Origin of the sequence: Paraburkholderia sp. GAS334, assembly GCF_050436625.1 — a bacterium.
Lineage (GTDB): Bacteria > Pseudomonadota > Gammaproteobacteria > Burkholderiales > Burkholderiaceae > Paraburkholderia.
This window is the reverse complement of record NZ_JBNDMO010000005.1, coordinates 341972-396673: the sequence shown is the minus strand read 5'-3', so window position 1 is coordinate 396673 and position 54702 is coordinate 341972. Positions and strand designations below refer to the sequence as shown.

The window sequence follows — 54702 nt, the reverse complement described above, 5'->3', positions numbered from 1 at the left end:
GCGGCGATGGCAACACGCTCACGTCGAGCCGTGTCTTTCGCGTCTCCAGCATCGTGCCGTTCGAGGGCGCGGGAGAAGCCCGTCGCGCGTCGACCGATCACGCTGAACGCATCATCGATGGCGAAATTGCGGGGCAGTCGATCGCCGGCCTTTGAATAGAAGGCCGCACATGCCGGCGGCCACCATCCGGCAGTTCGACTAATCGATTGAAAAGGAGAGATTTGAATGCAGCAGACGAGAACGAGCCGCGCTGATTACAACGTCACCGCGGCTTCATGCCGGACCACAAGCGGCACGCTGCCGACGCTGAAAGTTATACGTCTGCACGACAAACGGGTGATTTATCCGTTTCAGGGCAAGGCGGACATGCCGCTCTTCGAGAACGCAGCCGAAGCGCAGCATTACGCGGAAACCTACGGCTGGCATCTGGTCGACGCCGATATCGCGGTTCCCGAGTAAAGGCCGCGTCAGACGGTAGAGCGTCCGGGCAGCAACGTATCCGTGGACATCACTACTCAGGCGTCTTGGGCACCGTCGGAACGGGTTTGTAGCGCCACTTGCCCGCGCCGGAATCAATATGCACGGAATCCTGCTTGCGCCGCTCTGCGCGGGCGTCGTCTGCGACGGTGTACTCAATACGGCGATCACGCAAGGGGCGTGTCGCTTCGGGTCGGTAAGGCATGAGACCTCCGTTTTTTATCTGATCGTCAGGTTCCACTCCCCGGGAAAACATCATAGCCCGTTAAGGTTCGATGCCGCCGCGTGAGCAGTGGTTCAGTTATATGTTGTAACGTGTCCCGGGCTGCTGCCCCAGATTTTCTGTCGTTTATGCGTACCGGATGAAATACCGGGCGACTCCCTTGATGGACAAGGTTTGTAGCCCACTTATCCACAAGGTTGTTCAGCGAAACTGTGGATATCTCGGGCGCACCTCAGGTTATCCACTGGCGGCGGGCAGTGCGGCGCACCGACCCATCCGGCGAACGGCCCTTCTCCCTTCTGTCAACGCCCGCGCGGATGACCGCCTATGATTGACCATTCGGACCTTTCGCGCTTCACGCGCTCCAACCGAGGAAACGAAGATGGCTTATCAGATCGCGGTTATCGTAGGCAGCCTGCGTCGGGATTCGACAAACAGGCAACTGGCGCACGCGCTGACGTCGCTCGCGCCGGCCGACTTTTCGTTCGACTTTGTGGACATCGGCGGATTGCCGCTCTACAGCCAGGATTACGATGCCGATTTCCCGCCGGTCGCGCGGGAGTTCAAGCAGAAAATCCAGGCAGCCGACGGTCTGCTGTTCGTGACACCGGAATACAACCGTTCGATCCCCGGCGTGCTGAAGAACGCGCTCGACTGGGCCTCGCGGCCGTGGGGCAAAAACGCATGGGGCGACAAGCCTGGCGCGGTCGTGGGTACCTCGCCCGGCGCGACCGGTACGGCGCTCGCGCAGCAGCATCTGCGTAACGTGCTCGCATACCTCGATGTCGCGACGCTCGGCCAGCCGGAAATGTTCATCAAGCACAATCCGGCCGCGATCGATGAAAACGGCAAGATCCTCAGCGATGACACGCGCAAGTTCTTCCAGTCGTTTATCGATCGCTATGTCGCGTGGGTCAAAACGCATGGTGGAACGCGTTAGCGCCTCAAAAGCCCACTAGCGAAAGCACGCAAAAAGACGGCGCTTCCAGAAGGAGCGCCGCGTGTCCTGCTACACGCTGGACGAAAATTCAACCGGTTAAACGTGGTGGTGTCCGGTCACGCGATCCCAGCCGTGACGCACGGCCGCCTTGAAGCGTTCCCACGTATCGCCGTTAGGCGTCGTTTCCCAGTCACGACGGGCTTCGGGCTCGATATCTTCCCAGGGACGGTCGCGGTAACGCACGTCCTGACCCATCTTCGCGCCGTAGTGATAGGCGCCCGAATAGTCTTCGTAGCGCGCGCCCTGGCCGGCATATTTCTCGTCATAGTGACCGCGGAAGTCCTCCTCGTACTCGAGAAATTCGTCCGGAATTGGCGCGCCTATGCTGCCACCGCCAGCTGCGGGCGCGGCGGGCGCCATGTACGCGCCTGATCCCGGCACGGCGCCTGTTGAGACAGCGCGCGCCGCGTCGTCGTAACGCCCCGGCGTGTCGTAGCTTGCCGGCGTGCCGGCCAACGGCGCGTGGTCGCGTGGTTGAACGCGCATTGGGTCGGCGCCGCCGGGCGGATCGACCGGGTCAACCGATGGCCGTACCGCAGCCGAAGGCGCCTGCGGCACCGGCTCGCTGACCGGCCGCGTGGACGGCGAAAGCGGCGGCGGCATGGCGCCAGCCGCGCCGATGCCCAGTTCATCGAGTATCGAATGGTCGCGGGCGGTTGTCGTGTCCACCATCGGTGAATCCCAGTTCGGCGAGCGTTCGCCTGTTTCGATCGCACCAAGCTTCTTCAGCGTCCGTTCGGCGAGTTCCGCGTGCGACCCGCTCGCTGCGCTCACGCACACGAGTACCGCGCCGCGACGTACAGCGTCGGTGTAGCGCGCAGTCATTGCCGGATCGGCGGGCCGAGGTCCAGAGGCGAAGAGGCTCGACAGAAAACGCTCGATGTTCGCGATGAATCCGTGTCCGGCGGCATTGGGGTCGGCGGCTGGGTCGATTTCGGCTCCGGACGGCGGAACAGGATTGGCCTGCAGTTCGATGTCGGAGCGGGCGAAACCGGTCTGTACGAGCGTGTCGCGCGCGGTTTCGGCCTCGGTGTAAGTGTCGAATAACCCTATCACTGTGTGTCGCATGGCTGCCTCCCTCCAGTTTTGCAGGACCGGTCCGGTGAGGCCGGATCGCGCGGCGCGAGGCGCGTCGCCGTCCAACTATCAGAGTGACGCAACGATCATGCCGGGTCGTCAGACGCCTCGTGCCAGGCCGCGCCCATGGCGCATCGGCGGATGCGTCGACGCTGCCGCCCCGACGCCCGCGCATTTTTTACAACATCACGTAATTAGCACTGCGGACGGGCGTCGAATCAGTCGCGTTCGGCTAATCAGCCGGATGCGTCGGGGTAAGCGTGCCTTGAATGGTTTGCAGAATCTTGTCGAGGAGGGCGATATCGAACGGTTTCGACAGCACGCGTACATCGACATGACGCGCCCGTTCCAGTTCTTCCGCGTAACCGGTCACGAGAATCACCGGCAGCTTTGGCTCGAACGCGAGAACCGCTTCCGCGAGGTCAATGCCGTTCATCGCGCCCGGCATGTGGATGTCGGAAATCACGAGGTCGAACGGCAGCGGTTCGGCGGTTTTCAGCTGCCGCGCGTGGGCGTCGTCGAAGAGCTGAATGGCGGCGTCGGCGTTGAACGCGCAGGTGATCTCGTGCCCCATCATTTGCAGCAACGCTTCGGTTCCTGCAGACACCTCTTCGTTGTCCTCGACGAGCAGAATCCGCAGGCCCTGTTGCGGCGTGGACGGTTTGTCCGCGCCCGGCTCAATGGGATAAACGATATTCGGCGCAGCCTCGGCGCGTGGCAGATACAGACGCACCGACGTGCCGGCGCCGATTGCGCTGTCGATCGCGGCGAGACCGCCTGAGCGCTCGCAGAACGCGAACACCTGCGGCAGACCGAGGCCCGTGCCCATGCCTTTCGGCTTTGTTGTGAAGAGCGGTTCGAACGCGCGCGCGAGCACCTCGGGCGGCATGCCGACGCCCGTGTCTTCGAGGGAAATCTGCACGAAGTCGCCGGTCAGCGGAAAGCCGTCGTCATGCCGGAACGCGACGTTACTCGCACGCAGTGTGAAGCGCCCGCCGTTCGGCATCGCGTCGCGTGCATTGACCGCGATGTTGATCAGCGCAAGCTCAAGTTCGGCGACGTCGACGCGCGTCGGCCAGACGCCCGCGCTTACGTCGACGACGAGCGCGACCTTCGCGCCAAGCGATGCCGCCAGCAGCTCGCGACTGCCAGGCAGCCAGCGTCCGACGTCGATCGTTTCGTTACGCAGCGGCTGCTTGCGCGCGACGCCGAGCAGTTGCCGCGTCAGCGACTGGCCGCTTTTCAGTGCGCGCTCGACGGCGGACAGTTCGCGGTCGAGCCCGGGCGCGCCACGCCAACGCGCGATCTGCACGTTGGTCGAGACGATCATCAGCAGGTTGTTGAAATCATGCGCGACGCTGCCGACCAGGTTCCCCAGCGCTTCCATCTTGCGCGACTGCCGGTATGCGGATTCGATCGAACGACGCATCGATGCTTCCGCCTGCCAGCGCTCCCACGCTTCTTCTTCCGCGCCGAGGCGTTTGAGCGATAGCCAGATCACGCACCACAACACAATCGATGGCATGAACATCGACAGGATCAGCAGGCTTAGATGGCGATACCAGCCCGCCCAGATCGCCGACGTGCGATAGCCGCACGACACGTACACCGGATACGACCCGACGCGGCGGAACGCGAGAATCACGCTGTCGCCGTCCGCGCCGCGCATCTTGACGACGCCCGCGCGACGGCCTTCCGACAGCGCTTCGGTGAACGGCGAGCGGGGCGCGGTGAGCGCCGGCTCGCGCAGCCGCTGCGGATATTGCGCGAGCGGGGCACCGTCGGCGCGGGTGAGGCCGAGAGTCATCGGCGCATCGTCGCCGCCGAGGAGTTCGCGATAGAACGCATTGAAGTAACTCGGCCGCAGCGCAACGGAGACGACGCCAGCAAAAGCCCCAGTCTCGTCATGCCGCGCGACACCGGTGTTGAACACCAGTTCGCCGGCGACGTGGCCGGCCATCACCTTCGAAACATGCTCGATCACCTTGTTATCGCGCACGCCGGTGAAATCGTCTCGGCCGGCGATCGAGACTGGCGGCGCCGGATAAAAGCGGCTGCTCACGAGTAGCTCGCCCTCATGGTTGAAGATCGACACCGCGGCGACCTGCGGATAGCCGCCGCCCATCGTGCGCAGCTTTTCGTGGATCCCGGCTTCGCGATCGCGGATGCCGTCGTCGTCGAGCCCGTTCACCAGGTCCACGACGCGCGCGTCGAGCGCTTCGTTCATGTCGAACACTTTCAACGCGTGTTCTTCAGCGACGCGCACGGTGCGCAACGTGACATCGGTCGCGTCGGATTCGCGCGCTTTCAGGTCGCTCCACGCCATCGTCGCAACGTAGATGCACGGCAGCACGACGGCTGCAACGAGCAGCGCGATCAGCGTCAGGCGTCGGATCGCGAAATGATGTTCGGGAGGCGCGGCCGGGAACAGTGTTTCGTCGCGCCGGCTGGCAGGAGGGCGGCTCGCTCGGGACAGGTCGGGCCGGTCAGGGTTCATCGTCGGGAAAGGCTGGAATCGTCGGAAAACGGGGACACCGCGTATGACATCATAAACGAGAAGAAAGTCAGCCCTCGATTTGTGCATTGGCCCAGAGAAGGCTTTTCCGCCCCGCGCGCCGTCTGAAGTGGTTTTTTCGCGAGGCGGATCCAATCAGCGACAAATCCCGAAGCGCAAACGTACACAAAAGGATAAAAGCGAACTTTATATAGTCATGCTGAAACGAGTTTTCTGAATTAAAGCCAATATTGGGTCATTTCTGTTCGCCGATTCCATTTTGGCGCGTTGCTTTTTCGCCAGTTTAATTCAAGAATTATTCTTACGACAATTATGCGTCCGCCATGTTCGGACGTATCTCCCGCGGGGCCCGTCAGACAACGTGCGCATAACGCATGCTGTGGAGGCTCGCGGATGCAGGCGCGAAGGCACCGGGGTCCAAGGTCGTCTACTGCCGCGCCGGTTCACGTACGGGGTAGGCTTCCACCATGCCGGATTGTGTCGTCGTTGTTCGCGCTCACGCACCTTGCCGTGCGCGAGCCGGTTTCGCGCATTCCGCCGTTTGCGGCGTTGCGTGTCCGTATTCTTTTGATTTTTCTCCGCTTTTTCGCTCGCGTGGCCGGTCCGACGGCTCAAGAACGGCGTATCGCCGCCGTTAACCCGATTGAGCCAATAACGTCTTCCGACCGCCGCCATGCCTTTGCCCATTGTGATTGCCGACGACTCGCTTCTTGCTCGCAAGGTGCTGACCAAAGCCCTTCCGCAGGACTGGGATGTCGACATCGCCTATGCGTCGAATGGCGTCGAGGCGCTCGATCTGTATCGCGCCGGCAAGGCTTCCGTGATGTTCCTCGACCTGACGATGCCCGACATGACGGGCTTTCAGGTGCTCGAAGCGCTCCAGCATGAGGACCTCAATACGTTTGTGATCGTCGTGTCCGCCGACGTTCAGCCGATGGCGCAGGCGCGTGTGCGCACACTCGGCGCCATCGCGTTCGTCGCCAAGCCGGTGACGCCCGAGGCGGTACTGCCCATCCTCAAGGAGTACGGGTTGTATGTCTGAGCCAGCCCTGAACGAAGACCAGCGCGACGCGCTGCAGGAGGTCGCCAATCTGGCGATGGGTCAGGCCGCGACCCGTCTCGCGACATTGCTCGACACGTTCATCGAGCTGTCGGTGCCGCGCGTGCGCGTGGTGGACGTAAGCGAGGCGGCCGAGGCCCTGCGCGAAATGACCGGCATCAACGAAGCCGTCACCGCGGTCAGACAGGGTTTTCGTTCCGACATCAAGGGTGAGGCGCTGGTGATCTGCCGCAGCGGCAGCATCGCGCAACTGTGCGCGCTCGTGAATGATCCGTATGTCGGCTCGGCGTACGAGTCCGTCTCGCAGGAAGAACTGATTTACGACGTGGCGAACGTGCTGACGGGCGCCTGTGTGTCGTGCATTCTCGACCAGCTTGGCCGCACGCCGGTGTTTTCGGCGCCGGGGCTGCTTGGCGCCGCCATGTCGCTCGACGACGTGTTCCAGCCGAAGGTGCTCGCGTGGGAAGTCGCGCTGCTGGTCGAAGTGAATTTCGCGCTGGAAGACCAGAGCTTCCGCGCCCATCTCGTGATGTTGATGGCGGAAGACTCGATCCGTCACATGAATGAAGCGCTCGACGCGCTGCTGTCCAGTCTATGAATGAAATGTCCGCGTCCTTGAGCGATCTGGTTGTCGAGCGTGTGGGCTTCGGCATCTTTGTGCTCGACCGCGACATGAACGTGCTGATGTGGAACCGGTTCATGCACGACCACAGCGGGCTCTCCGCGGAGCAGGTGGTCGGGAAATCGATATTCGCGAGCTTCCCGGAGCTGCCGCGCGTGTGGCTCACGCGCAAGCTCGAAAGCGTGTTCCAGCTGGGCAGCTTTGCATTCAGTTCGTGGGAGCAGCGTCCGTATCTGTTCAAGTTCGACCACGACCGGCCCATCACCGGCGGCGTCGATTTCATGCAGCAGGACTGCACCTTCATGCCGCTCACGCGCGACCGCGAAGTGGTGGCCGTCTGCGTGACGATTTCCGACGTGACGGCGGTCAGCATTGTGCAGCGCGAACGCGAGGAGGCGGTGGCGAAGTTGCAGGAATACGCGGACTGCGACGGCCTGACGGGTATCGCGAACCGACGTTATTTCGAGTCGCGGCTGCGCGACGAATACACCCGCTGGCAGCGGTACGGCGGCGACCTGTCGGTGCTGCTGTTCGATCTTGACCACTTCAAGAAGATCAACGACCGGTTCGGACACGTGGTCGGCGATACGGTGTTGCGCGTGATGGCGCAGCGTGTCGCGGAAGTGGTGAGGGTTCAGGATACCTTCGGCCGGTTCGGCGGCGAGGAGTTTGCGCTCCTGCTGCCGTGCACGCCGCTGGAAGACGCCATGCTGGTCGCCGAAAAGATCCGCCACAAGATCGGCGACACAGCGATCGACGTGCAGGGCACGCTGGTGCCCGTGACGGCGAGTGTCGGCGGCGCTTGCGCGCGTACCGGCGTGCCGGCCTACGAGGTGCTGATCAACGAAGCCGATGCCGCGCTGTATAGCGCGAAACGACAGGGACGCAACCGCTCGGTCGCGTTCAACTGATTGCGGGCGTTCAGCGGCCGATGCCTGCGATGCGTACTTTCAGTTCCTCGAGCGATGGCGTCGAACCCTCGACACGCGGCGCTGCGATAAGCAGGCCGGGCTCCGGGCGGCTGTCTCCGTCGGGCGTGACTCCGATGAACGACTCCTGGATCAGCTTGTCGAGCGTCGCGTGGCCGGTCTGAATGCTGGCGGTGACCGACGTCTTTTCAATCGATTGCAACGGGCTGTATTCGTGCCGCGCGGCGTGAACCTCGCACGTTGCAGCGAACAGTAATAACGATGCAGTGGTGAGCCGGATAGAACGTTTCATGATATTTCCTGTTAGTCGCGGTTTAATCGGCAGGCGCGATCTGTCTTCTCCGGGTGCAATTGGCCGGAGAAATGAAGTCGTATTGATTAACGCGGGCGTGATGTGACCGGCGACCTGTCGCACGCATCGTCGCGACGCTGTGCCATGTCTCGATAAATCGCGTAACCGATGCCTGTTGGGCGCCACGAAGGTTCGCGGCATCTCAATAAGGTCAGTTTAGGCAGCCGGCGTCTGCGGCTGAATAGGAGCAGTCTTAAATGAAGATGGACGTTGTCAGGCGGATTCGGGAGTAGCCGTTCTTCAGTGGATTTGAATCCGGTGCGTGACGATCCGATTATCTTTCCAGCAGGGTTTCATATTTATCCGCGACTTTGGCGCGCGGTTGCCCCGGACTGACGCGGGATTCCGGTCGGCGAGGCCGTCGATCGCCGCGCCACGCAACCCGCCGCATTGTTACGCCGGCCGCGTCCGCCGACGTGTTTTCAGCGGCGATGGCCAAAGATTGTTATACTTTTCGTCGTTTCCGGCATCCCAGCCGGAGTGTTTCGCGCGTGTCCGCGCGCGCGGACGACATGCCCTGCGGGCGGCGACCCAGTCGCTATCAGCGGGCGCTTCAGCGGAGATCGTCTTGGCCGTTTCCAATCTTGTCGTGGACGATACAGAAACCGACGCAGCTGCCGTGACTTCGGGCAGTTCGTTCTATCTCGCAATGCGCATCCTGCCGGCGGCACAGCGCGATGCGATGTATCAGGTCTACGCTTTCTGTCGCGCGGTCGATGACATCGCCGACAGCGACATGCCACGTGCAGAACGTGCCGCCGCGCTCGAGCGCTGGCGTGCCGACATCGACGCGTGCTACGCGGGAACCCCGCGCGCTTCGTTGCGCGCGCTGACCCGGCACATTCACACGTTCCATCTGCAGCGCGAAGATTTCCACGAGATGATCAACGGTATGGCAATGGATGCAGCCGCTGACATCTGCGCGCCCGATGAAGCCACGCTCGACCTCTACTGCGATCGTGTCGCGAGCGCGGCGGGCCGTCTGTCGGTGAGGATATTCGGGATGCAGGAAGCGCCCGGCCGTGAGCTCGCGCATCACCTCGGCCGCGCGCTGCAGCTCACCAACATCCTGCGCGATATCGACGAGGACGCTGGCATTCACCGCTGCTATCTGCCGCGCGAACTGCTGGCGCGCGAAGGCATCGCGACCACCGATCCCGACGTCATCGCCGACGATCCGTCGTTGCCGCGCGTCTGCGCCACCCTTGTCGCGCGTGCGCGGGAGCACTTCGCGAAGTCCGACGAAATCATGGACGCGCAACCGCGCCGCGAGGTCCGCGCGCCGCGCATCATGTCCGGCGTCTACCGTTGCCTGCTCGAACGCACCGTTGACCGGGGCTTTGACATCCCGCGCACGAAAGTCAGCAAGCCGCGCGCGCGGCTGCTGTGGATCGTCGCCCGCTACGCGTTCTTCTGATGGCCAGAATTGTCCACGTGATCGGCGCGGGCCTCGCCGGTCTGGCCGCCGCGGTGCAGTTGCAGCGTCGCGGCGCCCAGGTCGTGCTGCATGAGGCCGCCGCGCAGGCCGGTGGACGTTGCCGTACGTATTACGATCGGACACTTGGCGCGACGATCGATACGGGCAATCATCTGATCTTCTCGGGCTATCACTCGACGTTGAGTTACGCACGCGCGATCGGCGCGGCGGATGAACTCGTAGGCCCGACGCAGCCCGAGTTCCCGTTCACGGATCTCGCGATCAGCGAACGCTGGACCGTCAAGCTTTCGCCGGGGCATCTGCCGCTGTGGATCTTCGACGCGAACACTCGCGTGCCCGGCACGTACTGGGCGGATTATCTGTCGATGATGCCGCTGCTGTTCGCAAAGCCCGGCCGCACGATGGCGCAGACGATGCGGTGTAACGGCGTCCTGTGGGATCGTCTGCTGCGTCCGCTGTTTCTCGCTGTGCTGAACGTGGAGCCGCGCGAGGCGACGGCGCAGCTGGCGGGCGCCGTCGCGCGCGAGATGTTCGCGACGGGGGGGCAGGCGTGTCGGCCACTGGTCGCGCGCAACGGGCTCGGCAGCGCGTTTGTCGATCCTGCGTTGCGTCTGCTGCAGCACGGTGGCGCGCAGATCAAGCTCGGCTCGCGGCTCAATGATTTGACGTTCTCCGAATCCGGGCGCGTGTCGACGCTGCATTTCGCCGACGAAAGCATCGCACTTGGCGCGACCGAAGGCGTGGTGCTCGCCGTGCCACCGAACGTCGCGCAATCGTTCGTGCCGGGTTTGCAGGCGCCGCAGCGCTTTAGCGCGATCGTCAATGTGCACTTCGCCATCGAGCCGCCGTTTGGCCTGCCACCCATGATGGGTCTCCTGGGCTCGACAGCGGAATGGCTGTTTGCCTTCGACGGCCGGCTTTCGGTGACGATCAACGGCGCCGACCGTTTGATCGGCACGCCGCACGAAGAACTCGCGAAAACGATCTGGGCCGAGGTCGCGCTCGCGGCCGGTTTGCCGGCCGAGCCCATGCCGGTCTCGCAGGTCGTCGTGGAAGAACGTGCGACGTTCGCGTCGCTGCCCGACCAGGAAATGCTGCGCCCAGCCACGCGCACGCGCTGGAACAACCTCATGCTCGCGGGAGACTGGACGGCCACTGGCCTGCCCGCGACGATCGAAGGAGCGATCCGCTCGGGCCAGAAGGCCGCGGACCTGCTTCTGAATGAACCGATGGAACGCCGATGAACGATTTATCACAGATCCCGCCGCTGGACGGCGAGACGTCCGCCACAGCCGCCGCGCTGGCGCCTGCAACCGACGCTACGATGCAAACCGCTGCGCCGCAAACCGCCGCGCCGCAAAATGCGCCGCTCGAAGCCGCCATCACGCGCGCGACCGATGCGATCCTCGCCGACCAGCGCGCCGATGGCCACTGGGTCTACGAACTCGAAGCCGACGCGACGATTCCCGCCGAATACATCCTGCTCGTCCACTACCTCGGCGAAGAAGCGAACCCGGAACTGGAGCAGAAGATCGGCCGTTATCTGCGCCGTATCCAGCTCGCGGACGGTGGCTGGCCGCTCTTCACCGACGGCGCGCTCGACGTCAGCGCCAGCGTGAAGGCGTATTTCGCGCTGAAGATGATCGGCGATCCGGTGGACGCGCCGCACATGTGCCGCGCCCGCGAGGCGATTCTCGCGCACGGCGGCGCGGAAGCGTCGAATGTGTTCACGCGCATCCTGCTCGCGCTCTTTGGGGTCGTGACGTGGTACGCAGTGCCGATGATGCCGGTCGAAATCTCGCTGTTGCCCAAGTGGTTCCCGTTCCATCTGTCGAAGGTGTCGTACTGGGCGCGGACGGTGATCGTGCCGCTGCTGGTGCTGAACGCGAAGCGTCCGGTCGCGCGCAATCCGCGCGGCGTACGGATCGACGAACTGTTCCGTGGGGCGCCCGTCACCACGGGTCTGTCGCCGCGCGCACCGCATCAGCACAAGGGCTGGTTCGGCTTCTTCCGTGGCGTGGACGGCGTGTTGCGGGTCGTCGATGGCCTGTTTCCGAAGACGCTGCGCCAGCGCGCGGTGAATGCCGCAGTGGCCTTCGTCGACGAGCGTCTGAACGGCGACGACGGCCTCGGCGCGATTTTCCCGGCGATGGCGAACGCGGTCATGATGTACGACGTGCTCGGCTATCCGGCCGATCACCCGAACCGCGCGATCGCGCGCCGCTCGATCGAAAAGCTGCTCGTCATTCACGACGACGAGGCGTATTGCCAGCCGTGTCTGTCGCCGGTGTGGGACACATCGCTCGCGGCGCACGCGCTGCTCGAAACCGGCGACGCCCGCGCTGAGCAAGCCGCGCTGCGCGGTCTCGAATGGCTGCGACCGCTGCAGATTCTCGATGTGCGCGGCGACTGGATTTCGCGCCGCGCGGACATTCGCCCGGGCGGCTGGGCGTTCCAGTACGCGAACCCGCACTATCCGGACGTCGATGACACGGCTGTGGTCGCGATGGCGATGCATCGCGCAGCCGCGCTGACGCAATCGAACGTCGATAACACAGCCATTGCGCGCGCCCGCGAGTGGGTCGTCGGCATGCAGAGCAGCGACGGCGGCTGGGGTGCATTCGAGCCGGAAAACACGCAGTACTACCTGAACAACATCCCGTTCTCCGATCATGGCGCGCTGCTCGATCCGCCGACGGCGGATGTGTCGGGCCGCTGTCTGTCGATGCTCGCGCAATTCGGCGAAATGCCGTCGGCGAGCGAGCCGTCGAAGCGCGCGTACGACTACATCCTGAAAGAGCAGATGTCCGACGGCAGCTGGTACGGGCGTTGGGGCATGAACTACATCTACGGCACGTGGACGGCGCTCTGCGCGCTGAACGCCGCCGGTATCAAGCACGACGACGTGCGTATCGCCCGCTCGGTGCAATGGCTCGTGAAGATCCAGAACGACGACGGCGGCTGGGGCGAGGACGGCACCAGCTACAAGCTCGACTATCGCAGATACGAGCAGGCGTCGAGCACAGCGTCGCAGACGGCGTGGGCGCTGATGGGTTTGATGGCGGCCGGTGCCGTCGATCACCCGGCGGTTGCGCGCGGTATCGAATACCTGCAACGCGAGCAGCGCGATCATGGTCTGTGGGATGAAACGCGCTTCACCGCGACGGGCTTCCCGCGCGTGTTCTATTTGCGTTATCACGGCTATCGCAAGTTCTTCCCGTTGTGGGCGCTTGCGCGCTACCGGTCGTTGAGGCGCAGTGGCACTACGCGCGTCACGGTCGGGATGTGATGGCGGTGTCGCAGACATTGTCCGCACGCGGTGACGCATTACCCGTGATCGTCGTGACCGGCATGGCGTTCGAAGCGCGGATCGCGCGCGGCGCAGGCGTCGTGGTCGTCTACGCGGCGCGCGCCGATCTGCTCGAACGTGCGCTGAGCGCGGCCGTGGCGCGGGGTTGCAGCGGGATCCTGAGTTTTGGAACAGCCGGCGGTCTTGCGCCGGATCTGGAGCCGGGCACGCTGATCATCGCAGAGGCGGTCGAAGGGCCGTTCGGGCGCATCGTCACCGACGTCGACTGGTCCGCGCGGCTTGCGCATGCGATCGGCGCCTCGCCATTGAGTGCGCGCCTGCGCCGCGGCGTTCAGGCAGCTGTCACGGCGCCGCTCACGGGCGCTCAGGACAAGCTGGCGCTCAACCGCTCGACCGGCGCGCTCGCCGTCGATATGGAATCGCATATCGCGGGCGCCGTCGCAGCGGCACATGGCGTGCCGTTTGCGGTGTGTCGCGCGATTGTCGATCCGGCGTGGCGCACGCTGCCTTCCGCCGCGACGGCCGGCCTGCGTGACGACGGTCATACGGCGCTCGCGCCGATCCTGCGCGAGCTGCTGCGGCAGCCGTCGCAACTGGGCGCGCTGCTTCAGCTGGCCGCGGATGCGCGCGCGGCAAAACAATCGCTGGTGCGGGCGCGGCACGCGCTCGGCGTCGCCGGCGCGTTGCGGGCGGCTTGACGCGAGCGGGGCGGCACGCTGCGCCGGGCGAAAACGGTCGCAGCGATCCGCGCGTTTAGAAAAAACCGCCCGACAGGTGCAACCTGTCGGGCGGTTTTCATTCCGGCGCGCAAAGAGCGCGTCTTACTGGACGGTCGGCTTTGGCAACGGAGCAACCTCGGGCGCCTTTTTGTCAGCGGGCGGCGTCGATCCAGACGAACCCGACGCGGGCGCTGCCGACCCTGCCGCACCTTCGCCCGGATCAGCATAGTTTGGCACGCCCGCAGGCGCGGTTCCCGAAGCGCCCGGCGCCGGCGCAGGCGCCGGCGCCGCGCCGGAATCGTCCGGATCGCCATAGTCAGGCGGTGCGGTCGGCGAGGTGCCCACGGCGCCTGCGGCGCGCAGCAACGAAATACGCTGCTGGGTATAGGCATCGCGAACGAACGAATACTTGTCGAGCGCCGCCTGCGACAACAGATCGGTCGCACCCAGCAGGTTGGCGCGCGTGTTGACGAACTGGAGGCCGTAAAGCGGGTTGCGCACCGCCGGCTCAGCGTAATTAAGCGGATTGAAGCGGAAATCGACCGCGAATCCGACGCTGTCCCGGAACGAACTCGGCCCGAACAGCGGCAGCACCAGATACGGACCCGACGGCACGCCCCAATGGCCCAGCGTCAACCCGAAATCCTGATGATGCTTCGGCAGACCGGCCGGCGTCGCCCAGTCGAGCAGGCCGAAGATGCCGAACGTTGAGTTGAACGCGAAGCGCATGATGTCTTCGGTCGCGTCCGTGATGTTCAGCTGCATCAGGTTATTCGCCGCGTTGCCGAGATCGCCCAGGTTCGAGAAGAAGTTGGTGACGGCCGTGCGCAGCGGGCTCGGCGTCACCTTCTGGTAGCCCTTCGCGATCGGCTGCGCCACGTACGTGTCGAGCGAGTCATTGAACTTGAAGACCGCCCGGTTCATTGGCTCCAGCGGATCGCCGGGTTTGCGGTCGGGACCGGTCGCGCAGCCGGTGACAGCACACGCGACGACCAGCGCCAGCGCGGAGGTTTGCATCTTCATCCGTCGATCCCTCTGTGTTTCTTTGAGGCGCGCTTTGGGCGCGGTTTTCCCATCAGTACAGGTTGAAATACCACAGCGCCGACAAGTGTGCAGAAAAGCGACAACGCGAGCAGCTTCCCCATGCTCGACGTGCCCGGGTGATGCGACAGCCACAGGCTACCGAATGCCGTCGCCGTTGTCGCGGCGCTGAACATCACGGCATGCGTGAGGCTCGATTGCAGCAGCCCGGTCTGGCCATTGCGCCAGGCCATCACGAAGTAGATCTTGAACGCGACACCCACGCCGAGCATCAACGGCAACGCGATGATGTTCGCGAAGTTGAGCGGCATGTTGAAGACGACACACAGTTCGAGCGTGACGACCGCCGACACCAGCAGCGGGATCATCGTGCGCAGCACGTCGCCGAAACGACGCAGCGTAATCCACAGCAGGATCGTGATCGACAGGACCGCCCAGCCGGCGGCCTGCAGGAACGCCTTGATGATCGTGTCGGCGGAATGCAGGATCGAGATCGGGCCGCCGATCGCGCCCGGCTCAGCGGCTTTCACGGCGTGCGCGAAGTGGCGCAGCATCACGTCGTCGCCGGGATCGGCGCCTGGCGCCACTTTCGGCGAGATATCGACAAGCGCGTGGCCGTCTGCCGAAACCCAGTTGCGCGCGATCTCTGCCGGCACCGTTTCGCGTGTGATTTGCGTGGGCTGAAGCAGCGCGGTCAATTGCCCGAGCGCGATCTTCAGCGGCGCGGACATCGCCTGCTCGGCGTGGTCGCGGGTGGCGGCGTCGGCGGCTGCGAGTTTCGTCAGCGTTGCCGACAGATGCTGCGCTTCGGCGGCGCCGGGCCCCGGGTGATCATCGGCGGCAAGCGCGAGCTGGTTGGCGGCGCGTTTGAGCGCAGCGACACGGTTGGCGTCAGTGGAACGCGGCGCGGTGGGTTGCGTCAGCGCCGGCAGCAGTTGCTGCGCGGCGCTCGCGATCAGCGCGAGTTTCTGCGGCTGGTCGGCGGGCACGAAGGTGTCGAGCGTCGTCACGCGGCCAACTTCGGGCAACGCCGACAGCTTCGCCGCCATCTGGTCCGCGACCGCCAGCGAAGGCGCCAGCGCGTGCACATCGTTGACCGACGCCTCGGGGGCATCCTGCAGCGACATCAGCGTCGCCATCGATTCGGTGTGCGGATCCTTCAGATGGAGCGGATTGAAGTCGAAGCGCAGATGCAGAAGCAGCGGCAGCGCGCCGACGATGATGATGAGCGTCGTGATCAGCACGGGCTTGCGGTTGCGGTCGAGGAAATCGTCGACCGGCGCGAGCTGCCTGAAACCGGGCGATACCGGTTCGCCGAGCGGCGCGAACACCTTGAGCAGCGCCGGCAGCAGCGTCATGTTCGTGAGGTACGCGACGAACATCCCGACGCCCGCGATTTTCCCGAGCTCCGACACGCCGCGATAGGCGGTCGGCAGGAACGAGAAAAAACTTTCCGCGACGGCCACGGCGGCGAGCGTCAGCGGCACGCCGATGCTGTGCGCCGTGTTGAGCAGCGCGGCGGGCAGGCGGTCGTCGTGGTGGCGCTCCTCGCGGTACTTCACGCCGAACTGCACGCCGAAGTCGACCCCCAGTCCGACGAACAGCACCATGAACGCGACCGAGATCATGTTGAGCGCGTCGACCATCATCAGGCCGAGTGCGGCGGTAATCGCGAGGCCGACGAACAGTGTGATGAAGACCGCGATGATCACCCGCTTGGAGCGCAGCGCGAGCAACAGGATCACGAGCACGACCATCAGGGTGCCGATGCCATTGACCACGGCGCCGTCCTTCACCGAGGCGAATTCTTCGTCGGCGAGTGGCTGTTCGCCGGTCAGGCGCACGGTCGCGCCGTACTGGGTGTCCAGATGCAGCGCGGCGACGGTCGCCCGGATCTCCGAGGACGCCCGCGCGCCGGGTTCGAGCGCGCCGAAATCGACGACCGGCTGCACGGTGACGAACGCGCGCGCCGGCTGTTTGGCCGTGTCCTTGTCGACCAGCCCGCGCCACGAGAACACGGCAGGCTGGCCGGCGAGCACGCCGTCGAGCACTGTGGCGCTTTGCGACAGGAGGTGACTCATATCGCCGAGCTTGATCTGACCAATCTGCAACGGCAGCAGCAGGCTCGTGGTCAGGACGCCGGCGAGGCCGGTCAGACTGGGATCCTTTGCCAGCGAATTGATGAGCGGACGCGCCTGCGCAAGCTGCGTTGTGGTCGATTGAACCTGACTGAGCGGCAGAAATAGCAGCCCGTTATGCTCGAAGAACGGGCCGGCTGCAGGCTGCGAGACGGCAACGAATTCCTTAGACTGTTTCTGTAACGCGGCCGTGAGATCGTGCGCGGCGGCATCGGCGAATTCCGGCGCGCGGGCTTCGACAACCACCAGCACGGTCTGGCCGCGGTCGGGGAACGCGGCGTCCATCGCGTTTTCGAGGCCGGACCATTGCGCGTCGGTCTCAACCAGGCGGCTTATATCGGTATTGATCTTGAAGTGATGCGCGACGTAAAAGCCGCTCGCGACGGCAAGCAGGAGCGAGAGCGCGATGACCCACAGGGCATAGCGCACCGACCACGCGACGAGGCGGACGAGGGATAACTTCAGCATACAGGCGGGAGAGCCCCTGTTGTTAATGGCGTATTTGGCGGAAGGGCACAAGTATACAGACGCAGCGGCCCCGCGCGTACGAAGGAAGGCGGGGCGGCGCAGTCAAAATCGGTATACTGGCCCTCAATGGTCCTCCGCTGGCGGTTCAGCGGATCATTTTCTTCCCTGTCCTGAAGAGCGTATGAAACGTTATCTGTCTGCATTTTTCGTGGCCGCCGTGATGTCCACAGCGGCCTTCGCACAAACCGCGCCTGACGCGGTCGTGAAAGCCGCGGTCGAAGGCACGGTCAGCGCGATGAAGGCCGACCCGCAGGCGCGTGGTGGCGACATGAGCAAGATCACTCAGGTCGTCGAGGCGCACTTTGTACCGTCGACGAACTTCCAGCGCACGACCCGTATCGCGGTCGGCAAGGCGTGGACAACCGCGACGCCCGAACAGCAGAAGCAGCTGTACGAGCAGTTCCAGAAGCTGCTGGTGGGCACCTACGCCGCTTCGTTGTCGCAATTGCGCGATCAGGACGTCAAGTTCAACTTCCTGCCGTCGACGGCCGCACCGGGCGACAAGGACACCGTCGTGCAGACGCACGTCATCAGTAACGGCGGCGACGATTCGGTCGGCTACCGGCTGGAAAAGACGGCCAGCGGCTGGAAGATTTACGACATCAACATGATGGGTGCGTGGCTGATCCAGGTGTACCAGACCCAGTTCGCGGATCAACTTGCGAAGGGTGGCGTGGATGGTCTGATCAAGTTTCTGACGCAGCACAACGCGCGTGGCGCGGGTTGATCGACCAGAGCCCGGACGCTTTGCACATTACGCGCCGTGCCAGGCCGTGTCCGCCGGCACTCTATCCAACTCCCTGAATAGAAAAAGGCGCAACGGCTAAACCGTTGCGCCTTTCTTATCAAGGCAGAGAAAACCGCCGCGGCTCAGGCTGCCGTCGCTGCCCGCTCCACCTTCTTACCCTTACCCGCACGGCCGATCTCTTCCAGCTTGATCTCGACGTGACGCGAGAACACGTATTCCGCCGGACGTTGCTTGTCCAAAGGAATGTCCTTCGCAAACGCGCCGGTCGTCTTCGGGCCCGAGATAGCGACCTTCAGTGCCTTCAGCGGATGCGTGACCGTATCCATCACGGCCGTCGCTTCGAAACCGCAGTGGACCATGCAGTCCGCGCACTTTTCGTAGTTGCCGGTGCCGTAGTTTTCCCACTGGGTGGTGTCCATCAGTTCCTTGAAGGTCTTCACATAACCTTCGCCGACCAGATAGCACGGCTTTTGCCAGCCGAACACCGTGCGCGCCGGGTTGCCCCACGGCGTGCATTCATATGTCTGATTGCCGGCCAGGAAGTCGAGGAACATGCTCGACTGGCTGAACGACCAGTTCTTGCCGTTGTTGCCGCGCTTGAAGATTTCGCGGAACAGGTGCTTGGTCTTGTCGCGGTTCAGGAAGTGCTGCTGGTCAGGCGCGCGCTCGTACGCGTAGCCCGGCGACACCGTGATACCGTCGACACCCATCGGGCCGAGCGTGTCGAAGAAGGCAGCGACGCGTTCCGGCACGGCGTCGTTGAACAGCGTGCAGTTGATGTTGACGCGGAAACCGCGGCGCTTCGCTTCCTTGATCGCAGCAACGGCCTTCTCGTACACGCCTTCCTGCGACACCGAGTGATCGTGCGCTTCCTTGTCGCCGTCAAGGTGAACCGACCAGACGAAATACGGATTCGGCTCGTAGTCGTCCATCTTCTTTTCCATCAGCAGCGCGTTCGTGCACAGGTACACGAATTTCTTGCGCGCCATGATGCCCTTCACGATCTGCGGCATTTCCTTGTGCAGCAGCGGTTCGCCACCTGCAATCGAAACGACCGGCGCGCCGCATTCGTCGACCGCGCCAAGGCATTCTTCCAGCGACAGACGCTGGTTCAGGATGGGATCCGGATAATCGATCTTGCCGCAACCATTGCAGGCGAGATTGCAGCGGAACAGCGGCTCCAGCATCAGTGCGAGCGGGTAGCGTTTGTTGCCTGCGAGGTGCTGACGCATGATGTATGCGCCAACCCGGACTTTCTGTAGCAGCGGAATAGACAAGACGTCCTCCTTAAACTTCGCGTGCAGCGAGTGGTTGCGTCAGCTTCAACGGCAACTTGAATTCAACTTTTTCTTCACGGCCCGCCATCGTCGTGACATCGACGGACCCCAATGCGCGCAGCGCATCGATCACGTTTTCAACCATTTCTTCTGGCGCCGACGCGCCCGCCGTAATGCCGACGGTCTGCGCATTTGCAAACCACTCCGGCCGCACTTCGGAACCATCGGCGACGAGGTAGCTCGGCACGTTGGTTTCGCTGCCGATTTCGCGCAGACGGTTCGAGTTCGAGCTGTTCGTCGCGCCGACGACCAGCAGCACATCGACCAGCGTGCACAGCTCGCGCACCGCCGCCTGGCGGTTTTGCGTCGCGTAGCAGATGTCGCGCGTATCCGGGCCGACAATGTCGGTGAAACGCCGCAACAGCGCGTCGATGATGCCACGTGTGTCGTCGACCGACAGCGTGGTCTGCGTGACGTACGCGAGCGGCGTGTCGAGCGGCAGGTCGAGCGTGCCGACTTCGGCTTCGCTCTGCACGAGCAGCACCTTGCCCGGAATCTGACCAATCGTCCCTTCGACTTCCGGGTGACCAGCATGACCGATCAAAATTAACGTGCGGCCGGCAGCGACGTACTGACGACCCTGCACGTGCACTTTCGTGACGAGCGGGCAGGTCGCGTCGAGCACGTCGAGGCCGCGTTGTTCCGCGTCCCGTTCGACGGTCTGCGCGACGCCGTGCGCGCTGAAAATCGCGACGGCGCCTTGCGGCACTTCGTCGAGTTCCTCGACGAAGCGGGCGCCTTTCCGGCGCAGGTTATCGACCACATGACGATTGTGGACAATTTCGTGGCGCACATAAACGGGCGCCCCATGTTGTAGCAAAGCACGATCGACAATCTCGATCGCGCGGACAACACCCGCACAAAAGCCGCGGGGTTGAGCAAGGATGACTCGCATAGGCAGGCGAACTCCGACTGACGCGGGTTTCGAAGAAGTCGGTAAAAACGACCTTATCGCCGCGACATCATATTAGATGGTGTGTTAAGTCCGACGAAAGGCCGGTACACCGAAAACCAAACGCGCATTCTAACGCTATCGGGCGAGACGTGCTTTCCAGGACATATCCGATACCACAACCTGTTGTGGCAAGAATGACTCGGTGCAGCATAGGTGCGGAACCCTTAAACTATTGGGCCCTGCGGTATCTGCTTATAACGGCCGCATCGCTGGCTGCTTGATGGGCCTCTTCACTGTCCGGATTACCGGATGCATTTCAAGGCTCGCTGGATGGACGTCGATCGCTTCAAATACATTCCCGTCGCTGGCAGGTTGCTGCCTGAGGCACTGCGCTCGCGCGCTTCCGGGCGGGCACTATCGGTTGAGGGCAACGCATGATGCTGGTTCTGTTTGCGCTTTCGTGTCTTTCCCTGCTGATCTGGGGCGTCCTGCTGCTCGCGCGTGGCGGCTTCTGGCGGGCGCGTCCCGCGGCGCCGCTGCCGGCAAAGCCGCGTGACGCCGGCGGCTGGCCCGCGGTGGCCGCCGTCGTGCCCGCCCGTAATGAAGCCGACGTGATCGCCCGTGCGGTCGCTTCGCTGCTGGGTCAGGACTACGCGGGCGCGTTTCACGTGATCGTCGTCGATGACCACAGCACCGATGGCACCGCCGACGCCGCTCGTGCGGCCGCGCTGCAGCTTCAGTGTCCGGACCGCCTGACGGTACTGACCGCGAAGCCGTTGCCGGCGGGCTGGTCGGGCAAGGTATGGGCGCAATCGCAGGGCATCGAAGCCGTGAAGACGCTCGGCTTTCCCGCCGACTACCTGCTTCTCACCGACGCCGACATCGGCCATCCCGCCGATGCCGTGACGCAGCTCGTCGCACGGGCTGACGAAGAAAAGCGCGATCTCGTCTCGCTGATGGTCCGGCTGCGCTGCGACTCGTTCTGGGAAAAGGCGCTGATTCCGGCATTCGTGTTCTTCTTCGCCAAGCTGTATCCGTTTTCGTGGGTCAACAACCCGCGCAACAAGACGGCGGCAGCGGCTGGCGGCTGCATGCTGGTGCGCCGCACCGCGCTCGAGGAAGCCGGCGGCATCGAATCGATCCGTGCCGAACTGATCGACGATTGCAGCCTGGCGGCGCGCATCAAGCACCGGGGCGAAGGGCGTCATCCGATCCGGCTGGATGTTGCGGCGCGCAGCATCTCGTTGCGTCCATACGACAGCTGGAAGGACATCTGGAACATGATCGCGCGCACGGCGTTCACGCAGCTGCGCTATAACGGCTGGCTGCTGGCCGGCACGCTGGCGGGCATGACGATCATCTATCTGATTCCGCCGGTCGCGGCGCTCGTGCTCGGGCCGGTCGGCTGGCCGGCGTGGCTCGCCTGGGCGCTCATGTGCTGCGCCTACGCGCCGATGCTCCGGTATTACGGACGTTCGCCGCTGTGGGCGCCGTTCCTGCCGCTGGTGGCGCTGTTCTACGTTGGCGCGACGTTTGCGTCGGCGGTGCGTTACTGGCGCGGCGAGGGCGGTCAGTGGAAGTCGCGGGTTCAGGCGCCAGTGCAGGAACGATAGGCAGGATGGCGGCGCGCAACGCGCCGCCTGCGCATCACAGGCGCGAGCGGCGCCTTGCCGGCATTGGAGACATCCCGGCAGGCGAGGAATGCTGCGCGGGCGTGAGAAGCACTAGAAGCGTCGGACGCGCATCACCGCTGCGTCAGCATCGCGTACATCTGGACGACCATTTCCGGCGAGAACGTGAACGGCACCCAGCCGTGGCCGGTATGACGCAACACCAGCAGACGGTCGCCGTTGGACTGCTTCTGCGCAGCCATCACCGGATTCTTCGTCGACACGAAACGCCAGCCCGGCGGCAGGCCACCCGGCGGCTCGGGCGTCATCGACGCGCGCGCGTTCGCCAGTTCCTCGATCAGTTGACCGACCTGCTCGGGGCGCAGCGAGACCGTCTGGCCGCCAATCGTCATCGTGATTTCGTTCTGCGCCGGACGGGCGATGCTCAGCGTCGGCTTTTCACCGGCGGTGGGTTCAGCGGCGGGTTCAGCGGATTCCGGCGATCCAGCGGCCTGATCAACAGGCTCAGCCGACGCAGCGGAATGAGCAGACGCGTCCGTTGACGGCGCCGTTTCCGCAACGGATTCTGCGGTGGCCGCGGCTTTCGGGGCCAGCGCGACCTGAATGAGCTGATTGAGCTGATCGACGCCCGTTTCAAGCGCGCCAATCTGTTCTTGAAGATTCATGCGAGGCTTTCTCTGGTAAGACCGGCGATTTTAACCGCTGCGCGCGGCCTTGAACTGACGCCGAACGGCCGACGTTGTAACAAAGTGCGTGTTCGTGCCGTACGGCGGCGACGCTCACGCCTTCAGATATCCGGCCTGCCTGAACCACTCCAGCGCATCGCTCAACCCTTCGCGATAGGGGCGCGCGCGATAGCCGAGTTCGCGCTCCGCCTTCGCCGACGTGAAATACATCTTGTTTTTCGACATCTTCAGACCGTCGACCGTCACGAACGGCTCCCGCTTCGTGATCTTCGCCACCGCTTCCGCGCCGACGGCCAGCGGATACAGCGGCCAGCGCGGCAGCGCGATGGTCGGCGGCTTGCGGCCGGTCAGGTTCGCGATGTCGGTGAGCATTTGCTGCAGCGGCAGGTTTTCGCCGCCCAGAATGTACCGTTCGCCGATCTTGCCGCGCTCCAGCGCGAGGAAGTGCCCGGCGGCAACATCGTCGACGTGTACGAGATTCAGACCCGTATCGACGAAGGCTGGAATCTTGCCCAGTGCCGCCTCGACGATGATGCGGCCGGTCGGCGTCGGCTTGACGTCGCGCGGACCGATCGGCGTCGACGGATTGACGATGACGGCAGGCAGCCCGTCGCTGGCAATCATGCGTTCCACCGCGCGCTCGGCCAGCACCTTGCTGCGCTTGTACACGCCGATCGCTTTTTCCGGCGTCAGCGGCGAGGTTTCGTCGGCGGACTGGCCGGAACTCGTCACTTTCAGCGTGGCCACGCTGCTCGTGTAGACAATGCGTTCGACGCCTTCCTTCAAGGCGGCGCGCATCGTCGCCTCGGTGCCCTCGAGGTTCGAGCGCTCGATGTCGAGCGGATCCGGCGCCCACAGACGATAGTCGGCGGCGACGTGAAACAGATAGCGTACGCCGCGCAGCGCGGCACGCATCGACGCTTCGTCGCGCATATCGCCGACGACGATCTCTGCGTCGAGCGCTTCGACGTTGCGCCGCGGACTCGTCGCGCGCACCAGCACGCGCACGGCAAAACCCTTTTGCTGCGCGATGCGCGCCACCGCCGATCCGACAAAGCCGGAGGCACCGGTGACGAGCACCAGATCGCGATTCTGATCGGTCATTCGTTACGATTTCCCTGCATGGCGCGCGGCATTTTTCGTTCGCGTGAGCGGCGGATAGCGGGCAGCGCCGGTTGAATGGTCGACGGATTGTACGTGGAGCGCGCGATGCGGTCACCGGAGCGCGGCCGCGGACTCGTTTCCGTCCAGCATCAATTCGGCGGGGCGACTAGAATGCCGGCTTGAAAAGATAGTCAGGAGAGGTCCACATGACTGCGCCGGATCTGGATTCACGAATCGAAACGTATTACGTGCACGTGCGCGGCCTTGTGCAGGGCGTGGGCTTTCGTCACGCGACGGTGCGCCAGGCGCACGCGCTCGGCATCAAGGGATGGGTGGCGAACCTCGACGACGGTTCCGTCGAAGCGATGCTGCAGGGCGCGGCCAATCAGGTTGACCGGATGCTGTCGTGGCTGCGTCACGGGCCGCCGGCCGCGCGCGTGACCGAAGTCACCGGCGAAGAACGGTCGACGGAAAAGCGCTACGAGCGCTTCGAGCAGCACTGACCGAAACTGCGCGGCGCGTTCATGCCGCGCCGCGCAAAACCACAACGCTATCGCGCCACCAGCAAACTTTCCGCAAAGCCCCAGTCGCGTTCGATCCACTGATGCTGGCAGGTAAAGCCCGCATCGCCCGCGATCGGGCCGACTTCGTCCGCGCGGTATTTGTGGCTGCTTTCCGTCCAGATCGTTTCGCCTTCCTCGAGCGTCACCGTGAGCCTCGCGGCCGCCACGTGCGCCGTCACGCGACGTTTCGCGCGCAGATGCATCTCGATACTGCGTACTTCCGGATTGAAGCGCGCGACATGTTCAAACGCATCGAGCGGAAAATCGCCGCCCAGTTCGCGATTGATCCGCGCGAGCAGGTTCAGGTTGAACGCCGCCGTGACGCCGATCGGATCGTCGTAGGCGGCGACCAGCGTCGGAACTGGCTTGTCGAGGTCGGTGCCGAGAAGCAGCGCGTCGCCGGGCTTGAGCATCGTGCGAATGTCGCGCAGAAAGCGCGTCGCAGCGAGCCGCCCGAAATTGCCGATCGTGCTGCCGAGAAAGAGAACCAGCAGCTGCTCACCGTCGGGCCGTTTTGCGCTGACTTCCGCGAGCCCCGCCAGATAGTCCTTCTCATAACCGACGATCGAAATCCGCTCGATATCGCCGAGTTCGCGCCGGCACAATTGCAAGGCGGTGCGCGAAATTTCAATCGGACAGTAAGACGTGGGGTGCTTTTTACACAGTGCTTCAAGAATCCGGCGCGTTTTGCGACCGCTGCCACTACCGAGTTCGGCGACGGTCACATCCGGTGAAAGCTGCGCGACGATGTCGGTGGCGTGACGCGTCAGCAGACGTTCTTCCGAACGCGTGACGCCGTATTCGGGCAGCGCGGTAATGACTTCGAAGAGCGCGGAGCCCACTTCGTCATACAGATATTTCGAGGGCAATTCCTTCTGCGGTGTCTTTGTGAGGCCGGCGCGGATCTCGACGGCAAATCCGGGCGTTATTTCTTGCAATAGCGCAGGCTGAGTCATGCAGTGTTCCTCTTTTCGGTGGTGGCTGCTGGCCGTGCGGTTTGCGCGCATCGGTGACGCACGCATCGGAAAGGCGGGTAACGGGCCCGCGCAGATGATGGAAAAAGACGTGCCTTCAAGCAAGAAACGCGCTTGGCACACGCTCAAGGCAGTTCGGAACGACTGGGCATCCAGACATGACGGCAAGGGATGAAGTTACGTTCTAGTTCATCGAGCGCCGATGCGCACGGAATAAATGCAGGCGTTGATGGCGGCGAGGCGTCTAGAATGCGGGCTTGCCTTTACGGGCGGTGACAGTTGTGCCTGCCGCCCGCCTGGATAAATTCCTGCGATGAAAATGAAAGACGCCGCCTTCATGCGCGGCACGACGTGTGCTTGCCTGAATGCGTTGAGCGCCTTGAATACTGCGCCACTGCGGACGGTCGGCCGATGAACCAGTACGAACCGGGGCGTGGCATCGCGTTGTCCGTCGGCGCTTCGGCGTTGTTTGCGCTGCTGTCGGCCTACGCGAAACTGCTCGTGCCGCTGACGGGCCTCGATATTTTTGCGTGGAGAATCATCTGGACCGTGCCCGGCGCGCTGCTTCTGATCGCGTTGCGCGGACGGATACCGCAATTGCGGGAACTGGCGGCGCGCGCCGTGAAACACCCTCGCATCGGGATTGCGCTCGTGATCAGCGCTGCGCTGCTTGGCTTGCAGTTGTGGGTTTTCCTGTGGGCGCCGCTGCACGGCCGCATGCTCGAAGTCTCGCTCGGCTATTTTCTGTTGCCGCTGATGATGGTGCTCGTCGGCCGGTTTTACTACCACGAGCGGCTCGACGGGCTGCAATGGCTGGCAGTTGCGTGCGCGGCGGTGGGCGTGGCGCATGAACTGTGGATGACGCGTGCATTTTCATGGCCGACGATGCTCGTCGCGCTCGGCTATCCGCCGTATTTCGTGCTGCGCCGCAAAATCAACGCGGATTCCCTGACTGCGTTCGCGCTCGAAGTGATGCTGCTGTTTCCCGTTGCGATCGCTTTCGTCTCGACAGGCGGCTCACTGGCGCTGCTCCACGGCCGCTACGACATGTGGTTGCTGTTATTGCCCGGGCTCGGCGCGTTGAGCACCGCGGCGCTCGCGTCGTATCTGAAAGCGAGCCGGCTGCTGCCGATGGCGCTGTTCGGCATCCTCGGCTATGTCGAGCCCGTGCTGCTCGTGATCGTATCGGTGACGTTGCTTGGCGAAACGCTCTCCGCTGCGCAACTGGCCACCTACGGGCCGATCTGGATCGCCGTCGCGCTGACAGCGCTGCACGGCGTGCGGCTGGTGCGTTTCGCGCCGCGTTAGCGTCGTTGCGGCGCGGCGGGCACAGCGGGATTGATGCGCGTCGCGCCGACCTGTGCCTCGATCGCCTCGCGTAACGCCGGCCGCCATCGAAAGGCGAATAGCGCTTCGGCGAGCACGAAGAGCGGGCCGATCGCGAGGCCGATCAGATCGTCGACGAACGCCGGCTTGCGATGTTCATACGCGACGTGGCCGACAAACTGGAACACCCAGCCGACCACGAAGAGGCCCACACCCGCTAGGAGCCACGTCAGCGTGGACTGCGCCGCGAGCCACTGGCCTACCACAAGGCACAGCGCGAATGCCAGGGCCGTCATGATGCCGAGCGGCACATCGAGCGCGAGGTAGTACAGCGTCGTGACGACCAGCAGCAGCCACGCGGGCGAAAGCGGAAAGGGCAACGCGGAGAAGCTCCACGCGGGCCGGCTCAGCAGCACGGCGACGGCGAGCACGATCATCGGAATGCCGACAAAATGCGTGGCGATATTGCGGCGGTCACGGTGATAAGCCGCGTACTGGGTCAATTGTTCTGTGAGTGTTCTCATGGGCGACGTCTCCAGATCGAGGTCTTCATCATCGCGTGCAATGCGATTTTCAAACCTTCGGGTAGTCGACAATCTCGCACAGATACCGCTCAATGAATTCGAGTCTTTCCTCGACTTGCCGTCAACCTGCGTTGCGCGGCACGTTTTAACTGCGTTATAGCGAAATCGATTTTCGATGCAGCGTTGCCGTCGATAATGACCGGAGCCGGTTTTTGCCGGACAAGCGCGCATTCATCGCCTGAAACGAAAAAGGGCGAGTCTTGCGACTCGCCCGCGAGGGACATCTTCCGTTTAAATCGGCGCAACGGAAGACGTCTGGCCGATAACGTTATTGGGTTTTAGTCGTCTCGGCCTTGGTGTTATCTGCTTTTGTCTGCGTAGCGTCAGGTGTCTTGCTGGCATCGGTTTTTGCTTTGACCTGCGTGGCATCCGCCGCCTTGCTGGAGTCAGTCTTCGCCTTTGCCACATTTGCGTCCGACGGATGCTTTTTGTGCGCAACCTTCGTGTGGGTCCTGGCGGTCGACGCGTGCTTTGCGGCCGGCGCGGCAGCAGTCGTCTTGCTGCCGGCAGTCGTGTCCGTCTTTAGTCCGTCGGCCGTCGATGCCTTCAGATGCGCCTCTGTTCCCGCGGGCGCCGAAGCGGGCGCGGTGGTCTGGGCGAATGCTGTCGAGACGAGCAGGGCGGAAGCGAGCGCAGCGAAAATGGTCTTCATTGAGTGACTCCTTTTTATCGCGCCGGGTAAGTGGTCAGCGCTGCCGGTTTAACGTCGGGCAGATGACGCAAGTTGACGTCCTTCTGGTGACAAAACGTAACGGCGCATTGCCCGGCTAAAACCAGAAGAGCCACAGTCGGCAGGACCGCGGCTCTTTTGCGCATACGCCCGACACAATCGAGGCGCGCACGTGCCAGAAGCAGTCGCGAAGACGTTGCGATACCGATATACTTTCGCGCTCACCCGAACGGCACAAACAGAACATCAACATCGCATGCATCTCCGTATCCTCGCCGTCGTCGCTCTAGCGTTTTCGATTCCTGCTGCCCATGCCGATTCTTCGCTGGCCACGTGGGGCAAACAACTCTTTTCGCGCACTGAACCCGCCGCGCCATTCGCGTCGGGCGCTTCGTATAAGGTCTGCTTCGTGCCGAACGGCGCAAGCTGTCAGGACCTGATCGTCGATGAAATCAACAACACCCGGCGCAGTCTGCTGATTCAGGCCTATTCGTTCACGAGCGCGCCGATCGCTTCGGCCGTCAAGCGCGCCAAAGACCGGGGCGTGGACGTTCACGTCATTCTGGACAAGAGCCAGGTTTCGCAGCGATATTCGAGCGCGACGTTCCTGCGCAACGCGGGCATTCCTGTCGTGATCGACACGAGGCCTGCGATCGCGCACAACAAGATCATGGTGTTCGACAACGCGAGCGTGTTCACCGGCTCGTTCAACTTCACAAGGTCCGCTGAAGAGCGCAACGCCGAGAACGGGTTTCTGGTTCGAGGCGACGAAAAGATCGTGAAGGCATACGTCGATAACTGGAACGAGCGATTCAGGGTTTCCACGCCTTACTAGCGGTTCAGATCCGGTGCGGCGTAGTGCAGCGTGGACAACATGGCAATTCACGCCTATGAAAACCAGTGGTCAGCTGCATGACCGCTGCAACGGTCGCGTGGCATAATCGCCGCTCATTTTTCTGACACCGTTCACGACGCCCACGCATGCTGCGCCCTGGTCTTCAGAAGATCGGCAGTATCCTCGGATTGCTCGCAATCCTGATGGTCACGCTCGCCCCGACGATATCGCAGGCGATTGCGGCAGAGGAACGCGTGGATGCGCTGTTGTCCCTGAACTGTTCCGCACAACCCGAAGCGACGACTCACGATGCCGGCGACACGTCGTCATCGCACACGACGATGTCGCATCTGCAGGCATGCGGATACTGCAATCTCTTCGCGCATGCGCCAGTGCTTCCAACGGCACTGACCACGTTCGAAGCCCGTGTCTGGATCATCCAGCACCGCGCAACGACGCGTTTCGAAAGCCTGCGTCGCGTCCTTCCCCTCACTTCGGCGCAACCTCGCGCCCCGCCGCTCTCCTCCTGATTCCAGCCGGCCGATAGCGATGCACGTGCTGCGTCGCGATGCGTTTGCACGTTCGCGCGTTTGTTCGAACCGCAATCGCATGGCCGCGACCTGATCTCGCCATCCTGCACGCGCTGTCTGCCACAGCGGCGTTCGCGCATCTGCTGCCTGCGCGCTCACGCGCGCTCACGGCTCGCGCTCATTCGTCATCGAACAACTGCTATTCAATCAACGAGACCCAACATGATGTTCCGGCTATCCAGACGCCGCGGGGCGCTTTCAGGTGTGGCTGCGCTTTTCGCAACCCAGGCGCTCGCGCAGACCGCCGATCCTGCGAATGTGCAGAACGGCGACACGCTGCCTGCGGTGATCGTCCACGGCACTGTCACGCGTTCGCTGACCTCTCAATCCACCGGTGAGCAGAAGCGCACGCTCGACGAGACAGTCGGCTCGGTCGGCTTCGTCGACAGCGAGTCATATGCGAATACCTACGCATTCACGTTGCGCGATGTCCTGAAGGATGTCCCGGGCGTCTTTGTACAGAGCCGCTACGGGCAGGAACTGCGTCTTTCGATTCGCGGCTCGGGCATTGCGCGCTCGTATCACACGCGCGGACTTGAAATCCTTCAGGACGGCATCCCCACCAATCTCGCGGACGGCAGTGGCGACTACTATCAGATCGACCCGCTCGCGCTTCAGGCCACCGAGGTCTACAAAGGCGGTAACGGCCTCGCATACGGATCCTCGACGCCCGGTGGCGCCATCGATTTCCTGACGCCCACGGCGTACACCGCAATTGCGCCGAACATCGTGCGGCTCGAAGGCGGCAGCTACGGAACGGTACGCGGCAGCGCCCAGTTTTCGCGCGTCGTGGGGCCGCTCGATTTCATCGGTACCTTCACCGTCGATCATGCCCACGGTTTCCGCCAGCACGAACGCGGCCAGTATGAGCAGTTCAACGCGAACGTCGGCTACCGGTTCAATCCGCGCGTCGAGACGCGCTTCTATCTCGGCGCCTATATCGTCGATCAGCAACTGCCCGGCACGCTCACGCTCTCCGACGCACTGAACAACCCGACAAAGGCGGCGGCCAGCGCACTCTCCGGCGACCAGGCGCGCAATACCCGCACGGAGCGGATCGCCAACCGTACGACTGTGAAGCTCGACGTCGGTCAGCTCGATATCGACACATGGGCGATCCACAAGAGCCTCTACCACCCGATCTTCCAGGTCATCGATCAGGACGGCTGGACGTACGGCATCGCGCCGCATTACACGGCGACGCTCGATCTGGGCGGTCTGCGCAACGACGTGATTGCTGGAGCACGCTTCTTTGGTGGCAATACGCAGGCGAGGCAATACGTCAATCTCTCCGGTTCGCGCGGCGCGCAGACGCTCGACGCGACGCAGAGCGCCTACAACTATGAAGCCTACGTCGAGGACCGGTTGTTCTTTCTGCCGACGGTCGCGCTGATGGCCGGTATCAAGGCACTGCGCGATGTGCGGCAATACGTCGATCACGGCGGACTGGCGGCCGATCCGACCTACAGGTCGACGAGCCAGACGTCTAACGGACTGAATCCCAGGATCGGCCTGCTGTGGCAGGCGAACAGCGACATTCAGGCGTTCGTCGACATCACGCGCAGTCAGGATGTACCGGACTTCGGCGACCTCACGCAGACGTTCAGCAAAACGACGCGCTTCACGCCACTCTCGTCGCAGCATGCGTGGACGCTTGAACTCGGCACGCGGGGAACGCGCGACCGCGTGAGCTGGGATCTCACCGCGTATCACTCGATTGTGCGCGACCAGTTGCTTCAGTACACGACCGGCCCGGACATTCCCGCCTCGACGTTCAATGCGAACAGGACGGTCATTCAGGGGATCGAGGCGGCTGCGTCGGTCGATCTCTTCCGCGACATCGTGCGGGCGGGAGCGGGCGACAAGGTCACGTTGTCGGGACTCTGGAACCTGAGCGACTTCCGCTTCAAGGACGATCCGCAATATGGCTCGAATCGCATCGCGGGCGTGCCGGTGAATGTATTGCGTGCATCGCTCGGTTATTCCCGTCCAGACGGTTTTCACATCTCGACGAGTGTCGACTGGGTGCCCGCCGGCGCATGGGCTGACGATGCCAATACGTTGCGCGTGCCCGGCTACGCGCTGCTCGGCGTAGAGGCGGGTATGGACTTTCGCAATGGCGTTTCAGTGTTCGTCGATGCACGCAACCTGACGAACAAACGCTATGTGAGCGACATCGGCACCGTTGCTGACGCTCGCACGGTGAGCAGCACCGCCATTTTCTATCCAGGCTCGGGCCGCAGTGTGTTTGCCGGCATGCGCTACGCGTTCTAAGGATCACATGATGACCTCGACTCCGCCTCGTCCGGCCCGGAGAAGCGCCCGCTCGTGGAGAACGCCGGCCTTCTGGGCGCGCCAGTTGCCGGCATTCGTCAGATGATTGCAATCGGTCTGAATTACCGCCATCACGCGGAAGACCTCGCGGACGGCGACGCGATCGATATGTCGACTACCGGCTGGGCACGCAACGGCATCAGGTTCGCGACCTGCGCGAATACTGCCTTTTAACTGGTGCTAACGCAGCAAAGCGGGGGCGGCGCGGCTGGCCCCCCCGTGTCAGATCAGATCAGCTGTCGAACACGCCGTGTTCAGCGTGCACAGGCTGTCGATCGACGGCCTGAAGCCGCCAATACCCATTCATCGGCTTGTGCGCCGATGACGAAGACCACGCGGCCGAACCCTGCGCGGCGCTTACGCGCTGCTTGCGGTCGACGTGTAATCCGCGCAGCGTGCAAAGCGGCGCGTCGTCGCTGGGTGCGCACAGCATCGTGACGCCATCGACGTCACGCAGTTCGCCCCAGGCGGGAAAGTCAATGCCCTGATGTGATTCTCTGGACCATCGGTGCTGATCCGTGTCGAGCCAGAGGACAGCGTAATCGTGGTTCACGCTGGGATCCGACCCGTTGATCAAGATCGTAAGACGCATATAAAGCTCCAACGAAAAGACAACGTGAAGGCCTGGATGCCTTCCAGTCTAGGTCGGAGCAACGCTTTAGCAAGACGTTCCCGCAAACTGCATCACGCACTTGTTACGAAATGCTTTTGCTGCGGTACTACTTCGCGGCGACAATCGTCGGCAATCGTTGGCTATTGCAGAAATTGCCTGGCAGAGCGATGCGAAATGCGTAAAAACGCCAGTTTCTGGCTATCGACGGCATTGAAAAACACAATTGGGGAAGGGGTTGCGCAACCTCTAGATTTAGAGAGGCACGATGAGACGCGCGGCGTCGGCTCGTGCGCTCGAGGCGCGTAAAGAGACGATAAACGTCCGGCGCGCACCCACAATACAGGTACGGATGGAGGCAACAGATGTCACAGCTCAAAGGCTCCAGAACCGAAGAGAATCTGAAGTTCGCGTTCGCCGGCGAATCCCAGGCAAACCGTCGCTATCTATATTTCGCAGCCAAGGCCGACGTCGAGGGACAGAACGATGTTGCTGCGCTGTTCCGTTCGACCGCCGAAGGCGAGACTGGCCATGCACATGGTCACCTCGAATATCTGGAAGCGACCGGCGATCCGGCAACGGGTTTGCCGTTTGGTCCGTCGCGCCTGAATCTCGAGGCCGCGATTGCCGGCGAAACGCACGAGTACACTGATATGTATCCGGGCATGGCGAAAGCAGCGCGCGAAGAAGGTTTCGATGAAATCGCGAACTGGTTCGAAACGCTGGCCAAAGCCGAGCGCAGTCACGCGAACCGCTATACGAAGGCACTCGAAGCGCTGGTGGACTGACAGGCTCTGCTTGCCGGTCTGAATCGACGCCGCTTACGCAGGCACGCATCGCACATGCGCATTGCATGCAGTATGCACGTGCGGCGCGTCCGGTCGAGGCCGCGCGCGCTGCGCGGCGCGGTGCCGCTTCGTCCGATCGCATCGCTTTCGCACAGGAGGAGCTCGACGCCATGCCGCATAAGGAAGGCAGTCTGGAGGCGCCCACACGGTATCCGCTCGACTGGCTCTCGGACGGGTTCTACGATCAGGCATCGCTCGACAAGGAGTTGTCGCGCGTCTTCGACATCTGCGCTGGATGCCGGCGCTGCGTGTCGCTATGTGGCGCGTTTCCGGCACTCTTCGATCTCGTGGACGAAACGGATAGTGGCGAAGCGCACGACGTCGACACCCGCGAGTTCGGCAAGGTCGTCGACCAGTGCTATCTGTGCGACCTCTGCTACATGACGAAATGCCCGTACGTGCCGCCGCATCCGTGGAATGTCGATTTTCCGCATCTGATGCTGCGCGCGAAGGCGGTCGATTACCGGCGCGGCGATGTGCCGTTGCGCGATAAATTCCTCTCCAACACGGATGCGCTGGGCCACTTCGCGGGCATTCCGGTCGTTACGCAGACCGTCAACGCCGTGAATCACACGGCGGCCGCGCGCGGTGTGATGGAAAAGGCGCTGGGCGTCGACAAAAAGGCGTGGTTGCCTGATTTCGCTGCGCGCAAGTTTCGCAGCGCTGCGCAGGAATCTCCGAAAAAGCCCGTGCGCGATGGCGAGCGCACGCCCGGCAAGGTTGCGATTTACGCGACCTGTTACGTGAATTTCAATGAGCCTGGTATCGGGCACGATCTGCTTGCAGTGCTCGCGCACAACGAGATTCCTTACGAACTCGTCGCGAGCGAGGCGTGCTGCGGCATGCCTTTGCTCGAACAGGGCAATCTGCAAGGCGTCGCGGGCAAGAAAGAGAAGAACATGCCCGTGCTCGCGAAATACGCGCGCGAAGGCTACGCGATCATCGGCGCGATTCCGAGCTGCGTGCTCATGTACAAGCACGAACTCCCGCTGATGTTTCCCGACGACGAAGACGTGCGTGCCGTCAGCGATGCGTTCTGGGACCCGTTCGAATACTTCGTGTCGCGCCATCGTGACGGCCTTTTGAAGACCGACTTCAAGACCGCGCTCGGCAAGGTGTCATATCACGTCCCATGTCACGCGCGCGTGCAGAACATCGGGCGCAAGACGTTCGAAACGTTGTCGCTCGTGCCCGATACGAAAGTGACCGTCGTTGAGCGCTGTTCGGGCCATGCGGGCACGTTCGGCGTAAAGAAGGAGTTTCACGCGATGGCGATGAAGATCGGTACGCCGGTTTTCAAGGCGATGGCGCAGGCGGAGCCTGATTACATTTCGTCCGATTGCCAGCTTGCAGGACATCACATCGAACAGGGTATCGACGAGAACGGATTGCGCCGCTCGCAGCTCGCGCATCCGCTGACGCTGTTGCGCAAGGCGTACGGCATCTGAGCATCTGACTCCGACAACGTGAGGCACGCCATGAGCATTGCCAGGAATTCGCTGCTGTCGCTGGAAACGTATGCGAAGTCGCGCAAAACGATGCGCGAGCAGGTCATCGAACACAAGAAGGAGCGTACCGTTCCGCTCGGCAATCACGTCACATTCCTGTTCGAGGACGAAACGACGATCCGCTATCAGATCCAGGAAATGCTCCACATCGAGAAAATCTTCGACGAAGCGGGCATTCAGGGTGAGCTCGACGCGTATCTGCCGCTCGTGCCGGACGGCAGCAACCTGAAAGCGACGATGCAGATCGAGTACGAAAACGAAATCGAACGACACGCCGCGCTGGCGCGACTGATCGGCATCGAGGATCGCGTGTTCGTGCAGGTCGATGGCGAAGCGCCCGTGTACGCAATCGCCGACGAAGACATGGAGCGTGAGAACGCCGAGAAAACTTCAGCGGTGCATTTCGTGCGCTTCGAGTTGACGCCTTCGATGAAGGCGCGTCTGCGCGACGGCGCAGCGCTCAGGATCGGCAGCGATCATCCGAACTACCCGGTGCCGCTTTATACGATCGAGGCTGGCGTTCGCGCCTCGCTGCTCAAGGATCTGAAGTAGCGCGCGCTGCCTGGGGCGGCCGTCGGGTAAACGCTGGCGGGAGTGCAGGTCCGCTGAACGTCCGCGCCATGTACGATGACCGCGTCTGCATAACAGCTGCGGAGTCAGGCAATGAAAACCTCCTGGCGGTGCATCGCCTTGATCTCGTGCTGGCTCGCAGCGGTCGCCACCACAAGCCTTGCCGCTGATTCTTCAGGCACGCCGATTCCGTCCAGTGTCGTCTACGTTGCCGACTTCGATCTCGACGCCGCCGCCGTCAAACCTGACGACAGCCGGCCGCAGCGCGCCCGGCGCCTGATCGGCGGCCTGTTGCCGACCGGCCCGGTGATGCCGGGACAGGATCCGCAGGCACACGCCCAAAAGATCGTCGCCTCGATGGCCGGGCAACTGACCGCCGATCTGACGAAGGCCGGCGTGGACGCACGGCGGCTCGCGCCTGGCGCCGCGCGGCCGGATAAGGGCTGGCTGGTGCACGGCGTTTTCCTGAGCGTCGACGAGGGCAACCGGATCAAGCGTGCGGTTGTTGGCTTCGGCGCGGGGCAGGGCAGTCTGCAGGTCGCGGTGGCCATCGACGATCTCGCCACGCCGGGCCAGCCGCCGCTGTATGAAGACGTCGACAGCGGATCGGGCGGACATAAGCCAGGCGCCGCCATCAAGCTCAATCCGTATGTCGTCGCGGCAAAGTTCGTGCTCGCGGGCCACGACGAAGCCACCATGATCACGCACACCGCACAGCAGATCTCCGACGCGGTGGTTCAGCGTCTGCAAACCGCACCGAAGCACTAGCGCAAGGCCACCTGAGGCCAGACCATGCACCGTAGGATAATATTCAACCATCTGGTTGAATAATGCGCGTTGTCTTCCTATACTCGCCTGCATGATCCAATCCGATTCCGCTCTGGACGGCGTCTTCCGTGCGCTGTCCGACCCGACGCGTCGCGCGATGCTGCGTCAGCTGGCCACTGGAGAACGCAATATCCGCGAACTCGCGGCGCCGTTTGACATGTCGTTCGCGGCCGCGTCCAAGCACGTGAAGGTGCTCGAAGGCGCGGGGCTGATCCGCCGGCGCATCGACGGGCGCTCGCACGTCTGCCAGATCGAGGCAGGGCCGCTCGCGGCTGTCGATGCATGGCTGCGCTTCTACGAAAGGTTCTGGACCGCACACCTCGGTGTACTCGATGGACTGCTGCGCGAAGCCAGTGAGCGTGACGCAGGTTCTCAACCTTCCCAACCTGATGAGCCAGAACAGAAAGGAGAACACGAATGAACGAAGACGACTATGGCGTGGCGCTGGGCACCCAGGTGATCCGCTTCGAGCGGTTGCTGCCAGGCCCGATCGAGCGGGTCTGGGCGTACCTGACCGATTCGGAGAAACGCGGCCAGTGGCTGGCATCGGGCGTGATGCCGCTCTACGTAGGCGGCGAATTCGAACTGCACTTCAATCACCGGAATCTGTCGTCAGATCCGGCGCCGACGCCCGAGCCTTATCGCAAGTATGACAAGGGCCATGTGTCGCGTCATCGCGTGACGCGTTTCGAGCCGCCGCATCTGCTCGCCTTCACATGGGGCGACGAGAAGGAAGGGCAGTCGGAAGTGCTGATCGAGTTGAAGCAGGCGGGCGAGCGCGTGCGCCTCGTGCTGACGCACGAAAAGCTGCCGAATCCGCAGCAGCAACTCGGCGTGTCCGGCGGCTGGCATGCCCATCTCGCGGTGCTGGACGACCGGCTCACCGAGCGGCCGACGCCGTCGTTCTGGGCGATCTTCGCGGAACTCGAAGGCGTGTATGAAAAGCGGCTGCCGAAGTCCTGATCTGCGATGACGCTTCCGTTTTTCACGATCGGCCATTCGACGCATCCGCTGCCCGAATTCATCGGCATGTTGAAGGAGTCGGGCGTCGGGATGCTGGTCGATGTGCGCAGCATTCCGCGTTCGCGCACCAATCCCCAATTCAATCGTGACACGCTGCCCGACGCGCTTGCCGTCGAGCAGATTGGCTATCTGCACGTCGCGGAACTCGGCGGACGGCGCAGCAAAAGTCACGCGCCCGAGCCTTCGCCGAATGGTTACTGGACACATCCGGCGTTCCGCAACTACGCCGACTACGCGATGACGGACGCATTCCGCGATGGCCTCGCGACGCTGCTCGCAACGGGCCACCAGACGCGCTGCGCGGTGATGTGCTCGGAGGCGGTGTGGTGGCGATGCCATCGACGCATCATCACCGACTATCTGCTCGCGGGTGGCGAAACCGTGTTGCACATCATGGGCGCCCACCACGTGGATCCGGCGACGATGACGCCCGGCGCGCAGGCGCAAACCGACGGCACGCTGATTTATCCACCGGAAAAGCGTGACTAGAACCAGCGCCGTTCGCGGCGGGCTGCTTCGCTGCGGGCGCGCTACGCTGCCCGCTTTGCGGGCCGTCCCACGAAAATACGCCGCGTCATATCGAAGGCAACGAGATTGCCCGCGACAACCAGCACCAGCCCCACAATCGCCAGCGCGGACCATCGATATCCTTCGAACACCGTCGACAACGCAAGCGCGACGATCGGAAACAGCACGGTGCAATACGCGGCCCGCTCCGGCCCGATGCGTCCGACCAGCGTCAGATACGCGGTGAAGCCAATCACCGAACCCGGAATCGCGAGATAGAGCAGCGCGCCGAGATAGCGCGGGCCCGGTTCCAGCGCGAAAGGCAACCCGGCGACAAGACTGCCGGCCGTCAGCACGCTCGCGCCGATCAGCATCGCCCAGCTGTTGGTGGCGAGCGGATGCAGACCCATGCCCTGCATCCGGCTCGACAGCAGATTGCCCGCCGAAAAGCACATCGTGCCGAGAAACGCGATCCCAAGGCCACGCCACATCACGACGTCGCCGGCGTGGAGGGCCATCTGCTGCTCGAACAGGCACGCGATGCCAACGAGTCCAAGCAGCGCGCCAATGATCGCTGTCGGCTGCAACGTGCGGCCCATGAAAAGCCTGCCGTTGATCGAGTTCAGGAGCGGTGCCGTCGAGAACACGACGGCGACGAGCCCGCTCGGCACAACCTGCTCGGCGTAGTAGAAGCACAAAAAGTTGACGCAGAAGAGCGCAAGACCCTGCGCGGCCAGAAAGCGCCAGGCGGCACGCGGCGGCCACATCGGGCGGCGCATCACGCGCAGGATCGCAAACAGCACCAGCGCGGCGAGCCAGAAGCGCAGCGCGATCGATACCGGCGGCGGCGTCACGCCCAGTTGCCATTTGATGGCGATCCACGTGGTGCCCCAGATCAGCACGGTCACGGCGTAGAGAAGCGGATTCATAAGGTTTTGCGCAGAAGGGAGGGAATTCAGGAGCCCGACTATGCGCCCGCGGGCGTCGCGCGACTTGTCCAGGATTGCGCACTTTTCCGGGCGGCGTCAGCGGCGCTCAGGTGTTCCCCGTATACTCGGTGCATCTTTCCTGCTTGTCGCCGCGCTAAAAGCCGTGAATCCGAACCCGCCCGCTCCCGTGATCGACCTTGCCGAGACGCCGTTTGGCCTGCATTCGGTGTGCCGCACGCTGGGCGAATCGAACGCGACGCTGGAGCGGTTCGCGTGGCTTGGCGACCAGCTGGCAGTCGCGATCTGGCGGCGCGAAACCGAGGAAGCCGAAACGATCTACGACCAGCCGGGCCATCACACGCTCTCGTGCTATCTGAATGGCGGCTACAGGACGGAACGTCAGAAGATGCCGGGTCTGTATGGCGCGCCGAGCCGGCTGTGCGCGCTGCCGGGTGACCATGAGTCGCGCTGGTGGGTGCGCGGACATATGCACTTCATGCATCTGTACTTCCTGCCGGAGCACTTCACGCGTCGCGCCGTGCAGGAACTCGACCGCGAGCCACGCGAACTGACGCTCGCCGATCGCACGTATTTCGAACATGCCGAAATCGCGCAGCTTTGCCAGACGCTCGCCAACGAACTGTGGGATGACCCCGACGGGCGGCTGCGTGCGAACGAGACCGCGCACGACGTGCTGAGCCTGCTGCTGCAGGCGCAATCGGTGCAGCGCACGAACGTGGCACACAAGGGCGGATTGTCGGTGGCGACGCGCCGGCGCCTGCGCGACTATATCGAGGCGAATCTGACCCAGCCGCTGACACTCGGCGATCTCGCCGACGTCGCGTGTCTGTCCGAATTTCATCTGGCGCGGATGTTCCGAACGTCGTTTGGTCTACCGCCGCATGCGTGGATCGCGCAGCAGCGCCTCGATCGCGCGCGCGAATTGCTGCGAACGACCGCGCTACCGCTTGAACAGGTTGCGATTCATAGCGGCTACGCGAATCCGAGCCATCTGAGCCATCGCTTTCGCGCAGCATCAGGCGCGACGCCGACGGCTTACCGGCGGGCGATGCGGTCTGTTTGAACCTTCTATCCCCGAACAGGGCTCCGGAAGGCGACAAAAAAGGGACGCCACTTCAACTGGCGTCCCTTCGTCCTGCTGAACTGCTCCGTCAATCCTGACCGCTTACTTCTTCACGATCGCGTACTTGCCCGGGCCTGTGACCGCGAGGAGCAGCAAGCCGCCCATGATGCTGACGTTCTTGTAGAAGTTGATCATGTTGCCCATGTGCTCGGCACCTTCCATCGTCCAGTAGTGGTGGCCGATCAGCGCGGCGCCGAACGTGTACAGCACGAACAGCAGCGCCAGCGGCCGCGTGAAGATGCCGAGAATCAGCGCGATTGCGACGAACACTTCCATCACCACCGCGATGATCGCCGACAGCACCGGCGCGGGCGCGCCCAGCGACCCCATATAGCCGACCGTGCCGCCGAAGTTGGTCAGCTTGCTCCAGCCGAACGCCAGAAACAGCACCATCAGCAGGACGCGCGCGACCAGAATCAGGCCGTCCCGGTTACGCTCGATCACATCATTCAACATGGTTGTTCTCCTTTTAAAAATCGATCAGGACCACAGCGACGATACTTCAATCGGCCGCAGGTCGAACACCAGTACTTCGGCATTGTCGCCGTCCGCAAACGTCAGGGCAGTTTCGTGACGCACCCGCGCGCCGTCGCCTTCGGTCAGACGCGTGCCGTTCACCGTCACACTGCCACGCGCCACATGCACGTACGCAAAACGGTCAGCCGGCAGTTCGAGGCGCGCCGTTTCTTCGCCGTCGAAGAGGCCTGCGTACACCCGCGCGTCCTGACGCACTTCGAGTGAATCGTTCGCGCCGTCCGGCGAAATGATGAGACGCAAGGTGCCGCGCTTGTCGTCCGTCGAAAAATGCTTCTGCTGATAACGCGGCTCGGCGTCCTTCGTCGACGGTGCAATCCAGATCTGCATGAAATGCACTGGCTCGCTCTTCGAGTGGTTGTACTCGCTGTGCGCGACACCCGTGCCTGCGCTCATCAATTGCACGTCGCCGGGACGGATGACCGAGCCGGTGCCCATCGTGTCCGCGTGTTCGAGCGCGCCTTCCAGCACGTACGAAAAGATTTCCATGTCGCGGTGCGGATGCTTGCCGAAACCGCGAGCGGGCGCGACGCGGTCGTCGTTGATGACGAGCAGGTCAGAAAAGCCCACCTGTTGCGGGTCGAAATACTGTGCGAACGAAAAACTGTGGCGTGAACTGAGCCAGCCGTGTTCGCCACGACCGCGTTGATCTGCCTTGCGAATGTCCAGCATGTTGCTTCTCCCGGTAAGTGAGTCGCTCCGGCGGTTGATCTGGGTGTTTCAAGGAACCGTCGTTGTCGCGATGTGAAGCTATTCTAGGTCAATCTACGGGGCTATAATCACATCGAAAAGTGACAGTTCGTCCTGTTTGAGTGGACGATCAACCTCAGGCACTCACCAATGCAACTGGATGATCTGAAGATCTTCGTGGCCACCGTCGACGCCCAGAATTTCACGGCGGCGGCCCGCAAGCTGTCGCTGTCGAAGCAGTTCGTCAGCCGGCGCGTGATGGCGCTCGAAGCGGAACTGGGCGTGCGGCTGCTGGTGCGCAATACGCGCAAGCTGGCGATCACGGATCTGGGTCGTGAACTCTACGAGCGTGCGCGCCGCATCCTGACCGAAGTCGAAGAAGCCGCTCAGGCGATGTCGTCGCAACAGGCCGAGCCGCGTGGCCTGTTGCGCGTCAGTGCGCCGATGTCGTTCGGCATGACGCATCTGTCGCCGCTCGTCACGCAGTTTCTGAAGCGCAACGACGCGGTGCGTTTCGAGGTCGTGCTGAGCGACCGCTCGGTGGATGTGATTGGCGAAGGCTTCGATATGGCGATCCGCATCGGCATGCTGGCCGATTCGACGCTGATCGCGCAGAAGATCGCCGATCTGCGCGTGGTGGCGTGTTGCAGCCCGGGTTATCGCCGGCGGCGCGGCGAGCCGTCGAGTCCGTCACAGCTGGAAAAGCACGAGTGCCTGCTGTACGGGCACCAGCGGCCGGTGATGTGGGAATTCGTGACCGGCGGCGCGCGTAAATCGTTTGAAGTGGCCGGGCGGCTGCACGTGAACAACGGCGAACTCGTGCGCGATGCGGCCGTCGCCGGTCTCGGCATCGCGTGGCTGCCGGAGTTCATCGTCGCGGATGCGTTGCGCGCCGGGACGCTCGTCACCGTGCTGGACGACTTCGAGCCGTCGCCGTTCGGCTTGTTCGCGGTGTATCCGCAGCATCGGCAGGGTTCGGGGACGATTCGTGCGTTTACGTCGTTCCTGCGCGAGGCGCTGGCGGGCAAGGCTGGGATGTGACGCGGGTTGCTGCGGCGCTGTCACACCGCGCGATCGCGTAAAACGCATTGAATCCGGGGCGGGTAGCCGGCGCGCCCGGCTTTCCGCGCTTACTGCATGGTCTTTTCCTTGTCCTTGGGCGCGACGGCCTTCCCGGCCTTCTTTGCGTTCTTTTGTCTGGCCGCGTCTACCTTGGTGTCGGAAGCCGCGAGGACCGGGTTGGTGTACTCCGCCGTCGCTACCTGGTTGTGCGTCGATCCATATCCGTTCGACGCCTGGCCGCCCGGCTTGTCGCCGTTTTCATCGTCCTCGCTGGGCGGCGGTGGACGCGCGGTCACGGTGCCGGCGTGTGCGTCGCCAGCCACAAACAAGGTCGCCATTGCCACCTGCAACAGGCTGGCCGCCAGTGCTGCGAAGGTCCAGTGCGCTTTCATTTCGCCTCCTTCGGTGTTTCGACGACCGCAGGCGGTGTTTTGACGACAGCAGCCTGTCGGTGCGCTTCTTCGGTCTCGAGTTCCGCGAGCCGTTCGCGCATCGTCGAGTGTTCGTCGTAGAGCCAGTGGAGGAACAGCAGCACGACGACCACCGTACATTCGAAGAATACGCCCGCATTCTGCGCGGCCACATACTGAAGCGCGATCAGGACCAACGTGGCCACGCCGAAAATTGTCCAGCGGACCCGGGGCTTTTCGAGCGCGAACGCGAACCCGACCAGCACGACGAGCAGCACGTCAGCAGCGAGATTGACCCACTCGGGCACGCGGTGCGCGAAGCGGCTGTCGAGCAGGGCTGCGACGTAGTTGAGGTGCAGCAGCACGCCCGGCGTCATGCCGAGCGGCGACCGGTGCAGGTCCACCATATCGCCGCGGCCAAACGCATACGCATGCCAGCCCGCGCCAATCAGGATCGTCTGGCCGTGGATGTGGTTCTCCAGGTCGTCGTCGCTCATTCGTGAGATCGCGTCTGACATCAGGACGCTATCGGCGCTTCTGAACTCGGCGTCCGTCATGAATGTGCCGTATGGAAAACTGTCCGAATCGCGCAAGGCGTCGGCGCGCTGCGCGTTGCGCGCCCGCACGATGGCCATCGTGAACGACTCGGCCGATCCGCCGTCGCGTAAGTGGGCGCGGATCGGCACCTGGCGCGTATCGTCGGGCAGATTGAGATAGCCGCGCGTGATGTTCTTCGTCACGAACGGTTGCCCGTCGAGCACGCCCGATTCGAGGACGCACGGTTTGCTGCTGCAGTTCAGCGTCGTGGGAAGCACGATGTGGCAGCCGGATGTTGCGGCCTTATTGACGTCGTCGACGAAGGTGGCGGTTTCGCTGCGGTAGTCGCTGTGATCGCCCACGCTGCCGTCCACCACGGGCGAACGCATGTCGAAGTCGATCGCCACCACGTTGGCGTGCGCGCGGCACAGCCGGGTAATGAGGTCGCCGAGGTAGTCGCGTTTAATCGGCGAGCGGCGGGCGAGCCGGGGATTCTTCCAGAAATCCTCATCGGAAATGAGGACGACGGCGGAATCGGCGGGAAGCGGCGCCCGGGCAGTCCACCGGCTGACGACCTGGTACGCCCACATCCGGAGCCTGAGCAGATCGTCGGGACTGTTCTTCGTCCAGTACGCGTTGAGCGCGATGCCCAACGCGCCGATGACAGCCACGCGAATCCAGTAGCCGCGCTTCTTCCTCGCGAGCTGCGCCTTGACGTTCGAGAGCCAGGTCGGCGTGGGCATCGCGGACCCTCCGGTTTGCGACTCACGACTGAGGCGGGACGACGCGCACGGGTTGCCCGGCCGGTTTTGTCCGTGGAATCAGGTCAATCGCGGCGGTCTGCCATGTATGAGACCGCCGTCGTGTTTCACTCAGCTCGACATCCGCGTTAGCGGCTGCCACAAATCAGCTTTCTTCTGGAGGCTTTCGCCGCGCGGCGTCAGTTCAGACGCGCCGCATTCGCGCAGCAGATCGCGCAGATCGTTGATGACCGGAAACACTTCATGATTCCAGTCGGCGCCCTGTTTATCGTGCGCGGCCTGTTCGGCTTCGACGATCTCACGGTCTTCCTTAAAGATGCGCTCGGTGAACCACACCAGCAGCGGCCACGCCAGATCGAGCGCGCCCGGAATACCCGGTTTCTTGATCGACAGCAGTCCGAAGGTGCGATTCGTCCGCTGTTCAGCGTCGACCGGCACGTAGATGATCCAGAGATTCATCACGAGTGTCTGGTCGGAGGTGCGGATCTGTAGCGTCTGATACGGATATTCCGTACGGATCGTCATCACGTCCTTGTCGTTCTGGCCGCCGCCGTTGCGGTTCTGACCAAACACAAGCGCCTCGCCGACCGGCTGCTTGCCTTCCATCCGCGCAAACGTGTAATCGACTTCGACCCAGCCTTCGCCGCGACGGCGCCCGAGCGAGCGGGCGCGCATCTGGCCCATCTGCCTGCGGTGCAGGAACTGATGGTTCATGTCCATCAGGTTCTCGTGCATGAACGAGTAGTGACACTTGACCTCGCGGCCAAAACGACGCGTCTTGTACGCCTTGTCCGCGACCGAGGCGAGAGGCGGTAAGGGCTTGTCTTCCGCAAGAGCGGGATCGCCGGGGAACACAAAGATCAGACCTTCGACCTCGCGGCACGGATACGCACGCACGCCGTTCGGGAGCCGCTCACGGCCCAGATACGGGACATCGATGCAGCGGCCGGAGCAGTCGTAGGTCCAGCCGTGATAGCAGCAGCGGATCGATTCGCCATCGACGACGCCCTGATGCAGCGGTACCTGGCGATGCGCGCAGCGGTCTTCAAGCGCGAACACGGAGCCTGATTCTGTGCGCACCAGCACGATCGGCTCGCCGGAGAAACGTACGCCGTGCGCCTTACCGCGCTTGACTTCCCGCGACCAGGCGAGCGGATACCAGTTATCCGGGTTAATGGGCACACGGCGCAGATCGCGCATGGGCGCCCCTGCGGGTGCGCCGGAAGCGCCCTCGTCAAGGGTGCTGCTATCCAGCGTGGGAACTGCATGCATGGGCGACGCCTCCTCGCGACTGAACTGGATCTTGGTGTTTCACTATGAGTTGGATGAACATCGCCGGTCAGTCTACTAGAACCAAAGTCCATGCGCAGGGTTTGCGGAACCGGGTTTGCACGCAGTTGACCGGCCGGGCGGGTGCGCATTGTGGCGTCTCGTGGAGCGCGAGCGCCTGAAAAGCGCCCTCTCGCGGCTACTTTCGATGCCGGACGTCGGCCCGCGGCGATCTGCCGTTCCGCGCACACGGGGCGGCGCCACGTCCTACAATGGCCGTCATCTTCTTTGAGGGAGGCTCGACCATGAATCCATCCGCCGCGATTGCCGCCATCCTTGCCGCACTGCTGATCGGCGCGATGAGCCCCGGCCCCAGCTTTTTGATTGTCGCGCGCAGTGCGATCGGTCTGTCGCGGCGCGACGGCCTCGCCACGGCGCTGGGCATGGGCGTTGGCGGCGTATTCTTCAGCGGTATCGCGCTGGTCGGGCTGTACACCGTGCTGGCCGCCGTCGGCTGGCTTTACCTGGGCCTGAAGGTAGCGGGCGGCCTGTATCTGATCTGGATCGCGTCGAAAATCTGGCGCGGTGCATCCTCCCCGTTCACCGTCGACCCGACAGCCGGCACCGGGCGTCAGAATGCACGGAAGTCGTTCTGGATCGGCCTCAGCACCCAGCTGAGCAACCCGAAGACGGCGATCTACTACGGCAGTATCTTCGCCGCCCTGCTCCCGCATCATCCGCCGCTGTGGTGTTATTTCCTGTTGCCGCCCGCTGTGTTCGCGATCGAAGCCGGCTGGTACACGGTCGTCGCGCTGGGTTTTTCGAGCCGTCGTCCGCGCGAGCTTTATATCGGCGCGAAGGCATGGGTCGACCGGATTGCGGCGGGCGCGATCGCCGCGCTTGGTCTGCGGCTGATCTGGACGGCGCATAAAACCGGCATCTGATTGTGTGCTGCCGCTGATCGACTGGCAGCTTTAAAGGCGTCGGCCCTCTGGCCGTTATTGCGCCGGGCCGAAGATGTTGATCATGTTGCCTTCCGGGTCGCGGATCATCGTCGAGCGAAGGTGTTCGGAAAGCTGCTGGTCGGCCCACACGATTTCGACGTTGTGCTGTACGAGCGCGGCGGTCGTCGCGGTCAGATCTTCCGTTTCCAGAACCAGCGCTTTCCAGCCGGGCACGTTCAGATGATCGGGCGGCGCGGTGCGGTCGACCGGACGACGCATTTCCCCCGCGCGGGACACCAGTTCGATACGCATGCCGCCGGCTTCCACCATCGCATACGCGGCGTTGACGGCGTCGAACCGGCCCCGCTCGCTGACCACGAAGCCCAGCACCGTTTCGTACCACGCGATCATCGCGTTCAGGTCGCGCACGGCCAGCGCGAAGTTATGGAGCCGCAAACCGCCGACCGGCGCGGGACGGGGTTGATTCGTTGACATCACAGGCTCCCTGGGACGAATACGACGCTTCGTCCGGCGCTATTGGTTGAAGGGGCTGAAGGCCGGCGTATTGCCGGCCTTTATTTGTTGACGTCAACTGTTCCGCTTACGCTGCGGCTTCTTCGTTCTGCGGGAACAGCGCGCGACGTGTTTCTTCGTCGAACTCTGCCTTCAGTGTCAGCTTTTCCTTCAACGCCTGCGCGCGGGCAGCCGCCGGACGCGCCGAGATTTCGTCGACCACGCGCTTCACGTTCGGATAATCCGTCAGGCCTTTTTCGCCAAGGATGTAGCCGGCGAAGTTCGCCCAGCCCCACAGCGCCATGTCGGCGATCGAGTATTCGTCGCCGGCGAGGTACTTCGACTGTGCGAGGCGATCGTCGAGCACGCGGTAGTGACGCTCGACTTCCTTCAGATAACGGTTACGTGCGTAGGGCAGCGCTTCCGGCGCGTGATGCAGGAAGTGGACAGCCTGACCCGAGAACGGCGACAGGCCGGTCGCGACGAACTGCAGCCACGACAGCATCTGCGCGTGTTCCTTCGCCGTCGAAGGCACGAAACGGCCGTGTTTCGCGCCGAGGTACAGCAGGATCGCGTGCGAGTCGAACACGACGACGCCGTCGTCGTCGATCGCGGGCACTTTCGCGTTCGGGTTGATCTTCAGGAATTCGGGCTTGTGCTGCTCGCCCTTGAAGGTATCGACGGCGATGAGTTCGAACGGCGTCTGCAGCTCTTCGAGCAGCAGCGCGGCTTTCATCGGATTCGGCGACGGGTGGAAGTAAAACTTCAGCATGATGTTTCCTTGATGAATGAAAGACGAAAGGACGAGGCTGGCCACGACCATGCGGCGAACCGCGTGGTCGAAGGTCGTTGAGTCGGGAACGGCGCGCGCCTCACTCGCACCGGGATGACCGGAACCGCTTCGGCCAGATCAGACCGGCACGGGATCAGGCGACCGGCGGCGCGTGATCCGAGAGCCGTGCACGATCGTGCGGCGCGGTGAAATCCTGCACCGGACCGAGCGGCACAATGCCGGTCGGATTCACGGAAGGATGGCTCTCGTAGTAATGCCGCTTGATGTGCTCGACATTCACCGTCCCCGCGACGCCCGGCAACTGGTAGATGTCGCGCGTGAAGGCGGACAGATTCGGGTAATCGGCGATCCGGCGCAGGTTGCACTTGAAGTGGCCGACATACACCGCGTCGAAGCGGATCAGCGTCGTGAAGAGACGGATGTCGGCTTCGGTAACATGGTCGCCGGTCAGGAAGCGGCGCGTGGCGAGCTTGCCTTCGAGCCAGTCGAGCGTGTCGAAGAGCGGCACGACGGCTTCTTCGTAGGCCTGCTGCGTCGTCGCGAAACCGGCCTTGTAGACGCCGTTGTTGACCGTGTCGTAGACACGCGAATTGATCGCGTCGATCTCTTCGCGCAGTGCGGCGGGATAAAAGTCGCCCGCTTTCGCTCCGATGCCTCCGAACGCCGAATTCAGCATCCGGATGATTTCCGACGACTCGTTATTGACGATCGTCGCCTGTTTCCTGTCCCACAGAATCGGCACGGTGACGCGACCGGTGTAGCGCGAATCAGCGGCCGTATAGACCTGGTGCAGCAAACCGGCACGGTTGACCGGGTCGGGCACCACGCCCGGACCGTCGGCGAACGTCCAGCCGTTTTCGAGCATCAGCCAGTTGACGACCGACACGCTGATCATGTCTTCCAGCCCTTTGAGCGCGCGCAGGATAAGCGTGCGGTGCGCCCACGGGCAGGCAAGGCTCACGTACAGGTGGTAGCGGCCCGCTTCCGCCCTGAAGCCGCCGACGCCGCTCGGGCCCGCCGATCCATCGGCGGTCACCCAGTTGCGGAACGCCGCGTCCTTGCGCATGAACCGGCCACCGGTCGACTTCGTGTCGTACCACCGGTCCTGCCACTGACCGTTCACGAGAAGTCCCATTTCGCTGCTCCTTGAGTTGTCCTTCAGTTGCCAGCCGGCAACCCGCTTGCATGATCCTGCCAGCCGTCGTCGCTTACTTCGGCGACGGCGTGTTGATGAACTGGACGATGTCCGCAATCGTCTGCTCGGGCGCTTCTTCCATCAGCCAGTGTCCGGAACCCTTGACGATCACGCCCTGCACGTTGGCGTCGACGAGGCGCGCCTGATTGATCAGGAAGTTGCCCGACGCCTTTTCGCCGGCCAGCACCAGCATGGGCATCGTCAACGGCGTCTGTGCGAAGTTCGCGAAATCTTCAGCGTCCTGCGGGAAAGCGTGGAAGTACTCGAAACCGGCGGCCATCCGGCCCGGCCGCGCGTAATTCGCGGCATAGCGACGACGATCCGCTTCCGCTACCGAATGCGACGGATCGGCCGCGAAGTCGTTCCAGAAGTGCTCGAAGTACGTCCGTTCACGACCTTTCACCAGCGCGAGCGGCGTCGGGCCGTAGAAGTTGAAATGCCACTTGTCGCGCAGCAGCCAGACCTTCTGCCAGTCGCCGACGCCCGGCAGAAACGCATCCATCAGCGTGATGCTTTCGACTTCGTCCGGATACTGAGCCGCATAAGCGTACGCGACCATCAGGCCGATGTCGTGGCCGACGATCTTTACCTTGTGATAACCGAGCTGCTGGACCATTGCGTGGATGTCCTGCGCCATCGTCTTCTTGTCGTAACCGCTTTCCGGAATCGCCGACTGGCCGGCGCCCGGCAGGTCCGGCGCGAGCACGACGCGGCGGTCGTCGAGCTGTTTGATCAGCGGCAACCACATATGGCTCGACTCGGCATAGCCGTGCAGCAGCACGACCGGCGTTTCGTCGCCTTGTCCTGCGACGAGGTAGTGCAGCTCGATACCGTTCGCATTGATCGAACGATCCTGGACGACGGGATTCGTGGCGGCGTGCGACGCCGGCAGCATTGCGCCAGCGATCAGAAGGGCAGCGCCGACGTGCTTCGCGACTTTATTCAACAGGCTCATGACGGGTTTCTCCGGTGGAAGTCCAGCGATCGGGTCGAACGATCTTCTGGTGACGTGATGCCATGGTGGACTGGCGGACCGGTTTTGCCGTACGATTTTTCCGACGAACTCGTTCGATGGAGTTGAACATGTTGTCAGAAGACGAACTGTCTCTGCTGGAGGCGATCCGGGAAAGCGGCAGCCTGTCGCGCGCGGCGGCGCGGCTGGGCAAGGCGCCGTCGACGGTGTCGCACGCGGCGCGGCAACTGGAAACGCGCTTCGACGCGCTGCTGTTCGACCGTCGCCGTTACCGGCTGCAACTGACGCCGGCAGGTCATCTGCTGGCGGAGGAGGCGGCCCGGCTGATGCAGGACGTGTCGCGGATGACCCAGCGCGTGCGGCAGATCGCGAGCGGCTGGGAAGATCGTCTGTGGATCGTCACCGACGAAATCCTTGAATTCGAGTTCCTGATGCCGGTCGTGCACGCGTTCGACGAGCTGCAGTCAGGTGTCACGCTACGTATGACCGGCGAAGTGCTGTCCGGCACGTGGGAAGCGCTGCGCGATGGCCGCGCGGATCTGATCGTTGGCGCGACCAATGAGCCGCCGGCGATTCCGGGGCTGCGCTGGTTCGAACTTGGCTCGATGGAGTGGGTGTTCGCGGTGTCGCCGCGCCATCCGCTCGCAGCGGTCGAGGAGCCGCTCAGGCGTGAGCGGATCGTCGCGCATCGCGCCGTCGTGGTGGCGGATTCGTCGCGGATGACGGGCGGGCGTGCTTATGGTGTCGTCGGCGGTCAGCCGGCGCTTGCCGTGCCGAGCATGCGCGCGAAGATCCTCGCGCAGCGCGACGCGCTCGGTGTCGGCTGGTTGCCGCGGCATCGGGTTGCGTCGCTGTTGAAAAGCGGCGAGCTGGTGGAAAAGGTCACCGCCGATCCGCGTGAGCCGAATGTGCTGTATGTCGCGTGGCGTGGCGATCACGAAGGCCGTGCGCTGCAGTGGTGGCTCGACCAGTTGCGTCAGCCAAGGCTGGCGCAACGGCTCGTGCAGGGGATGGATATGTTTGCCTGATCCCACACCATCTTGCGATGCGCATACGAATGGGCTTTGTTATATCCCGCGCCGCGCTTCATCACGTCTGCCTTGCTGTGCTGCCCGCTCATCGCGGGCGCGGGCGTTTGCACGCTCTTGACGGGGAGCGTTGACGCGTCACCGCGACAAGGCAGACGCTTTTAAGTCTCGCTCCAGAGCCGGAGCAGGTTGTGATACACGCCGACGAGCGTGCGCTTCGCCGCTTCGTCACCGTTGGTCGCGTTGAGACGCTGGATCGCGTTGTCCATGTCGAACAGCAACGCGCGTTTCGTGTCGTCGCGCACGAGGCTCTGCGCCCAGAAGAAGCTCGACACCCGCGCGCCGCGCGTCACCGGCCGCACCTGATGCAGACTCGTGCCCGGATAAAGAATCGCGTGCCCCGCGGGCAGCTTCACTTCCTGCACGCCGAAGGTGTCTTCGATCAGCAGTTCGCCGCCATCGTATTCGTCGGGCGGCGTGAGAAAGAGCGTGATCGACAGATCGGTGCGCACGCGCGCGCCGTGACCCGGAACGAGACGGATCGCGCCATCGACATGGCTGCCGAAATGCATGCCGCCTTCGTAGCGGTTAAAGAGCGGCGGATACAGCTTGTTCGGCAGGCCTGCGCTGATAAAAACCGGATGCCGCTCCAGCGATGCGACGATGATCTCGCCCATTTCCTGCGCGATCGGCGAGCCTTCCGCGATCTGCTGGTTGCGCTTGACCGGCGCGCCCTGATAGCCCGCCGTCGCGCGGCCGTCGACCCATGAACTGCTGGCCGCTTCGAGCCGCGCGCGCATGGTGGCGGCGTCTTCGGGACTGAGAACGTCCGGGATCGTGACAATCATGGTTTGATACTTCCTGCGTCAGACCGCCCGCTTCTCCTGAAGAGAAACGGGCGGTGTTTCGTGAACCGTCGCCTGCCTGATCGAGTGCAACGATCAGAAGAAGCGATAGTTTACCGTGGCGAGGAATGTACGGCCGACACCCGGCACTGCACGCCCGCCATCGGACGGGATCAGCGCGTCGTAGTACTTCTTGTCCGTGAAGTTCAGCACGTTGAACTGCACGTCGTACTTCTTCGCGTGATACGCGGCCATTGCGTCCCAGCGCGTGTAGCCGCCGACCGACACGTAGTTGTTGTTCGCCGCATAGCGCGACGACGTGTACACCGGGCCGCCGCCGATCTGCCACTGCGGCGTGAAGTCGTACGTGGTCCACAGCGTGATCATGTTGCGCGGCGTGTTGGCGGGCGTCTTGCCGGCGGTGCCGTCGAGTGCCTTCAGCACGGTGCCGTCCATGTATGTGTAGCCGCCGAACACCTGCCACTTGTTCGTAATGTGACCGGCGAGACCGAGCTGATAGCCGCGCACGCGGATGTCGCCGTCGAGCTGGTAATTGCCGGTCGCATCCAGCGTGCGCGCATTCGTCTTCTCGATGCTAAAGAGCGATTGCGTCACTGACAGACCGCCGCCCAGCAGGTCCCACTTCGAGCCGACTTCATACGAGCGGTTCTTTTCCGGCGGCAGGTTCTGCTGTCCGTTGGTGAGCGTCAGCGCTTCGAGCGATGGATCGAACGACGTGCCGTACGACACGTAGTACGACTGCCAGTCGGTCGGCTGATAAATGATGCCGCCGCGCACGCTGGTGAAGAAGTTTGTCTGCGTCGCGTAGCCCGGCGCGTTGATCGAGTTGTTGATCGACGCTTCATAGCGATCCCAGCGCACGCCGCCTACGACCTTCCAGTGCTCGCCGATCGAGATCGTGTCGTTGGCGTAGAGGCCGATGCCGTTCGCGCTCGATTCGGCGAGGTTGGTCGCCACCGTCTTCACATTTGCCGGACGCGTGGTGTACGTCGGATCGACCAGCGGCACGATGGCGAGCGTGTTCGACGGCAGCCCCGGTGTGGTCGACGTGAAGGTCTGGTTGCTATACGTCTCGTGACTCAGGTCGACGCCTGTGATCACATCGTGCTTGAGAAAGCCGGTATTGAACTTCGCTTCGAGATCGGTCGTGTTGTACAGCGAGTGATCGTTGATGTTGCGATCTTTGCCCTGCAATTTCACGTAGAGCGACGAGAGCGGCAGCGACGTGTAATTGCCCTTCGTCAGCGCCGTCGAGGTCGCGAGCGGTCCGGTCAGCACGGACGCCGCGTTGGTCGCGCGCGCTTCGGTGCTGTAGTGGCTGAACTGCGTCTGGTTGCGCAGCGTCAGGTTCTCGTTGAAGCGATGCTGGATGCGCGCGGACAGCGTCTGCACGTCCTGGATCGTACGGTCGTCGGTGAAGCCGTAGAACGTGCCGCGGTTCACCGGCGCCGGATGACCGTTCAGCGACGGTACGCCGTAGTCGGGCTGGTCGCGGTTGTGCTGGATCAGCGCGGACAGTGTGATTTCGGTCGGCGTGCCGATGCCGAACTTCACCTCCGGCGCGACGCCGTAATCCTTGCTCTTCATGACGTCGCGGCTCGAGCCGAGATCCTGACCGAAGGCGTTGATACGGAAGGCGGCGGTGTCGGTAATCGGCTGGTTCAGGTCGACGGTCGTGCGATAACGGTCGTGCGTGCCGGCCTGCACCGACACGTCGGCGCGCTGCTTCAGCGTCGGCTGCTTGCTGACCTGGTTGATCACGCCGCCCGTCGAGCCGCGCCCGAAGTACAGCGACGAGGGACCGTACAGCACGTCGATCGATTCAAGGTTGAAGGTGTCGCGATAGTACTGGCCGCGATCACGGAAGCCGTCGAGGTAGATGTCCGTGCGCGCCGTGAAGCCGCGCAGGTTGATGTTGTTGCCGATCTGCCCGCCTTCGGCTGCGCCGAGCGTGACGCCCGGCACGTTGCGCAACGCGTCGCTGAACGATGTCGCGGCCTGCGATTGCAGCACCGCTTTCGGCACGACAACAACCGCCTGCGGAACGTCGCGCAGCGCGGTCGGCACCTTGGCGCCGACACTCGATTTTTCAGCCTGGAAGTCACTGCTGGTGTCGGCCTGGCCGGTCACCTTGACAGCGGGAAGCGTGTTGCTGGCAGCTGCGGGTTCTGCGGAACCGGCGGCCTGCGCGACCTTCGTGGTTTGCGTGGTTTGCGCCGGTTGAACAGCGGGCGCGGCCGGTTGTGTTGCGGTCTGGGCGTAGAGCGGCGCCGCGAAAACAGTCATGATGGCCGCGGCTAGCGGTGTCGTCCTGATCATCGTGCTTGATTCCCTGTCGTTGTTACGTTGTTTTTGTCGGTCTGGCCGGACGTAAAACGTCCTGCGTCGCCCGCTGCGCGTCATTTCGCGCGCGCGATTCAACCCCGCCAGACCGCTGTTCAGGGACCGGCTAATGTCGTTAAATGCGAATCATTATCATTTCATAAATGGTAACGATTCGCAACAAAGCCATGCGTTATGTGGGTATTTAGTAAGCGCGCTTACAACTGGGATCGGGACGGACAGGCGGGGGTAATCAGTCGATGGCGGCTTCGGCGAGAAGCCATTCCTTGACGGCGACAACCGCGGGCGGGAGGCCACGCGCGTCTTTGTGGACGACGTAGTACGCAAGCTCACAGCTTTGCGCATCGCAGAAAGGCCGCACGAGCCAGCCCGCTGCGAGATCGCCTGCGACCAGCACGCTCCGGCCCGGCTCTTCAGGCACGCGCCGCGCGCTTGATTGCCTGAGGCGGTTGACCGAACGCGCGCAGGAATGCCCGACGCATGCGCTCCGTATCCACGAACCCGGTCTCCGCAGCGACGGTTTCGAGCGAGTGACGCCCCGTTTCGATCATCGAGCGCGCCGCTTCGACGCGCAGGTTTTCGATGGCTTTCGCTGGCGACTGCCGCGTTTCGTCGCGAAATGCGCGACTGAACTGGCGCGGACTCAGATGCGCGACTTCCGCGAGCGTTTCGACCGAGAGACGCTCGCGCAGATGATCTTTCGCCCATGTCAGCGCCGTCTGGATGCGGTCGGAGCGCGGTTGAAGATCGAGCATGGCGGAATACTGCGACTGCCCACCCGTGCGACGGTGATAGACCACGAGCTTTTTGGCGATCGAACGCGACGCCTCGACGCCCAGATCGGCCTCGACGAGCGCCAGACACAGATCGATACAGGCAGTCATGCCCGCCGACGTCCACACCGAACCGTCGACGATGAAGATGCGGTCGTCGTCGACTTTCGTCTTTGGAAAACGGTGTTGCAGTTCGCGTGCGAAGCTCCAGTGCGTCGTGACGCGCTTGCCGTCGAGAATGCCGGCTTCGGCGAGCACAAACGCGCCGGTACAGATGCTCGTGGTGCGCCGGGATGCCGCCAGCGCGCGGTTCAGAAACGCGCACAGACCGGGCGAAG

Annotated in this window: 57 protein-coding genes (2 of these 57 only partly in view); 29 read left to right on the top strand and 28 right to left on the bottom strand. The window is 63.3% G+C overall.

Annotation, left to right across the window (positions count from 1 at the left end; genetic code table 11):
• Nucleotides 1-155: the 3' portion of a hypothetical protein gene (locus P3T21_RS12740; protein WP_429256282.1), read on the top strand. The gene continues 130 nt to the left of window position 1, outside the view; the window shows 155 of its 285 coding nt (coding positions 131-285); the start codon falls outside the window, past its left edge; it ends in the stop codon at nucleotides 153-155.
• A gap of 70 nt (nucleotides 156-225) precedes the next feature.
• Nucleotides 226-459 carry a DUF6723 family protein gene (locus tag P3T21_RS12735; RefSeq protein ID WP_429256281.1) on the top strand — a complete coding sequence of 78 codons (234 nt, stop codon included), beginning with the start codon at nucleotides 226-228 and terminating at the stop codon, nucleotides 457-459.
• A 52-nt stretch (nucleotides 460-511) separates the two neighbouring features.
• On the opposite strand, the gene P3T21_RS12730 is transcribed toward P3T21_RS12735, so the two are convergent.
• Entirely contained in the window at nucleotides 512-682 is a 171-nt protein-coding gene (locus P3T21_RS12730; protein WP_429256280.1) for a hypothetical protein, read from the bottom strand.
• Nucleotides 683-1082: 400 nt separating this feature from the next.
• On the opposite strand from P3T21_RS12730, the gene P3T21_RS12725 reads away from it, so the two are divergent.
• Nucleotides 1083-1640 carry an NADPH-dependent FMN reductase gene (locus P3T21_RS12725; RefSeq protein WP_429256279.1) on the top strand — a complete coding sequence of 186 codons (558 nt, stop codon included), beginning with the start codon at nucleotides 1083-1085 and terminating at the stop codon, nucleotides 1638-1640.
• Nucleotides 1641-1736: 96 nt separating this feature from the next.
• Here the strand turns inward: P3T21_RS12725 and P3T21_RS12720 are convergent, their stop codons facing one another.
• Both P3T21_RS12720 and P3T21_RS12715 read right to left on the bottom strand, forming a co-directional pair.
• Nucleotides 1737-2768 (bottom strand): hypothetical protein, encoded by a 1032-nt coding sequence (locus tag P3T21_RS12720; RefSeq protein ID WP_429256278.1) that lies wholly within the window; start codon nucleotides 2766-2768, stop codon nucleotides 1737-1739.
• A gap of 241 nt (nucleotides 2769-3009) precedes the next feature.
• Nucleotides 3010-5274 (bottom strand): ATP-binding protein, encoded by a 2265-nt coding sequence (locus P3T21_RS12715; RefSeq protein ID WP_429256277.1) that lies wholly within the window; start codon nucleotides 5272-5274, stop codon nucleotides 3010-3012.
• A 691-nt stretch (nucleotides 5275-5965) separates the two neighbouring features.
• Between P3T21_RS12715 and P3T21_RS12710 the strand changes: the two genes are divergently transcribed.
• The 3 genes from P3T21_RS12710 to P3T21_RS12700 are packed head-to-tail and all read left to right on the top strand — an operon-like array spanning nucleotide 5966 to nucleotide 7885.
• Nucleotides 5966-6334 carry a response regulator gene (locus tag P3T21_RS12710; protein WP_429256276.1) on the top strand — a complete coding sequence of 123 codons (369 nt, stop codon included), beginning with the start codon at nucleotides 5966-5968 and terminating at the stop codon, nucleotides 6332-6334.
• Nucleotides 6327-6950, top strand: coding sequence for a chemotaxis protein CheC (locus P3T21_RS12705; RefSeq protein WP_429256275.1), 624 nt, complete (start codon nucleotides 6327-6329; stop codon nucleotides 6948-6950). The genes P3T21_RS12710 and P3T21_RS12705 overlap by 8 nt, the downstream gene beginning before the upstream one ends.
• Nucleotides 6947-7885, top strand: a complete 939-nt coding sequence (locus P3T21_RS12700) for a GGDEF domain-containing protein (protein ID WP_429256274.1) — start codon at nucleotides 6947-6949, stop codon at nucleotides 7883-7885. The genes P3T21_RS12705 and P3T21_RS12700 overlap by 4 nt, the downstream gene beginning before the upstream one ends.
• A 10-nt stretch (nucleotides 7886-7895) precedes the next feature.
• Here P3T21_RS12700 and P3T21_RS12695 read toward each other — a convergent pair whose 3' ends face one another.
• Nucleotides 7896-8195 carry a hypothetical protein gene (locus P3T21_RS12695; RefSeq protein WP_429256273.1) on the bottom strand — a complete coding sequence of 100 codons (300 nt, stop codon included), beginning with the start codon at nucleotides 8193-8195 and terminating at the stop codon, nucleotides 7896-7898.
• 628 nt (nucleotides 8196-8823) lie between these two features.
• Here P3T21_RS12695 and hpnD point away from each other — a divergent pair.
• From hpnD to P3T21_RS12675, 4 genes are read left to right on the top strand one after another with little or no spacing between them, the layout of a single operon-like run.
• Nucleotides 8824-9672 carry a presqualene diphosphate synthase HpnD gene (hpnD, locus tag P3T21_RS12690; RefSeq protein ID WP_429256272.1) on the top strand — a complete coding sequence of 283 codons (849 nt, stop codon included), beginning with the start codon at nucleotides 8824-8826 and terminating at the stop codon, nucleotides 9670-9672.
• Nucleotides 9672-10937: a hydroxysqualene dehydroxylase HpnE gene (gene hpnE, locus P3T21_RS12685; RefSeq protein WP_429256271.1), complete on the top strand. Its 1266-nt coding sequence runs from the start codon at nucleotides 9672-9674 to the stop codon at nucleotides 10935-10937. The genes hpnD and hpnE overlap by 1 nt, the downstream gene beginning before the upstream one ends.
• On the top strand, nucleotides 10934-12982 hold the full coding sequence (shc, locus tag P3T21_RS12680; protein ID WP_429256270.1) for a squalene--hopene cyclase: 2049 nt from the start codon (nucleotides 10934-10936) through the stop codon (nucleotides 12980-12982). Before hpnE ends, shc begins: the two co-directional genes overlap by 4 nt.
• On the top strand, nucleotides 12982-13701 hold the full coding sequence (locus tag P3T21_RS12675) for a phosphorylase (protein ID WP_429256269.1): 720 nt from the start codon (nucleotides 12982-12984) through the stop codon (nucleotides 13699-13701). The genes shc and P3T21_RS12675 overlap by 1 nt, the downstream gene beginning before the upstream one ends.
• Before the next feature lie 123 nt (nucleotides 13702-13824).
• Here P3T21_RS12675 and P3T21_RS12670 read toward each other — a convergent pair whose 3' ends face one another.
• Nucleotides 13825-14745: an MlaA family lipoprotein gene (locus tag P3T21_RS12670; protein WP_429256268.1), complete on the bottom strand. Its 921-nt coding sequence runs from the start codon at nucleotides 14743-14745 to the stop codon at nucleotides 13825-13827.
• Nucleotides 14742-17369 (bottom strand): MMPL family transporter, encoded by a 2628-nt coding sequence (locus P3T21_RS12665; RefSeq protein WP_429256267.1) that lies wholly within the window; start codon nucleotides 17367-17369, stop codon nucleotides 14742-14744. Before P3T21_RS12665 ends, P3T21_RS12670 begins: the two co-directional genes overlap by 4 nt.
• Before the next feature lie 181 nt (nucleotides 17370-17550).
• Here P3T21_RS12665 and P3T21_RS12660 point away from each other — a divergent pair, with 181 nt between their 5' ends.
• Nucleotides 17551-18156: an MlaC/ttg2D family ABC transporter substrate-binding protein gene (locus P3T21_RS12660; protein ID WP_429256266.1), complete on the top strand. Its 606-nt coding sequence runs from the start codon at nucleotides 17551-17553 to the stop codon at nucleotides 18154-18156.
• 143 nt (nucleotides 18157-18299) lie between these two features.
• Here the strand turns inward: P3T21_RS12660 and hpnH are convergent, their stop codons facing one another.
• A complete protein-coding gene (gene hpnH / locus P3T21_RS12655) occupies nucleotides 18300-19454 on the bottom strand; it encodes an adenosyl-hopene transferase HpnH (protein ID WP_429256265.1) in 1155 nt (384 codons plus the stop codon).
• Nucleotides 19455-19464: 10 nt separating this feature from the next.
• Nucleotides 19465-20409 carry a 4-hydroxy-3-methylbut-2-enyl diphosphate reductase gene (gene ispH / locus P3T21_RS12650; RefSeq protein ID WP_429256264.1) on the bottom strand — a complete coding sequence of 315 codons (945 nt, stop codon included), beginning with the start codon at nucleotides 20407-20409 and terminating at the stop codon, nucleotides 19465-19467.
• A 434-nt stretch (nucleotides 20410-20843) separates the two neighbouring features.
• Here ispH and P3T21_RS12645 point away from each other — a divergent pair, with 434 nt between their 5' ends.
• Nucleotides 20844-22022, top strand: a complete 1179-nt coding sequence (locus P3T21_RS12645) for a glycosyltransferase (RefSeq protein ID WP_429256263.1) — start codon at nucleotides 20844-20846, stop codon at nucleotides 22020-22022.
• Between the two features lie 131 nt (nucleotides 22023-22153).
• On the opposite strand, the gene P3T21_RS12640 is transcribed toward P3T21_RS12645, so the two are convergent.
• Entirely contained in the window at nucleotides 22154-22705 is a 552-nt protein-coding gene (locus tag P3T21_RS12640; RefSeq protein ID WP_429256262.1) for a hypothetical protein, read from the bottom strand.
• Nucleotides 22706-22819: 114 nt separating this feature from the next.
• Complete coding sequence (gene hpnA / locus P3T21_RS12635) at nucleotides 22820-23830, bottom strand: hopanoid-associated sugar epimerase (protein ID WP_429256261.1); 1011 nt, start codon at nucleotides 23828-23830, stop codon at nucleotides 22820-22822.
• Between the two features lie 206 nt (nucleotides 23831-24036).
• Between hpnA and P3T21_RS12630 the strand changes: the two genes are divergently transcribed.
• Nucleotides 24037-24333, top strand: a complete 297-nt coding sequence (locus P3T21_RS12630) for an acylphosphatase (RefSeq protein WP_429256260.1) — start codon at nucleotides 24037-24039, stop codon at nucleotides 24331-24333.
• Nucleotides 24334-24380: 47 nt separating this feature from the next.
• Here P3T21_RS12630 and egtD read toward each other — a convergent pair whose 3' ends face one another.
• Nucleotides 24381-25349 carry an L-histidine N(alpha)-methyltransferase gene (egtD, locus tag P3T21_RS12625; protein ID WP_429256259.1) on the bottom strand — a complete coding sequence of 323 codons (969 nt, stop codon included), beginning with the start codon at nucleotides 25347-25349 and terminating at the stop codon, nucleotides 24381-24383.
• A gap of 429 nt (nucleotides 25350-25778) precedes the next feature.
• Between egtD and rarD the strand changes: the two genes are divergently transcribed.
• Nucleotides 25779-26675: an EamA family transporter RarD gene (rarD, locus tag P3T21_RS12620; protein WP_429256258.1), complete on the top strand. Its 897-nt coding sequence runs from the start codon at nucleotides 25779-25781 to the stop codon at nucleotides 26673-26675.
• On the opposite strand, the gene P3T21_RS12615 is transcribed toward rarD, so the two are convergent.
• Together P3T21_RS12615 and P3T21_RS12610 are read right to left on the bottom strand one after the other, a co-directional pair.
• Complete coding sequence (locus tag P3T21_RS12615; RefSeq protein ID WP_429256257.1) at nucleotides 26672-27217, bottom strand: DUF962 domain-containing protein; 546 nt, start codon at nucleotides 27215-27217, stop codon at nucleotides 26672-26674. The two genes, rarD and P3T21_RS12615, sit on opposite strands and share 4 nt — an antisense overlap.
• A gap of 328 nt (nucleotides 27218-27545) precedes the next feature.
• Entirely contained in the window at nucleotides 27546-27929 is a 384-nt protein-coding gene (locus P3T21_RS12610; RefSeq protein ID WP_429256256.1) for a hypothetical protein, read from the bottom strand.
• A 274-nt stretch (nucleotides 27930-28203) separates the two neighbouring features.
• Here P3T21_RS12610 and P3T21_RS12605 point away from each other — a divergent pair, with 274 nt between their 5' ends.
• The 4 genes from P3T21_RS12605 (at nucleotide 28204) to P3T21_RS12590 (ending at nucleotide 31880) form a co-directional block, all read left to right on the top strand.
• Complete coding sequence (locus tag P3T21_RS12605) at nucleotides 28204-28782, top strand: phospholipase D family protein (RefSeq protein ID WP_429256255.1); 579 nt, start codon at nucleotides 28204-28206, stop codon at nucleotides 28780-28782.
• Nucleotides 28783-28928: 146 nt separating this feature from the next.
• Nucleotides 28929-29312 (top strand): DUF2946 domain-containing protein, encoded by a 384-nt coding sequence (locus P3T21_RS12600; protein WP_429256254.1) that lies wholly within the window; start codon nucleotides 28929-28931, stop codon nucleotides 29310-29312.
• A 225-nt stretch (nucleotides 29313-29537) separates the two neighbouring features.
• On the top strand, nucleotides 29538-31646 hold the full coding sequence (locus P3T21_RS12595; RefSeq protein WP_429256323.1) for a TonB-dependent receptor family protein: 2109 nt from the start codon (nucleotides 29538-29540) through the stop codon (nucleotides 31644-31646).
• A 54-nt stretch (nucleotides 31647-31700) separates the two neighbouring features.
• Entirely contained in the window at nucleotides 31701-31880 is a 180-nt protein-coding gene (locus P3T21_RS12590) for a hypothetical protein (protein WP_429256253.1), read from the top strand.
• 58 nt (nucleotides 31881-31938) lie between these two features.
• Here P3T21_RS12590 and P3T21_RS12585 read toward each other — a convergent pair whose 3' ends face one another.
• A complete protein-coding gene (locus P3T21_RS12585; protein ID WP_429256252.1) occupies nucleotides 31939-32298 on the bottom strand; it encodes a DUF3564 domain-containing protein in 360 nt (119 codons plus the stop codon).
• 383 nt (nucleotides 32299-32681) lie between these two features.
• Here P3T21_RS12585 and P3T21_RS12580 point away from each other — a divergent pair, with 383 nt between their 5' ends.
• From P3T21_RS12580 to P3T21_RS12550, 7 genes are all read left to right on the top strand, one after another.
• A complete protein-coding gene (locus P3T21_RS12580; protein ID WP_429256251.1) occupies nucleotides 32682-33104 on the top strand; it encodes a rubrerythrin family protein in 423 nt (140 codons plus the stop codon).
• Nucleotides 33105-33274: 170 nt separating this feature from the next.
• On the top strand, nucleotides 33275-34612 hold the full coding sequence (locus tag P3T21_RS12575) for a heterodisulfide reductase-related iron-sulfur binding cluster (RefSeq protein ID WP_429256322.1): 1338 nt from the start codon (nucleotides 33275-33277) through the stop codon (nucleotides 34610-34612).
• 30 nt (nucleotides 34613-34642) lie between these two features.
• Nucleotides 34643-35224 (top strand): DUF3501 family protein, encoded by a 582-nt coding sequence (locus tag P3T21_RS12570; RefSeq protein ID WP_429256250.1) that lies wholly within the window; start codon nucleotides 34643-34645, stop codon nucleotides 35222-35224.
• Nucleotides 35225-35335: 111 nt separating this feature from the next.
• Nucleotides 35336-36010, top strand: a complete 675-nt coding sequence (locus P3T21_RS12565) for a DUF4410 domain-containing protein (RefSeq protein ID WP_429256249.1) — start codon at nucleotides 35336-35338, stop codon at nucleotides 36008-36010.
• Nucleotides 36011-36101: 91 nt separating this feature from the next.
• Nucleotides 36102-36491, top strand: coding sequence for an ArsR/SmtB family transcription factor (locus P3T21_RS12560; RefSeq protein WP_429256248.1), 390 nt, complete (start codon nucleotides 36102-36104; stop codon nucleotides 36489-36491).
• The gene (locus tag P3T21_RS12555; protein WP_429256247.1) at nucleotides 36488-37033 is read left to right on the top strand and encodes an SRPBCC family protein; all 546 of its coding nucleotides are present in this window, start codon (nucleotides 36488-36490) and stop codon (nucleotides 37031-37033) included. Before P3T21_RS12560 ends, P3T21_RS12555 begins: the two co-directional genes overlap by 4 nt.
• Nucleotides 37034-37039: 6 nt before the next feature.
• Entirely contained in the window at nucleotides 37040-37582 is a 543-nt protein-coding gene (locus P3T21_RS12550) for a DUF488 family protein (protein ID WP_429256246.1), read from the top strand.
• 41 nt (nucleotides 37583-37623) lie between these two features.
• On the opposite strand, the gene P3T21_RS12545 is transcribed toward P3T21_RS12550, so the two are convergent.
• Nucleotides 37624-38529, bottom strand: a complete 906-nt coding sequence (locus tag P3T21_RS12545; RefSeq protein ID WP_429256245.1) for a DMT family transporter — start codon at nucleotides 38527-38529, stop codon at nucleotides 37624-37626.
• A 163-nt stretch (nucleotides 38530-38692) separates the two neighbouring features.
• Here P3T21_RS12545 and P3T21_RS12540 point away from each other — a divergent pair, with 163 nt between their 5' ends.
• Complete coding sequence (locus P3T21_RS12540) at nucleotides 38693-39613, top strand: helix-turn-helix domain-containing protein (protein ID WP_429256244.1); 921 nt, start codon at nucleotides 38693-38695, stop codon at nucleotides 39611-39613.
• A 102-nt stretch (nucleotides 39614-39715) separates the two neighbouring features.
• On the opposite strand, the gene P3T21_RS12535 is transcribed toward P3T21_RS12540, so the two are convergent.
• Together P3T21_RS12535 and P3T21_RS12530 are read right to left on the bottom strand one after the other, a co-directional pair.
• Complete coding sequence (locus P3T21_RS12535) at nucleotides 39716-40129, bottom strand: DoxX family protein (RefSeq protein WP_429256243.1); 414 nt, start codon at nucleotides 40127-40129, stop codon at nucleotides 39716-39718.
• A 24-nt stretch (nucleotides 40130-40153) separates the two neighbouring features.
• Nucleotides 40154-40879: a pirin family protein gene (locus P3T21_RS12530; RefSeq protein ID WP_429256242.1), complete on the bottom strand. Its 726-nt coding sequence runs from the start codon at nucleotides 40877-40879 to the stop codon at nucleotides 40154-40156.
• Nucleotides 40880-41047: 168 nt separating this feature from the next.
• On the opposite strand from P3T21_RS12530, the gene P3T21_RS12525 reads away from it, so the two are divergent.
• A complete protein-coding gene (locus tag P3T21_RS12525; protein WP_429256241.1) occupies nucleotides 41048-41938 on the top strand; it encodes a LysR family transcriptional regulator in 891 nt (296 codons plus the stop codon).
• A gap of 89 nt (nucleotides 41939-42027) precedes the next feature.
• Here P3T21_RS12525 and P3T21_RS12520 read toward each other — a convergent pair whose 3' ends face one another.
• The 3 genes from P3T21_RS12520 to P3T21_RS12510 all read right to left on the bottom strand — a co-directional run bounded on the left by P3T21_RS12520 (nucleotide 42028) and on the right by P3T21_RS12510 (nucleotide 44939).
• Nucleotides 42028-42351 (bottom strand): hypothetical protein, encoded by a 324-nt coding sequence (locus P3T21_RS12520; protein ID WP_429256240.1) that lies wholly within the window; start codon nucleotides 42349-42351, stop codon nucleotides 42028-42030.
• Nucleotides 42348-43649, bottom strand: a complete 1302-nt coding sequence (locus P3T21_RS12515; RefSeq protein ID WP_429256239.1) for a CHASE2 domain-containing protein — start codon at nucleotides 43647-43649, stop codon at nucleotides 42348-42350. The genes P3T21_RS12520 and P3T21_RS12515 overlap by 4 nt, the downstream gene beginning before the upstream one ends.
• 129 nt (nucleotides 43650-43778) lie before the next feature.
• Nucleotides 43779-44939: a Rieske 2Fe-2S domain-containing protein gene (locus P3T21_RS12510; RefSeq protein ID WP_429256238.1), complete on the bottom strand. Its 1161-nt coding sequence runs from the start codon at nucleotides 44937-44939 to the stop codon at nucleotides 43779-43781.
• Nucleotides 44940-45241: 302 nt separating this feature from the next.
• On the opposite strand from P3T21_RS12510, the gene P3T21_RS12505 reads away from it, so the two are divergent.
• Entirely contained in the window at nucleotides 45242-45880 is a 639-nt protein-coding gene (locus P3T21_RS12505) for a LysE family translocator (RefSeq protein ID WP_429256237.1), read from the top strand.
• A 54-nt stretch (nucleotides 45881-45934) separates the two neighbouring features.
• On the opposite strand, the gene P3T21_RS12500 is transcribed toward P3T21_RS12505, so the two are convergent.
• From P3T21_RS12500 to P3T21_RS12485, 4 genes are all read right to left on the bottom strand, one after another.
• Complete coding sequence (locus tag P3T21_RS12500) at nucleotides 45935-46375, bottom strand: VOC family protein (protein WP_429256236.1); 441 nt, start codon at nucleotides 46373-46375, stop codon at nucleotides 45935-45937.
• Nucleotides 46376-46481: 106 nt separating this feature from the next.
• Nucleotides 46482-47165, bottom strand: a complete 684-nt coding sequence (locus P3T21_RS12495; protein ID WP_429256235.1) for a glutathione S-transferase family protein — start codon at nucleotides 47163-47165, stop codon at nucleotides 46482-46484.
• Between the two features lie 154 nt (nucleotides 47166-47319).
• The gene (locus P3T21_RS12490) at nucleotides 47320-48321 is read right to left on the bottom strand and encodes a glutathione S-transferase family protein (RefSeq protein WP_429256234.1); all 1002 of its coding nucleotides are present in this window, start codon (nucleotides 48319-48321) and stop codon (nucleotides 47320-47322) included.
• A 73-nt stretch (nucleotides 48322-48394) separates the two neighbouring features.
• Entirely contained in the window at nucleotides 48395-49336 is a 942-nt protein-coding gene (locus tag P3T21_RS12485; protein WP_429256233.1) for an alpha/beta fold hydrolase, read from the bottom strand.
• Nucleotides 49337-49464: 128 nt separating this feature from the next.
• Between P3T21_RS12485 and P3T21_RS12480 the strand changes: the two genes are divergently transcribed.
• Nucleotides 49465-50382 (top strand): LysR family transcriptional regulator, encoded by a 918-nt coding sequence (locus P3T21_RS12480; RefSeq protein ID WP_429256232.1) that lies wholly within the window; start codon nucleotides 49465-49467, stop codon nucleotides 50380-50382.
• 161 nt (nucleotides 50383-50543) lie between these two features.
• Here P3T21_RS12480 and P3T21_RS12475 read toward each other — a convergent pair whose 3' ends face one another.
• The 4 genes from P3T21_RS12475 to P3T21_RS12460 all read right to left on the bottom strand — a co-directional run.
• Entirely contained in the window at nucleotides 50544-51230 is a 687-nt protein-coding gene (locus tag P3T21_RS12475; RefSeq protein WP_429256231.1) for a Fe2+-dependent dioxygenase, read from the bottom strand.
• Nucleotides 51231-51323: 93 nt separating this feature from the next.
• Nucleotides 51324-53567 carry a TonB-dependent receptor gene (locus tag P3T21_RS12470; protein ID WP_429256230.1) on the bottom strand — a complete coding sequence of 748 codons (2244 nt, stop codon included), beginning with the start codon at nucleotides 53565-53567 and terminating at the stop codon, nucleotides 51324-51326.
• A gap of 256 nt (nucleotides 53568-53823) precedes the next feature.
• Entirely contained in the window at nucleotides 53824-54012 is a 189-nt protein-coding gene (locus tag P3T21_RS12465; RefSeq protein ID WP_429256229.1) for a hypothetical protein, read from the bottom strand.
• Nucleotides 54005-54702 carry the 3' portion of a GlxA family transcriptional regulator gene (locus P3T21_RS12460; RefSeq protein ID WP_429256228.1) on the bottom strand. It continues 235 nt past the right edge of the window, so the window shows 698 of its 933 coding nt (coding positions 236-933); its start codon lies off the right edge, out of view; its stop codon occupies nucleotides 54005-54007. The genes P3T21_RS12465 and P3T21_RS12460 overlap by 8 nt, the downstream gene beginning before the upstream one ends.

What these genes read in the sequence shown, in the direction of transcription:
- P3T21_RS12600 (WP_429256254.1), top strand. Translation starts at nt 28,929, where the DNA reads ATGCTGCGCCCTGGTCTTCAGAAGATCGGCAGTATCCTCGGATTGCTC.
- P3T21_RS12710 (WP_429256276.1), top strand. Translation starts at nt 5,966, where the DNA reads ATGCCTTTGCCCATTGTGATTGCCGACGACTCGCTTCTTGCTCGCAAG.
- P3T21_RS12490 (WP_429256234.1), bottom strand. Translation starts at nt 48,321, where the DNA reads ATGGGACTTCTCGTGAACGGTCAGTGGCAGGACCGGTGGTACGACACG.
- P3T21_RS12560 (WP_429256248.1), top strand. Translation starts at nt 36,102, where the DNA reads ATGATCCAATCCGATTCCGCTCTGGACGGCGTCTTCCGTGCGCTGTCC.
- P3T21_RS12550 (WP_429256246.1), top strand. Translation starts at nt 37,040, where the DNA reads ATGACGCTTCCGTTTTTCACGATCGGCCATTCGACGCATCCGCTGCCC.
- P3T21_RS12675 (WP_429256269.1), top strand. Translation starts at nt 12,982, where the DNA reads ATGGCGGTGTCGCAGACATTGTCCGCACGCGGTGACGCATTACCCGTG.
- P3T21_RS12585 (WP_429256252.1), bottom strand. Translation starts at nt 32,298, where the DNA reads ATGCGTCTTACGATCTTGATCAACGGGTCGGATCCCAGCGTGAACCAC.
- P3T21_RS12475 (WP_429256231.1), bottom strand. Translation starts at nt 51,230, where the DNA reads ATGATTGTCACGATCCCGGACGTTCTCAGTCCCGAAGACGCCGCCACC.
- shc (WP_429256270.1), top strand. Translation starts at nt 10,934, where the DNA reads ATGAACGATTTATCACAGATCCCGCCGCTGGACGGCGAGACGTCCGCC.
- P3T21_RS12535 (WP_429256243.1), bottom strand. Translation starts at nt 40,129, where the DNA reads ATGTTGAATGATGTGATCGAGCGTAACCGGGACGGCCTGATTCTGGTC.
- P3T21_RS12495 (WP_429256235.1), bottom strand. Translation starts at nt 47,165, where the DNA reads ATGCTGAAGTTTTACTTCCACCCGTCGCCGAATCCGATGAAAGCCGCG.
- P3T21_RS12735 (WP_429256281.1), top strand. Translation starts at nt 226, where the DNA reads ATGCAGCAGACGAGAACGAGCCGCGCTGATTACAACGTCACCGCGGCT.
- P3T21_RS12485 (WP_429256233.1), bottom strand. Translation starts at nt 49,336, where the DNA reads ATGAGCCTGTTGAATAAAGTCGCGAAGCACGTCGGCGCTGCCCTTCTG.
- P3T21_RS12665 (WP_429256267.1), bottom strand. Translation starts at nt 17,369, where the DNA reads ATGCTGAAGTTATCCCTCGTCCGCCTCGTCGCGTGGTCGGTGCGCTAT.
- P3T21_RS12715 (WP_429256277.1), bottom strand. Translation starts at nt 5,274, where the DNA reads ATGAACCCTGACCGGCCCGACCTGTCCCGAGCGAGCCGCCCTCCTGCC.
- P3T21_RS12705 (WP_429256275.1), top strand. Translation starts at nt 6,327, where the DNA reads ATGTCTGAGCCAGCCCTGAACGAAGACCAGCGCGACGCGCTGCAGGAG.
- P3T21_RS12565 (WP_429256249.1), top strand. Translation starts at nt 35,336, where the DNA reads ATGAAAACCTCCTGGCGGTGCATCGCCTTGATCTCGTGCTGGCTCGCA.
- P3T21_RS12570 (WP_429256250.1), top strand. Translation starts at nt 34,643, where the DNA reads ATGAGCATTGCCAGGAATTCGCTGCTGTCGCTGGAAACGTATGCGAAG.
- P3T21_RS12520 (WP_429256240.1), bottom strand. Translation starts at nt 42,351, where the DNA reads ATGAAAGCGCACTGGACCTTCGCAGCACTGGCGGCCAGCCTGTTGCAG.
- P3T21_RS12575 (WP_429256322.1), top strand. Translation starts at nt 33,275, where the DNA reads ATGCCGCATAAGGAAGGCAGTCTGGAGGCGCCCACACGGTATCCGCTC.
- P3T21_RS12730 (WP_429256280.1), bottom strand. Translation starts at nt 682, where the DNA reads ATGCCTTACCGACCCGAAGCGACACGCCCCTTGCGTGATCGCCGTATT.
- P3T21_RS12630 (WP_429256260.1), top strand. Translation starts at nt 24,037, where the DNA reads ATGACTGCGCCGGATCTGGATTCACGAATCGAAACGTATTACGTGCAC.
- P3T21_RS12470 (WP_429256230.1), bottom strand. Translation starts at nt 53,567, where the DNA reads ATGATCAGGACGACACCGCTAGCCGCGGCCATCATGACTGTTTTCGCG.
- ispH (WP_429256264.1), bottom strand. Translation starts at nt 20,409, where the DNA reads ATGCGAGTCATCCTTGCTCAACCCCGCGGCTTTTGTGCGGGTGTTGTC.
- P3T21_RS12700 (WP_429256274.1), top strand. Translation starts at nt 6,947, where the DNA reads ATGAATGAAATGTCCGCGTCCTTGAGCGATCTGGTTGTCGAGCGTGTG.
- P3T21_RS12530 (WP_429256242.1), bottom strand. Translation starts at nt 40,879, where the DNA reads ATGCTGGACATTCGCAAGGCAGATCAACGCGGTCGTGGCGAACACGGC.
- P3T21_RS12480 (WP_429256232.1), top strand. Translation starts at nt 49,465, where the DNA reads ATGTTGTCAGAAGACGAACTGTCTCTGCTGGAGGCGATCCGGGAAAGC.
- hpnE (WP_429256271.1), top strand. Translation starts at nt 9,672, where the DNA reads ATGGCCAGAATTGTCCACGTGATCGGCGCGGGCCTCGCCGGTCTGGCC.
- P3T21_RS12695 (WP_429256273.1), bottom strand. Translation starts at nt 8,195, where the DNA reads ATGAAACGTTCTATCCGGCTCACCACTGCATCGTTATTACTGTTCGCT.
- P3T21_RS12615 (WP_429256257.1), bottom strand. Translation starts at nt 27,217, where the DNA reads ATGAGAACACTCACAGAACAATTGACCCAGTACGCGGCTTATCACCGT.
- P3T21_RS12580 (WP_429256251.1), top strand. Translation starts at nt 32,682, where the DNA reads ATGTCACAGCTCAAAGGCTCCAGAACCGAAGAGAATCTGAAGTTCGCG.
- P3T21_RS12505 (WP_429256237.1), top strand. Translation starts at nt 45,242, where the DNA reads ATGAATCCATCCGCCGCGATTGCCGCCATCCTTGCCGCACTGCTGATC.
- P3T21_RS12725 (WP_429256279.1), top strand. Translation starts at nt 1,083, where the DNA reads ATGGCTTATCAGATCGCGGTTATCGTAGGCAGCCTGCGTCGGGATTCG.
- P3T21_RS12555 (WP_429256247.1), top strand. Translation starts at nt 36,488, where the DNA reads ATGAACGAAGACGACTATGGCGTGGCGCTGGGCACCCAGGTGATCCGC.
- P3T21_RS12720 (WP_429256278.1), bottom strand. Translation starts at nt 2,768, where the DNA reads ATGCGACACACAGTGATAGGGTTATTCGACACTTACACCGAGGCCGAA.
- rarD (WP_429256258.1), top strand. Translation starts at nt 25,779, where the DNA reads ATGAACCAGTACGAACCGGGGCGTGGCATCGCGTTGTCCGTCGGCGCT.
- P3T21_RS12640 (WP_429256262.1), bottom strand. Translation starts at nt 22,705, where the DNA reads ATGAATCTTCAAGAACAGATTGGCGCGCTTGAAACGGGCGTCGATCAG.
- P3T21_RS12645 (WP_429256263.1), top strand. Translation starts at nt 20,844, where the DNA reads ATGATGCTGGTTCTGTTTGCGCTTTCGTGTCTTTCCCTGCTGATCTGG.
- hpnA (WP_429256261.1), bottom strand. Translation starts at nt 23,830, where the DNA reads ATGACCGATCAGAATCGCGATCTGGTGCTCGTCACCGGTGCCTCCGGC.
- P3T21_RS12670 (WP_429256268.1), bottom strand. Translation starts at nt 14,745, where the DNA reads ATGAAGATGCAAACCTCCGCGCTGGCGCTGGTCGTCGCGTGTGCTGTC.
- P3T21_RS12510 (WP_429256238.1), bottom strand. Translation starts at nt 44,939, where the DNA reads ATGCATGCAGTTCCCACGCTGGATAGCAGCACCCTTGACGAGGGCGCT.
- P3T21_RS12610 (WP_429256256.1), bottom strand. Translation starts at nt 27,929, where the DNA reads ATGAAGACCATTTTCGCTGCGCTCGCTTCCGCCCTGCTCGTCTCGACA.
- P3T21_RS12525 (WP_429256241.1), top strand. Translation starts at nt 41,048, where the DNA reads ATGCAACTGGATGATCTGAAGATCTTCGTGGCCACCGTCGACGCCCAG.
- P3T21_RS12605 (WP_429256255.1), top strand. Translation starts at nt 28,204, where the DNA reads ATGCATCTCCGTATCCTCGCCGTCGTCGCTCTAGCGTTTTCGATTCCT.
- P3T21_RS12660 (WP_429256266.1), top strand. Translation starts at nt 17,551, where the DNA reads ATGAAACGTTATCTGTCTGCATTTTTCGTGGCCGCCGTGATGTCCACA.
- P3T21_RS12500 (WP_429256236.1), bottom strand. Translation starts at nt 46,375, where the DNA reads ATGTCAACGAATCAACCCCGTCCCGCGCCGGTCGGCGGTTTGCGGCTC.
- P3T21_RS12515 (WP_429256239.1), bottom strand. Translation starts at nt 43,649, where the DNA reads ATGCCCACGCCGACCTGGCTCTCGAACGTCAAGGCGCAGCTCGCGAGG.
- egtD (WP_429256259.1), bottom strand. Translation starts at nt 25,349, where the DNA reads ATGACTCAGCCTGCGCTATTGCAAGAAATAACGCCCGGATTTGCCGTC.
- P3T21_RS12545 (WP_429256245.1), bottom strand. Translation starts at nt 38,529, where the DNA reads ATGAATCCGCTTCTCTACGCCGTGACCGTGCTGATCTGGGGCACCACG.
- P3T21_RS12595 (WP_429256323.1), top strand. Translation starts at nt 29,538, where the DNA reads ATGTTCCGGCTATCCAGACGCCGCGGGGCGCTTTCAGGTGTGGCTGCG.